This window comes from Nostoc sp. (assembly GCF_036917315.1).
In the GTDB taxonomy this organism is placed as follows: Bacteria; Cyanobacteriota; Cyanobacteriia; order Cyanobacteriales; family Nostocaceae; genus Nostoc.
The window spans coordinates 230686-288356 of sequence record NZ_JBALDR010000071.1; the positions used below are offsets into that span (position 1 = coordinate 230686).

Genomic DNA, 57671 nt, shown 5'->3' on the forward strand with positions numbered 1-57671 from the left:
TTTCGGTATTATTTTTGTCTGTTCTTAAGATAAAAGCATCTCTGCCAAATATTTGACAGGGAACAATGCTCACAGAAACAGTCCCTCCATATTCTTCTTTTTCCAGACGCATAACATTTTTCGGGAGATGGTAAGGTCGATCTAACTGAATATTTAAAGTTCCAGGGAAGAATTTCATTCCGGTTTTTGTCAAGTAATATTCTTGGAGTTTCTCAATCCAATAAGAAAAGTTTCCTAAACCACTGACAACCTTACCTTTTAAGATTCTCATATATCTTTATGTATATAAATACCAGCTTATTTATATGGGTTGAACTTAAAGAAGAATTCAAAATTCAGAAACAATAATTTGTCTCCAACTCTTTCCCCTTTCTCCCGTTCGGCTACGCTCACGGCAAGCCTGCTCCCTTGTTGCTTATTTGTATCAACCTTAAAGCGGAGTGGTACTGATACCGCGCACAAAAATATCTACACAGGTTTCGATATAGTCTTCACAGCTATAGTTGCTGGAATTGAATTTTGCACTGCGGCATAGCATTCCAGCCAATAGCATTCCTGTAAACATATCGACAGCCGGAAATGGATCGAGGTCTGCTCTGACAGTGCCTCGTTTCTGACTCGATTGCAGGTAAGCTACCAGTTTTTCCCCTAAGGGCTTGGCAGCTTCTTGAATAACTTGTTTGGCTGCCTCTGGATGACGTTTGGCTTCTCCAATGAAGGTACGAATTAAGTCCTCCTGTGTCTCTAGCATAGTATTGTAAAGATGGGCATACTGTTTTAAATCAATTTTGAGATCCTGTGTCCACGCTTCGGGGTGTGCAAGGGCTTCTGTCTGGAGTGCCAAGGCATTTTTCATTACTTCTCCCAGAAGTTGTTCTTTGCTAGCAAAGTGGCGAAATAAAGTCACCTCATTCACACCAGCAACACGAGCTATTTCACGGGTAGTTGCTCCTTGAACACCTAAACTAGCAAATACCTGCAAGGCGGCTTCTATCAAACGTGTACGGGTGAGAGTTGATGAACGGATAGTTTTATGCATTTATGCTGGCAAGTACTTACTTTTATCATAGATTATGTAGAAAAAGTGGTCGTAATTTAGGGAAAATAGTGTTGATGCTAACATTTTTAAAATTATTGAAAATATTTACCTTTTCAAATTTATTTCGGTGTGGTATCTAATGTTTTACTCATTTTAGTAACTGGAACAAATATCCCACTTCTTAAATAATGAGGTGCTTTTTGGATAGCAGTAAATCCTAGTCGTAAATAAAACCCTTCAGCATAAAGACTAGCAGTTGTAATTACCTTATCTATGCCTTGCTCAGTTGCTTCGTCACAAAAATGTTGAACTAAAGCACGGCCAATCCCTTTTCCTTGATATTTAGGGTGGACATACAACCCGATGAGTTCATCAACAATGAAACTAGCAAAACCTATAACAACATCTTCCTCGATCGCAACCCAGCAAGTTTCCACTTTCATACTCTTCAAGATATTTGAACCATCAGGTTTATTGCGGTAATTGCGCCAAGCTAAAAGTTCTTTTTGGGTGTAGAAAGTTGCAGGTAGAGCTTTGATAGCAGCAATATGAATTGCACTCAGCACCCACGCATCTGTTTCTTGGGCAGGTCGAAGAGATATTTCGTTATAGCTCATAGGTTCAGGGCTGGCATTCAGATTACAAGAGTAGGCAGAGGGTCACTGAGCGTAGTCGTTGGCGCAGCCTCTCGTAGAGAAGTGAGGCAGGAGGCAGGGGGCAGTGTTTCGACTACGCTCAACAACCTTCGACTACGCTCAACAAGCAGGCAGGGGGCACGAGGAAAGCAGTATGAATGAAAACTTTAGTTCTGGGTCATTTACCCAGTTTAAAAAGAAGAATTGTTCTATTTATACCCTTGTTCGCGAAAATCTCAATCCAATTGCTCTCCCAACTTGCCCAATAGTATAACTCTTGAAATATAATCTACGGTAATTTTATCGGCACAAAGTATAATAAGCTCTAATCACCACTAATACTATCGATAAACCGTATATTATGGATAAAGCAATAAAATAACCAACTTCAAAAGACAAATTTTGAAGTAATCAAGCAATATCTCGTGATATTTGGCTAATTTTGTTGTGTTTATTTTGAATATCTTCTCAAAGCTTTTTCTTTTAGAGTATTTAGCAAGCTGGAAGACATTAGAAAGTTAGAAGGAGTGAATGTGATCAACGCCATACAAATTAACGAAAACTTGACAACAACAGGACAAGTCATACCAAAACAGCTTGAGCAAGCTATTCAAGAGGGTTTTAAGTCTGTTCTCAATTTGCGATCGCCTGATGAACTAGGATTTTCTAAGGATGAGCAAAAAGTAGCGGAAGCATTGGGGCTGTATTATCAAAATGTTCCACTCAAGGTGGATCTCAAAAATTTGAATGAAGAGGTGATTACCAAAATCCTCACGACACTCGAACAAATCCCGAAACCAGCAGTTGTGCATTGTGCCGCCGGAATGCGATCGACTGGAATTGCGCTGTTGAGTATTGCTATCCAGGAAGGATTAACACCAGAGGAAACCCTCGCAAAAGCTAGGAATCTCGGTTTTGGATTCTTTGAACATGCTGGTGTTAGTCCCCGATTGAAGCAATTATTTGTGGACTACGTTAACAAACACGCGAAGGTAGCTTTACCAGCTGGCTGCTCTTAGATATTAGTTATTTCTAATTGTTATGTCCTAATAGACTAGAAGGCTGCTATACAAATCATTGAAGAAGAATTCAGAAGTTAGGATGGGCTAAACCTTAGCTATCCGCTAACAGAATTAAGATGCTCTCTACGTTCGCGCTGCGCGTAGCTTGTTTCTTTGCAGCGGTAGCGAGTCGCATAGAATTCTGACTCCTGACTCCTGACTCCTGAATTCTTTCTTTTTAAAAATTAAAAACTGCTCTTGCTGAAAGTAGACAAGAGCAGTTTTTAATAGCAAAGCCCAACATAAAAATTTAGGCATCTTCAAGTTCAAATTGAGCCACCGTAACGGCGTTAAAAGCGAAAGCTAAAACTAATGGCATCGGCGACTGAAACCAAAAGGTAAAAAGAACAGCTAGGATTGTGCCAGTTACTGCGGACATTGACCACAATCGTTCTTCAAAAGTCAGTCCTTTTTCGGCTTTAATCACTCTAAGAACATGAACTGGAATTGGTTCCGGCATTACCCCACCCGGAGGGAAAGCCCAGAAGTTGTTACGTCGCTCAACAAATAAATCTGTCCAGCCATTTTCTTGGCACCATGCCTCAATCCATTGAAGTGAGTAATGATTCATCATCGGGTTTCGGAGTTCGGTTTGTGGAAGTTGTGTGCTTAGTGAATGTAAACTCTTGGAGATTCCTGAAGAACTAACTAATCGTTATAAAATTAACGCTAATTATCGAGCTTTAAGCTTTGTTAAGCAATTGAGACGCATATAATTACGCTCAAACCTTGCTTTCATTAATTAAAAGACTAACAGTTCATGGGGGCTGTTGAATTTAAAATACAACAAACTTTACTTGAAAAATGGGAAGTCAAGAATTGTAAATAACTCTGTGAGTATTACTGCTCAAAAAAACTTTTTGTATCTTGAAAATTTAAATCTACGAATGAAGAATTGTAAATAAGTCAACAAGCATAGGCCATAGGAAACATTCCTTTATTCAGCTAAATTATTCCTTTAGAGTTAGGAATTTCAAGTTTTATCTTCATCAAGAGCGATAGATTATGCTCCCCGTCTCTGTTTTGCTAAAGCTTGCTTGATGTGAGAAACAATTTATACTCAGTCATTGCGATCGCTATTGTATTTAATAAATATTGTTCTGAATATCTAATTTTAGTGCGATCGCCAATTGCCACTCTCTACCTCAAGTAGCAGGGATAATTTTGCTAAAGTAAGAAGCTTATGATCTTTTTGCGTTACAAAATATTAAGCAACGGAAATACACGTTTTCCAAGTCCAGTAGCAAGGCTGCGAGTCTCAATTAGTACAATCCAGTCTTGCTAATATTCAAATGCGGTAATTAAATGCGGCGATTATACACCAAATTGGCTCTCAATATATTTTGGCGGCAAACACTAGCATTCCTTCTCGGAATTATTATCTGGTGTGTGGCCGATCCAGCAGTGGCAGTAGACTGGACTCATCCACTGTCATTTAGCAATGCAGAGTTATCAAGACGTGATTTTTCTGGACAGAGTTTGCAAGCTGCGGAGTTTTCTAACGCCAATATGGAATTGGCTAACTTTACAAATGCTGACTTACGGGGAGCAGTCATGAGCGCTTCGGTGATGACAAAAGCAAATCTCCACGGAGCGGATTTAACGAATGCAATGGTCGATCAGGTAAACTTGACTAAGGCAGATTTGAGCGATGCAGTTTTCAAAGAAGCTCTTTTGCTCCGCGCCATATTTAATGATGTAAATATAGACGGTGCAGATTTTACAGATGCAATTTTGGATAGAGCGCAAATCAAAGAACTGTGCGAAAAAGCCAGTGGTGTGAATTCCAAAACAGGCGTGCAAACTCGTGATTCTTTAGGATGTCAATGAAGCGTGTTGGTGTAATTGGTGGCGGACAACTAGCCTGGATGATGGCGGATGCAGCACAGAAGCTAGGAGTAGAATTAATAGTACAAACTCCAAGCGTTCACGACCCGGCTGTGTCAATCGCTCAGGAAACTATTTTCGCGCCAGTTGATGATGCAAGTGCTACGGAAATATTAGCTCAAAAATGCGATGTTATCACCTTTGAAAACGAATTTGTTAACCTGAATGCTTTATCTGGTTTAGCACAGCAAGGCGTTTGTTTTCGTCCAAAATTAGAAGCTTTAGCTCCTCTTTTAGATAAATATCATCAACGTTGCTACTTACGCGACTTGGGATTACCAGTTCCTCAATTTTTCGCCCTTGACGAGGTGGAAAATCTCAAATCAAAAATAGAATATCTAGGTTTTCCAGTAGTTTTGAAATCCCGCCGTCATGGTTATGACGGTCAAGGTACTTTCATAATTCAGGATTTTGCTAGTTTAGAGCAAAAACTAAGTGATGAAACCACAACACAAACTTTAAATCAATCACTATTCTTGTTAGAAGAATTTGTCCCATTTGAAAGAGAACTAGCAATAATTGCAGCTCGTTCTGTGGAGGGAGAAATTGTCACTTACCCAGTAGTGGAAACCCAACAAGAACAACAAGTGTGTCGGCGGGTGATTGCGCCAGCCGAGATTACGCCTAATCAAGTAGCAGAAATCGAAGCGATCGCACATACTCTATTAAATAGCCTAGAAGTCGTAGGCATTTTTGGAATTGAGCTATTTCTGAGTGCTGATGGCAAAATCCTGGTAAATGAAATTGCACCCCGTACGCACAATTCTGGGCATTTTTCCCTTGACGCTTGTGAAACTTCGCAGTTTGAGCAGCACCTGAGAGCAGTTTGTGGTTTCCCTTTAGGAAATCCAGCTTTGCAGTGCGCAGGTGCTGTAATGGTTAACCTACTGGGGTATGAAAATTCTCACAGCGACTACCAAAGCCAGCGTCAACAAATAGCAGAAATTTCCCAAGCGCACGTTCACTGGTATGGGAAGACAGAATCACGTCCTGGGCGGAAGTTAGGGCATGTTACCGTTTTACTGGATAATCACGATACAGAATTGGCAGGTGCATACGCCAACAACATCGCCCACAGCATAGAATCTATCTGGTATCCCAGGTAAATAGATCGGAAAGTTTCGATATTGAACACACAACATCTTTTGAAAAGCTATAATGAGTGAGTTGCACTACGACGTTGGTGACTGCCATCAAGTTTTTTGATCTATGCCTTTAATGACAAGGGAGTCAACTGTTCTCGTGGCAGTATACCGGGCATGTACCCGGAAACTTTAAACGAGGAATTTAGGTTCCCACCTGGATAAACCCAGGTCATAAACTTAGGTAAAACGGCGTCGCGGTGAACTTAAAATTATTAGCTCCCAAAGTCAGTTAGAATTTGGGAGCTTTAATTATTTCAATCAATTTAAAATAAGCTAACTGACAGTAAAGATTGCTATGTTTTTGGGAAACCTAGATATTGAGGTCTCAAGAATTAAGCCGTATGGTCAGCATTCCCGGATATCAAGTTAGCAAAGAACTCTACAATGGTTCTCGAACCTTGGTTTATCGCGCTAATCGAGAAACTGACCAAAAATGTGTGGTGATTAAGCTGATGAAAACTGCTTATCCCAGCTTCAGCGAATTGGTACAGTTTCGCAACCAGTTCACCATTGCCAAAAATTTGAATCTACCTGGAATCATCCAAACCTATAGTCTGGAATCCTATCAGAATGGCTACGTGTTAGTGATGGAAGACTTTGGGGGAATTTCTCTAAAGCAGTGGCAAGACAGAGGAGAGAATAGGAAAATAGGGGAAACACCACAAGCTCTGATTGAGTTTTTAGAAATTGCGATCGCACTGTGTAATGCATTAGATATTCTAATTCGTTATCGGATCGTTCACAAAGATATTAAACCTGCCAATATTTTAATTCATCCAGAAACTAAAGAAGTTAAGTTAATTGACTTTAGTATTGCATCTTTATTGCCACGAGAAACTCAAAGCCTCATGAGTCCTAATGTATTAGAAGGGACACTTGGCTATTTGTCTCCAGAGCAAACTGGAAGGATGAATCGGGGGATTGATTACCGTACTGATTTTTATTCTCTGGGTGTAACTTTTTACGAATTACTAACAGGGCAATTACCATTTCAATCGCACGAACCGATGGAATTGGTACATTGTCATATTGCCAAACTTCCGCCTTTAGTACATGAGATTAATCCGCAAATTGCACCTGTACTATCATCTATTGTCAGCAAATTGATGGCGAAAAATGCCGAAGACCGCTATCAGAGTGCATTTGGGCTGAAATATGATTTAGAAAATTGTTTAGCTCAACTCAAGGAGACAGGGAAAATTGTAAGTTTCCCAATTGCTCAACGGGATGTGTGCGATCGCTTTATTATCCCAGAAAAACTCTATGGTCGCGAGCATGAAGTTGAAACTCTGCTGAAAGCATTTGAACGCGTTAGCAACAACCAAACAGAACTAATGCTGGTGGCTGGTTTTTCTGGTATTGGTAAAACAGCAATTGTTAACGAGGTTCACAAACCCATTGTCCGGCAACGGGGCTACTTCATTAAAGGCAAATTTGACCAATTTAATCGAAATATTCCCTTTTCTGCTTTTGTGCAGGCATTTCGAGACTTAATGGGGCAATTACTGAGTGAAAGTGATGTCCAATTGTCAACTTGGAAAAATAAAATTTTACAAGTGCTGGGAGATGAAGGGCAAGTCATTCATGAGGTAATTCCCGAACTAGAACAAATTATTGGTCGACAACCACCTGCAACGGAACTTTCACAGAATGCAGCCCAGAATCGCTTCAATTTACTCTTCCAAAAGTTCATTCAGGTATTCACTACAAAAGAACATCCATTAGTAATTTTCCTTGATGATTTGCAGTGGGCTGATTCTGCATCACTCAAATTGATGCAATTGTTGATGAGCGAATCAGGAAGTGGCTCTTTACTTTTAATTGGGGCTTATCGAGACAATGAAGTATCTACCGCGCATCAGTTGATATTGACTTTAGCGGAGATTCGCAAAAGCAATGCAACAATTAACAGCATTACTTTAGCTCCGTTAACTCAAGCTAGTGTAAATCAATTGGTGGTTGATACCTTGAGTTGTTCAGGTGAAATTGCCCAACCTTTAACGCAACTTGTATATCAAAAAACTCAGGGAAACCCATTTTTTGCAACGCAATTCATCAAAGTATTATATGAAGATGGACTAATTACTTTTAATTCCGATCGAGGGTACTGGCAATGCGATATTGTTGCTGTGAAAGCACTTGCCCTTACCGATGATGTGGTAGAGTTCGTAGCGCTACAGTTGCAGAAGTTGCCAGCAGCAACGCAAAATGTATTAAAATTAGCTGCGTGTATTGGTAACTCTTTTGATCTGCTAACTTTAGCAATTGTTTCTGAACAATCGGAAACCGAAACCGCAGCATTTTTATGGAAATCTTTGCAAGAAGGGTTAGTTTTACCTACTACTGAAGTTTATAAATTCTTTCAAGATAGCGGACAGAATTCTGATTCCAACCCCTTCAACGCCAAGTTCCAAATCCCTACCTACAAATTTTTACACGACCGCGTGCAACAAGCGGCTTACTCTCTAATCCCAGATGAAGAGAAACAATTTACCCATCTTAAAATTGGTCAATTACTCTTACAAAATACCTCTGAGTCACAGCAAGAAGAGCGAATTTTTGAGATTGTCAGTCAGTTAAATCGAGGAATATTACTAATCACCCAACCGGCTGAACGTCAACAATTAGCTCAGTTAAATCTGAATGCTGGTCGAAAAGCGAAAGAAGCTACTGCTTATGTTGCAGCAATTCATTACTTCTATTCTGGAATGCAGCTGCTACCGATTAATAGTTGGGAAATCGCCTACGAATTGACTAGAAGTTTATACGAAGAAGCTGCCGAAGCTGCTTTTCTCAACAATGAATTTGAGCAGATGGAATCTCTGATTCAGGTTGTCATCGAACAAACAACCACCTTACTGGATAGAGTGAAAGTTTATGAAGTACAACTCCAAGCTTATCAGGTGCGGAATCAATCATTCAAAGCGATCGCAACTGGACGCGAACTTCTGGCTCAACTTGGGGTAACATTACCTGAATCAGTAACACCTCCAGACATTCAGCAATCTGTAGTCAACACGCTCTCCACCTTGGCAACCAGAAGTATTCAGGGCTTAGTTGATTTGCCATTGATGAACGATACCAAAACTTTGGTTGCTTTGCGGATTATGGCTAGCATTGCTCCCGCCATCCATCAAACTGCCCCTTATCTGTTTCCAATTATTGCCTGCGAAGAGGTGAATTTATCTCTTAAATATGGCAATGCACCACTTTCTGCACCAGGATATGCAGATTTTGGAATTGTACTTAATATTTGTAACCAACTCGAGTCAGGCTACGAATTTGGCCAGCTAGCTTTAATGCTTGTGGATAGATTTAAAGCAAAATCTGTTCAAAGCATGACTCTATTTAAGGTGGGTGCATTGAATCAATTTAATAAACAACATGTTTGCACCTCAATTAGTTTATTACAGGAATCCCATAGTCTTGGATTAGAAACAGGCGATTTTTTTCATGTGCTGGCATCGATGATTTTCAAGTTATTCTATGTCTATTTAAGTGGCACAGAAGTTTTGGAAATTCTCTTAGCAGATATCAAAGCCTACGAGTCTAATTTTGCCCAAAATCAGCGCTTATTAAATTGGTCGAATATAATCTGTCAAACCATTAATAATTTAACCGAATCTAGCGATGATACAGAGCGCTTCATTGGTGAAGATTATCAAGATGAACAACTATTATCTGCGCTGCTCGAAGAGAATGACGAATTAACACTCCATGTATTTTTCTTAAGTAAATTAACACTCAGTTATTTGTTTGAGAATTTTCCGGCGGCAGTTGAAAATGGAAATCAGGGAGAGCAATACCTCAACGGTGGCGCAGGAATGCTATCTGTGCCTGTTTTCTACTACTACGATTCTCTGTCTCGTCTGGCTGTCTATCCAACGGCTGAACCATCTCAACAAGAACAATTACTCTTAAAGGTTGGCGAAAATCAGGAAAAATTGCAGTTTCTAGCCAACTTTGCACCGATGAATTTCCAGCACAAATTTGATTTGGTGGAAGCAGAACGGCATCGGGTTTTAGGCGAAAAAATAGCAGCAATAGAATTGTACGATCGCGCCATAACTCTAGCGAAAGAAAACCAATATATCCAAGAAGAAGCCTTAAGTAATGAACTAGCTGCCAAGTTCTACCTCGACTGGGGCAAAGAAAAAATCGCCCAAGTTTATATGCAAGAAGCTTATTACTGCTATGCTCGTTGGGGCGCTAAAGCCAAAACTGAAGACTTAGAAAAACGCTATCCTCAACTCCTGGCTCCCATCTTACAAGGGCAGCATCATCGCTTTCAATTGAGTTCAACCGTCGATGCATCATCATTTCCACATCAAACCATCCACACAAATCTTTCTAGCAGCAGTATTTCGGAAGCCCTCGATTTTGCCACCATCTTTAAAGCCGCACAAGTTCTCTCCAGTGAAATTCAATTAGAGCAATTACTCACTACTCTTTTGCAAGTAGTAATGGAAAATGCTGGGGCACAAAAAGCTGCATTACTTGTACTTCAAAAAGACAACTTGGTGGTTGAAGCTGTAGCCACCATCAATGAAGGAGTCAGTCTGGTATCTGTACCATTGTCAACCAGCGAAGACATTCCTGTCACAGTGATGAACTATGTCAAACGCAGCTTAAAAACTGTTGTGCTGGATGATGCGACAGCACAAACTGATTTTATCGCCGACTCATATTTCATGCAGCAACAACCTAAGAGTGTGTTGTGTACGCCGATGTTAAATCAAGGTAAACTCATCGGGCTGCTATATCTAGAAAATCCGCTGACAATTGGGGCATTTACAAGCGATCGCACCGAAGTTATCCAACTGTTATGCGCTCAAGCCGCCATCTCTCTAGAAAATGCCCGTCTTTATCAAGAATCTCAAAATTATGCCCAAGAGTTAGAGCGATCGCTGCAAGAACTTGAGCATACCCAATTACAAATGGTGCAAAATGAAAAAATGGCAACCTTGGGTAACTTGGTTGCTGGGGTGGCACATGAAATTAATAATCCCATTGGGTTTCTCAAAGGCAGTGTCAACAATGCTGAAGAGTATATTCAAGACTTACTTGCCCATATCCAATGCTACCAACAACATCATCCCACTCCGGCGATCGCAGTCATTGAGCATGGCGAAGAAATTGACCTAGAATTCCTGACTGAAGACTTACCAAAGCTAGTAGACTCGATGAAGGTGGCTTCGGAACGGATTAAAGACATTAGCATCAGTCTTCGCACCTTCTCCAGAGCCGATACAACCGAAAAAGTTGCTTGTAACCTCCATGAAGGGATTGAGAGTACTCTGTTGATTTTGAAGTATCGCCTCAAAGCTAACGAAAAACGTCCAGCAATTGAAGTTATCGCTGAATACGGAAATTTACCTCCTGTCGAGTGCTTTTTAGGACAGTTAAATCAAGTATTTATGAACATCCTTGCTAACGCAATTGATGCCTTAGATACATCCTGTGAGGGGCTTTCTTTTGCCCAAGCGCAAGCCAATCATCACCAAATACTGATTCACACCGAAGTATCCAGTGAGCAAAACATGGTAGAAATTCGCATCAAAGATAACGGTCCGGGGATGCCAGAGGAGATAAGAGCAAGGATCTTCGATCGCCTATTTACAACAAAAGAGGTTGGGAAAGGAACTGGATTGGGACTCGCGATCGCTCGTCAAATTGTCGAAGAAACCCATAATGGGCAGTTGAGTTGCAATTCTGTGCTTGGCGAAGGAACAGAATTTGTCATTAAGATTCCAGTATTTTAAGTAATTTGCGATTTTCCTCGCAATGCACAACGCTTCTAATTTTTCGGTAATGTGGAGAACAGGAATAGCATAATTCTACTAAATCTGTATACCTTGATTCTAAATGAGGTAGCGTTCAGAGTTAAAATGACACAATTGCGTTAAATTGTGGTTAAAACTACAAAAAATTGTTAAAACAACTAACTAATACCGTATTTCCAGCCTCGGTCTTCCGACTAGAGAGTGGTTTAACTTTTATTCATCAAGAAATTCCCACTACTCCTGTAGTTGTGGCGGATGTTTGGGTGCGTGCTGGAGCCAGCTTAGAGCCAAAACCGTGGTTTGGCATGGCGCACTTTTTAGAACACATGATTTTTAAAGGTACGGCGACGCTACCCCCTGGAATGTTCGATTCCCAAGTTGAAAATCGGGGAGGCGTCAGTAATGCGGCGACAAGCTATGATTATGCTCATTATTCACTCACCACAGCTGCCCCTTATTTAAAAGATACTCTGCCCCACTTGGGAGAACTACTACTCAATGCGGCAATTCCAGAAGATGAATTTAGCCGCGAACGGGATGTAGTGCTAGAAGAAATTCGCTCTTGTCAAGACGATTCCGACTGGATAGGATTTCAAGCGCTGATTCAAAGCATCTATCCGCATCACCCTTACGGACGTTCGGTGCTGGGTACTGAGCAAGAACTGATGCAGCAATCACCAGAAGCAATGCGCTGTTTTCATCACGCCCACTATCAGCCGGAAAACATGACGGTGGTAATTGCAGGAGGTATAGCCCAGCAACCAGCTTGGGAAATGGTAAATAATTCATTTGCTGATTTTGCCGAACGCTCGAATTGTCCGCAGTTGGAGAAAGTGGCAAAGCCAGTCATAACAGGAATTCATCGTCAAGAATTGTGTTTACCACGCATAGAGCAAGCGCGATTGTTGATGGCGTGGCTCGTACCCGGAGTAGAAGATATCCGTACTGGCTATGGTTTAGATTTTTTGTCAGTGTTATTGGCAGAAGGGCGGACTTCGCGTTTAGTGCGCGATCTGCGAGAAGATTTGCAATTGGTACAGGGAATTTGCAGTAGTTTTTCTCTACAACGGGAATCGAGTTTATTTACAATTACTGCTTGGTTAGAACCAGAAAATCTTGAGGAAGTTGAGTCTTTAATTTGCGCTCATTTGGATGATTTGCAGACGAAAGGAATTAGCGAACAAGAACTTGCCCGCACACGCAGACTTCTATGTAACGATTATGCCTTTTCTACCGAAACGCCAAATCAGCTGACGGGGCTTTATGGATATTACAATACCATCGCCCAAGCTGAATTAGCTGTGACATATCCCCAGCAAATTCAGTCTTTTGATGCTCAAGAATTGCAAAAATTAGCTAAACAGTATCTCTCGCCAGAGAATTACGCGGTTACTGTACTTAAACCGTGTTAGTCATTAGTTAGTTATTAGTCATTAGCCATTAGCAAAAGACGAATGACAAAGGACAAAGGACAAAGGACAAATGACAAATGACAAAGGACAAATAACAACCTTGCTGCAAAAATCGCCCATCCATCGCACTGTATTGAACAATGGCCTTGTCGTGCTGGTGGCAGAAAATCCGGCTGCGGACATTATTGCAGCGCGAATCTTTGTGCGTGCTGGTAGTTGTAACGAAAATCGGGAACAAGCAGGATTAGCACATTTGTTATCAGCAGTGATGACAAAGGGATGTGATGGACTTTCTAGCTTGGAAATTGCAGAAAAAGTTGAGTCTGTAGGGGCGAGTTTGAGTGCCGATGCTGGCACTGATTATTTTTTGCTATCGTTCAAAACGGTAACATCCGATTTTGGGGAAATTTTAACATTGGCAGGGCGGATTTTGCGATCGCCGACTTTTCCCGAAACTCAAGTGGAACTAGAACGGCGTTTAGCACTCCAAGATATTCGTTCCCAAAAAGAGCAACCGTTTAATGTCGCCTTTGAACAAATGCGACAGGTAATGTACCAAAATCATCCCTACTCGATGTCAGTACTAGGAGATGAAACCACCATGAGCCGCTTAACTCGTGCGGATTTAGTGGAGTATCACCAAACTTATTTCCGCCCAGATAATATAGTAATTAGTATTGCTGGTAGAGTCACACCCACAAATGCAGTGGCATTGGTGGAAGAAGTTTTTGCTGATTGGCAAGGTACAACTCAAGCACTGCCAATACTAAATTTACCTGAAATTAAGGTGGAACCGCAGGTAAGACTAAAGCCAATACAGACACAACAATCAATCGTGATGCTCGGTTATTTGGGAACAGCGGTGAGTTCTGTTGACTACGCCCCACTGAAATTGCTGTGTACCTACTTGGGAAATGGGCTTTCTAGCCGCTTGTTTGTGGAATTACGAGAAAAACGCGGTTTAGCTTACGAAGTATCCGCCTTTTACTCTACAAGGCTATTTCCAGCATCCTTTGTGGTTTATATAGGTACAGCACCGGAGAATACCAGCATTGCCCTAGAGGGACTGCGTACAGAAGTAGATTTATTGTCTACCACCGAAGTATCCGAAAGCGCACTCCAAGCTGCTAAAAACAAGATCCTGGGGCAGTACGCCTTGGGTAAACAAACCAACGGGCAAATTGCTCAAATATACGGCTGGTATGAAATTTTGGGCTTAGGAATTGATTTTGACACCAAGTTTCAAGAATTGATTGCAGCGGTGAGTGCCCAGGATGGCATCGCCGCAGCTTGTAAGTATTTAAAAGAGCCTTACTTGTCTTTAGTTGGTCAAGAAGAAGCAATTAATCGTGCGATCGCGTAACTGAGAATGTGCCGCAGCTACGCCCATCAGAGATATTGTAAAATACAGCAGCTGTTTTTTAGACCAAGCGGCTGTACCATTAGCATGAGAATATTCTGGGAGTGAATTCCATGCAAAGCAGCCTGACAGCAAGTATTTTGAGTTACTTAAAATTACTAGACCCAACTGTAAATCGCTGTAGAATGGAAAAACGGCAAAAAGGTTGGCGGCCAAAGAGGTCTAAATCTTTATCAGCCATTAAAATATTCTTGTTCTCCGCTACGCCTCTGCTTATTACCTCAACGACTCTAGTATCAATAGCAGCACCACAAAAAATTGCCCAAGTAAATCCTGGAAATAGCATCAACCGCCCTATCCTCAAAGTTGGTAGCCAAGGCGAACGTGTGTCTGAACTTCAAGCAGCTTTGAAACTTTTGGGTTTTTACTCTGGTGCTGTAGATGGTACATATAGTGAGAATACAGCCAGTGCTGTTTCCCGGTTTAAACAAGCAGCTGGCTTGAATCCAGATGGCGTTGTTGATGCCAGCACTTGGCAACGACTTTTTCCTAATCAACCAGTAGCAGCATCAACCGTCCCTTCATCTCAGCCAAGATTTAACTCAGCTACAAATTTTCCTGTTCCAACCCAGGCTAGTAATCTCACCAATGTTAGAAATCCCAACCCCAACCCTCCCAGACAAGCTGTAACACAAGTTCCGACTAGACCAAAACCTACTGCCCCAAAAAAAGCTGTAACCCAAGTTCCGAACAACCCTGAACCAAGACCTGCTACTCCCAGAAAAACTACAACTTCTAGCACAAAGAAACCGCCTAAGCGTACTACATCAACTACTAGAACTCAGTCAAACACAACTACAAAACGAACTCCTGGTATTCAATACACCTCAGAAGGATTGCCAATTTTGCGTATAGGATTACGTGGTTCTGAAGTTGTTAAGTTGCAACAACAACTGAAAAAGCTGGGTTTCTTGAAAGGTGATGCCGATGGAGACTTTGGGGAGACAACCGAAACAGCGGTGAAAGCTGCACAAAAGCGCTATGGTTTAGAACCTGACGGCGTAGTTGGTGGCTCTACCTGGGAGGTTCTTTTGCGGCGTTAGGCATAGTATGAGCATAGCCAGCGTCTCCTTTGCGTGTAAGCAAAGGTGCGGACGAAATGCTCCGAAGTTCTGAGAACTTATTTCTTTTTTGGAAATCCCCAAGTTACAGAGGTTTTTCAACTTCAATAAACCTCTGTAGGGGTTTTGCGCTTTAGAGCATTTTTGATGAATTTAACTAAATCACCGTAAGTTCCCCACTTAAACTGTACTCAGGTCAGTGTGGGTAGTTCACTGCGGTACATCCTGCAATACGATAAAGATATACCGATTAGAAGTATCTCTCTTGCCAGCACTGAAAAATTACATTGATTTTAGGCTGATAAAAGATGATGTCAACTTTAGGAGTCAAGTACAACAACACTCGATAGTGTTACAAATCACAACTGGCAATAGTGAAATTAATTAAACTTACTGCTAATTCCTCTAAAAAAACTTATGCAACACTTTTTATTAACTTGGCTCGGTACTGCGGTGGCGTTATTCATTACAGCTAATATCGTTCCGGGATTCTTTATCAAGAATTTTGTGACTGCCTTAATTGCTGCCTTTGTAATTGGTCTAGTTAATGCATTTATTAGACCAATTTTACAGATTTTGACGTTTCCAATTACCTTGCTCACCTTTGGTTTATTTACATTGGTGATTAACGCCTTAGCCCTTTGGCTGGCAAGTGTCCTAACTCCTGGTTCTGGTTTTGAGATTCAGGGCTTTTTACCTGCTTTGTTAGGTTCAATTGTATTAGCAATTGTTTCTAGCATCATTAACTATTTTTTGAGAGTTGTTGACTAGAAAATTAAGGAACTTTTATAATAGTAATAATATTTAAAGCTTGGGCAACAGCAAGAGTTACCGCTCCTGGTTGCTCTTGTATTTGGAAAATTTGTTTAGGAACTAAAAACTTTACTGGCAATTCCTCTATGTTTGTAAAGGGGAAAACAGTCAAAGATGTGAGTTGAGAGGCTGCAAGAATAGCAGCTGCCTCTGCTACGCTAGGTGTACCGACTCGATCGTCACTAATTGTGGCAGGGTTGGGGACACAGACAGAGCGAAGTATTTCCGCAGAAAAGGTTTTTAGGGGCAAATTGCGGAGGCGACAAAGTTTGACTAAGCCAACTTCCGAGGCTTTAGTGTCAATGGTAGCAATACCTGCGATCGCACTTGGAAAAAGTTGATTTTCTCGAAAGACTTGCTCAATCGCCCCATCAATCAACTGCCATGATGTTCCCCGTTTACAACCGATTCCTACCCATAAAACCTGTTGCACTTGGTGTATTTCCTTACTCAATTCGTCAAAATTTGGTTTACTCCAACAGCCAACCAAATAAATCTCCTACTGTCAGCCTCAACTCACTTGCAAAATCTGGCACAGGGAGTAAAGCTTCTAGTTCATCCAACATGACTGGCTGTTGATTCCGGATGTACACAAATACCGTTTGTTCTTCTGGATCGATCAGCCAACCCATTTGTGTTTCATAATTCAAGCAATGTAAGATATTTTTTGTAACTTTCGTTTGCCTTTGGTCAGGCGATAGAATCTCAATAGTCCAATCAGGAGCTGCTGAAAATAAATTTGCTACCCTGCCATTTTCTTTGCGAGGTATTCTCTCCCAGGTAAATACCGCTACATCCGGGATAATCGATCTGCCACCAAAAGTACACCGCAGTTCTGGATATGCTCGTGCAACTTTTTGGGGTTTCAATACAGCATTAATAAAAATAATCAATTCACCTTGAATAGTGCTATGTTCTCCCTGTGCCATTGGTTTTTGAATAATTTGGCCATCAATGTATTCACTAGCTGGTTTTGTTTCTGGTAACATCAGAAACTCTGCCAAAGTTATGTTTTTTGATGGTGTCCGTACCATAAGCGATCGCCTCCAGTCCAGCAATTCTAATTAAAAAACCGCAAAGTACACAAAGAAAAAATCAGCTTAACTCTTACTCTGCGTACCTTAGCGCTACCTCAGCGCCACTTTGCGTTAAAAAATATTACATCCTCTCCAATACCTGAATTCCCAACAGAGATAATCCCAACTTCAGAGTTCTAGCAGTCAAATCACATAAAACTAAACGGGATGTGCGCTGCGGTTCCTGTGCCTCTAACACCTGAACTCCCTGATTGCGATCGTAAAACTGATTAAACTTTTTACTCAGTTCGTACAAATACTCACATAAACGATTGGGCAGCAAGTCTTGCTCTACACTACTAATAACTTCATCCAGTTGAAGTAAATATTTTGCTAGCGCTAATTCTGTTTCATGCTCCAACAAAACGGCATTATTTCCCAACTCTTTAAAGTTAATATCACCCTTGCGGCTAATCCCCTGAATCCGCGCATAAGCGTACAGCATATAGGGCGCAGTATTACCTTTAAAATCCAGCATTTTGTCGTAGCTGAAGATGTAGTTACTAGTGCGATTTTGGCTTAAGTCTGCATACTTAACTGCGCTGATTCCAACTACCCTAGCAACTTCATTAATGAATTCTTCACTTTCTTGGCGTTCTTCTTCTTGTAATCTAGTTTTTAAGTCAGCATGGGCACGAGAAACAGCTTCATCTAATAAATCCCGCAAACGCACACTGTCCCCAAAACGAGTTTGGATTCTTTTACCATTTTCTCCTAACACTAACCCAAAGGGAACATGCACTAATTCCACATCATCGGGTATCCATCCGGCTTTGCGTGCTACCTGAAAAAATTGGGCAAAGTGGTTTCCTTGCCCAGCATCTGTTACATAAATTATCCGCTTTGCTCGATCCTGCTGAATCCGGTAGCGGAGAGATGCTAAATCTGTAGTGGCGTAGTTATAGCCACCATCTGATTTCTGCACAATTAAGGGTAAGGGTTCACCTTCTCTATTTGTAAACCCTTCCAAGAAAACACATTTTGCCCCTTGGTTTTCTACCAGTAATCCAGATTTTTCTAAATCTTCCACAACTCCTGGTAGTAAGGGATTGTAGAAAGATTCTCCGCGTTCAGTTAACTTGATATCCAGCAACTCATAAATTATTTGAAACTCCTGCCGCGACTGTTCGCACAGTAATCTCCAAGCATGGAGTGTATCTTCTGCACCTGCTTGTAATCTGACGACTTCTTGGCGTGCTGTTTCTTGAAAAGCTTCATCGGTATCAAACCGCAATTTGGCTTTGCGATAAAAAGAAACTAAATCACCAATATCTAAAGCATTAGCGGTGGTAAGCGCGTCTGGGTAAACTTCCCGCAGATAGGCGATTAACATCCCAAACTGCGTACCCCAATCGCCTATATGATTTAACCGCAGTACATCATGTCCTTGAAATTCTAAAATCCGGGCGATGGAATCACCAATAATCGTCGAACGCAAGTGTCCAACGTGCATTTCTTTAGCAATATTGGGACTGGAAAAATCCACAATTTCTCGCTTCGGCGTTTTCGCAGCTGGAACTCCCAGTCTGGGATCGGCTTGAATCGCGTTTAGTTGTGCTTCTAAGTATGCTGTTTTCAGTTTCAGATTGATAAATCCTGGCCCAGCGATTTCTGGTGGTTCGCAGATTTCGGATACATCTAGTTTCAGGGCGATCGCACCTGCGATCGCTCTTGGTTGCAATCCTAACTTTTTACTCAGGGATAAAGCCACATTCGCCTGATAATCGCCAAATTTAGGATTGCTAGCAGGAACCAAAATTGGATCTACTCCAGCGTAGTCAGCGCCAAAAGCTGCGATTAAAGCCTGCTCTAAGAGAGCTTTTAGTTTTTCTTGTGTAGCGTTCATATATAGATTTTATCTGTGAAAGGGGGAATGTAGCTCTGGAAAAGCTTGATTATTTTAACCTTAAAAGATATTCATCAAGTCTAAGCAAAGACTGTCATTTTAAGGCACAACCCTCTTAAATTGTCTCCCATCCTCGGCATAACTTCTAGATTCTGACAATACCGAAGTCGATTTTGACAGACTACTAGTTAATCAAGCCAACGAAAGCATAGTACGTAATAAGCACTTGAGTGCTTAAAACAAAGACTAAACTTATTTACCCAGGTTTCATTGCTTTGATAGATACTACGTTTCTCAACGTAAGTACGGAGATAAACTCTATTTGTATAGTAGCGTATTAACTAAGCCTTGGCTTAGTTGATACGGATGACGGCGCACTATTACTTATCTACCTCATTTAAATGAAAATCCCTATAGATTAAGCTTTTAGCTTTTCACTATATAAATTGCACATCTGATTTTCATGAAAAGGATAAATTCTTTATTAAATTTTAATCAGTATATAAGTTTAATTACTAAGTGCTAATAACAGTACAATACATGTTTATAAATGCTCTTTTTTAAGTGAAAATACTTTAGATAAAGAGCTATTTGAATCTACTATCAAAAGTAAATAAACAGATTGACGTTGCAGAAGCATAGCTGTTAGAAATAAAAGACAAATCAAGACAGATAGTTGCTAAAAAAAGCATTATCTAAATTGTTTTCCCTACTTAATGGCTCTTAATATGAAACCTAATTTACTCACTGCCTTGATTGCCGCTACAGCTACCTTGACCGGATTAGTTTCCAAAGTAGAAACTGCATCTGCTGCTGATTTTAATTGGAATAGTTCATGGACTCAATCAACTGTATATAATAAGTCTCAAACTGGTTTTAACGACAATCCTTTCCAACAATTTGTCCAAGCAGAAAGTGTTGCCCTTCCAAACAGCGGACAATTTAAATTAGACCCCAATAAATTAAACCTAAAATACGACCACGATGTTTCTGTTTACTTTATCAATGAGGGTGCAGGTTATAGAAATCAGTTAGCCTTTGAAGCTACAGGAACTACTAATAAGTCTGGGCTGCTTTTTGATGATATTTCCTGTCAAGGAAATGGATGTGTTAGTGGTGACTGGGGTGGTAACGCATTAAAACTAGGTGATGGGGTCAAAGTTGGTAATGTTACCGCAGGTACTCAACTAGATTTATGGTTGAGAGCTGATGGTTTGAACCGTGGCAACTCTGCCAATATCTTTGGTACTGATACTGCTTCTAACGCTGATGGACTACAGCACGCAGTTGCTTATGCTTACAACAACTACATCCTCCTGGCATTCGAGGATTTATACGGAGATTTATACGCTTCAGGGGTAGATCCTGCAACTGGTAAGGGGAACGAAGGTTCCGATCGCGATTTTAATGATGTTGTCGTCGTTCTTGATATCGGCGAGGCAAATGTTAAAGCGTTAATTGGCGCTACGGTTCCTGAACCATCTGTTACTCTATCAATGTTTGCGGTGGGAGCAGCTAGTATGTTTGGATTGCGCCGCCGCCGTCAAAGTCGCACTTCTCACTAAACTTTGAAACGGTGTTTAAGATAGGGTACATTTAGTTTCATTGGAAAATAACAAGCGATCGCTCGCATTTTCACCCGTATAAATAATGTACGGGTGATTTTACGTTTGTAGTGGCATTTATATTTTATCTATTGCGATCGCGTTCTAAATCATCAATCACTTTTTGCAAATACCACTCGTCTGACATCCCAGGATGATAATCTTTGTTTTGCTGAATCAATCGTTCGGCAATTTCCCAGTATCCCCCAACCATTCGTAAAAGTCGCTGACGTAGTAGGTGATATTTTTGCTTTTTTGACTCTGGACTAAATTTCTGGATTTTTTCTAGGCTATTTAAGACTTGTTGATAATTTTCCCAGTCTTCTTGTTCGCAAAAGATACTTCCCGCCCGTTGATAATCTTCCACGGCGTTTTGTATTTCTTCTAAGCAAGTATAGGCAATGCCGCGATTGTAATAAGCTTGAGCATCATCAGAATTGATTTGCAACGCTTGGGTGTAATCTTGAATTGCACCGAGATAATTGCCCATTGCCCGATAGACATTACCTCTGGCAATATAAACTAGGACATCTTCGGGTTGCATCTGGACTGCTTGGTTAAGATCCGCGATCGCACCTTGATGATCTCCTAAGACAGAACGGGCTTTACCTCGGTTGCGATAGACAATGGCATCTTGAAAATTTAGTCGTAATGCTTGATTAAAATCTGCGATCGCTTCTCGATAATTCCCCATTTTACAACGCACAACGCCACGACAGCAGTAAGCTTGGGCATCTTGCGGATCGGCTTTTAATACCCAGTTTAAATCGGCGAGTGCTTCTTGAGTATCTCCCTTTTCAGCCTTTTCTAATAATTGCGTGAAATAATCATTGGTGGATAAAATTGGCGCATTGCTAGAACGCGATTCCTCAAGGGCAGGTTTCTCTGGTGGTTGTAGCTGTTTAACTCGTTCTAAAGACAAACGACAATTCTCTTTGTCCTGTTGCTCTAGATATAATTGTGCAGCCTTTTTAAAGTTAGCGATCGCATCTTGAATATAACCCTGTTTGCGCCGTACCATTCCCCGCAGATTATAAGCAGCAGCATAATTGAGATTGAGACGAATCGCACGTTCAACATCGTCTAGCGCTCCCGATAAATTTTTCAGCGCTACTCTAGCCAATCCCCGACAATAATATGCCTCTACACTCTCAGGATTCAGCTTCAGAGCTTCAGTATAATCTGAAACAGCTTTCAATATTGCACCTGAGTCATAATGTGCTAAACCCCGTTGCAAATAAGCTTCGCTAAAGTAAGGTGTCAGTTGTAAAGTATGGTTAAATTCCTCAATTGCTCCCGCGTAGTCTTTTCGCCTAGCCTTTTCCAATCCTCTATTGTAGAATTCGTCATTCATGGCATTTGTTTGGTTGATTCAGTTAATTGAATTCCAGCAGACTTCTTTCGTAGCCTAACCTATGCACTCATCTTCATATTTTAAGTATATTTTATCCTTTCTGTGAAATAAAACTAACATACTACTTCCCAATAAAAAATTGGGGAAATGACTAGATTCAATTCCCCATATCTTGTAGATTGTAAAATATTTACAGTTGACTAAAATCCAGAAATTAGGGGTCAGAATAAGTTAATAATCAGCAGAAAATTTGTGGAATCAATATACTAATAATACTGAATTTATTCTGCTTTCTGAGTGTTGAATTCTCACACTAAAATTAATCTGAAAGCAAGCTGGGAGAAGTCAGAACAAAAACATCCCAATTTCCTTGAGCCTCAGTTTGTGGTTTTATCGGATTGGCATAGTGAAAAAACTCATGGTCATTAATCAATAGGAGTTCTCCCGGATTTAGAATTTTGCTAAATACAGGCTTTTCTTTTTTGGCAGTATACAGATGTGTTTCTCCACCTTGAATATTCTCTCTATCTACTGAGAATATGCCAATAAAATCAGTGCCATCTTGATGGATACCTTCAGGTGCTGGATTACCAAAATTTTCTGGAGAACAACTAATTCTAATTTGATGAACTCCGATTTCAGCTTCAGGATGAAGTTTACAAGAATCACTAAATGCCAAAACAAGATTTTTGAAAATATCAAGTTCTATGAGTGCATCATCTAATTCTGCAAACTCTCTTTTGATGTCACCCGCTAATCGATTATGCTCTTTACTTTGAAAGAAGACGCCATGAGGTAATTTGATTAACTGATTTCCAGAGACTGTGAACCGAGATAATCTTCTAGAACGATAATTGTTTTTGATATAAGGGTCAAGAGGCATATTATTAAAAAATGCCTTAAAACCTTCTAGACTGATGGAATTTACCTTTCTAAGAGTAAATAGAAAAGCATATTCTAATTCCGTTGCTGTCCACACTTTTTGCATAGGATTTACCTCCTTGCACGTTGAAATTTTCCCAGATTTTTATGGGAGGCTTGTAATACTTAGTATATGCTACTTTTTATTACTATGTTGTCAATTTAACTACAAAAGTTGACAATCCATGATATGTAAAGTTACCCCAATTCTGTCAGAGGGCAGAGTAGCTGTTGAAAAGATTTGCAGATATGGGTTCGGTGGGCAAAAAATCGACGTATATTTACAAACAGCGACAAGGTTCCATAATGATAGATTGGCTTTACTATTACCCACCTTTGTATCCCGGTATTTTACTCAAGCGTTACAAGCGGTTTTTTGCTGACGTTCAACTTACTTCTGGCGAAATAGTGACAGCGCACTGTCCCAATACAGGGCCAATGACTGGAGTATCAACACCTCTAAGTGCCGTACAGCTTTCCAAAAGCGATAATCTTAACCGCAAATTGGCTTACACTTTAGAACTAATTCAGGTACATGACAATGAGCCGACTTGGGTAGGCATAAATACTTTTTTGCCCAATCGGGTGGTAAAGCTAGCTTTGGCGAAACATCTTTTTCCAGAATTGGGCAACTATAGCCAAATCAAGGGTGAGGTAGTTTATGGGCTAGATAAAAAAAGTCGAGTGGATTTTTTCTTGACGGGGAGTGATGAAGAACGCCCGATTTATTTAGAAGTGAAAAATACAACTTTGTCAGAAGGAAGATTAGCTTTATTTCCTGACACGGAGACTACAAGAGGGCAAAAGCACTTGCGAGAACTGATGGCGCTGTTACCTTTGACTCGTGCAGTGATGCTTTACTTTATCAATCGCGGTGATTGTATCGAGTTTTCCCCTGGCGATCGCACAGATCCTATATATGGTAAATTATTGCGGGATGCGATCGCTCTCGGTTTAGAAGTCTTACCTTGCCGTTTTGACATTTCCCCCGAAGGTATCCGTTATTTAGGTTTGGCAAAACTAAAAATTTGATGACAGCTAATTAAGGGAAACTAGCAATTGCAACGTTTCTATACGCATAAAACAATAAATCCATCTAGACACGATCTAGATGGATTTATTGGTAGTTGATGTTTACTAAAAAACATTCAACCAGACTGTAATGAAGAAACGACTATAGGTAGTCGTCACGTCATAAATAGCATTTGCTATTCAGACGTTGGGTTATGCAGGAATCAAAACTGTGTCAATGACGTGGATGACACCGTTATCAGCAGCAACATCTGCTGTTGCAACTGTTGCATCATTGATCTTAACGCCATTAGAAGCGTCAATTTTTACATCTGAACCTTCAACTGTTTTAGCTGTCTTCAGCTTAACTACATCAGCAGCAAGTACCTTGCCTGAAACAACATGATAGGTCAAGATTTTCTTGAGCTTTGCAGGATCTTTCAATAATGCGTCTACAGTACCTGCTGGAAGCTTGTTAAACGCTTCGTCAGTGGGTGCGAAGACGGTGAATGGCCCTGCGCCTTTAAGTGTATCTACTAGACCAGCTGCTTGGATTGCTGCAACTAGTGTCTTGAAAGAACCATTGCTGGTAGCAGTGTCAATTATGTTGGCCATGTGTTTTACCTAGTTCTGTGTAACTTGTTACAAATCTAAACTATTAATTTAATAAAATCTATCTATCATTAGGCGTATGTTAAATCATTTTCTTTATTGATATCATAAGAGTTTGTATATATTTTTATACAAATAAAGAATTATATGTAGATCGTCCAGGTGGATTAGTTATAAGTACTTCTGGATGCGCTGACTCTTTTTTACACAGTGGTAGAGGCGATGAGGCGATCGCATCCAAAGATTGTCAGAGCAGCGCTTAAATACCAATAAAGTTAGTTAAATAGATGAGCAAAAATATTTAGTTGGTATAAATCAAGATTTAGATATTTAAAAGCGATATGAAAATTTCATAGCACAATCCTTACTATGTATATAAAAAAGGGCTATTTAGAGAATTTAAATATACTTGCATTAGCTTTTTGTCAGGATTTATTGACCAAAAAAGTTGGTAACAAGCTTATTTAACTGATATTATTTCATCACTAAATACATTTCACTTGCTGTTTGTGTAATTCCACTTGGAAACAAACCGCCCATCACACCAATGCTTTTAGCAATTGTGATTGGCCGTTTGTTGTTTCCAGAATTTATGATGCGTAAGATTTACGCCAAAACCTCCTCTAACTCCCATTTATCTATATCCTCTACCTTCTGTGTGGTTGGTATTTCTGTTGACTGTGCGTAAGTCAGGTATGTCAACAATGAGACTTTTAGGTAATATTTTCCCCAAACCATAACTTTCATGAACAGAAGAAGACTTATTGCTTGGATTGCTACAGCAGTTAGCAGCATGATGCTGGTAATAGGCTTGCAGTTCCTTAATTTATCACCAGCAAGCTCTGTAACTACACTTAACGTGTATGCGGCTGTCAGCTTAACAAACGCGCTGAATGCCATTAAGACTCAGTACCAAAATGCTAACCCAGGCGTCAACGTTGTTTATACGTTTGGTGCTTCTGGTACTTTACTGAGTCAAATACAAGCAGGAGCGCCAGCAGATATTTTCATTTCTGCTGCTACCAACCAAATAGATGTATTGCAAAATTCAACCCCAAGTAAATTGGTTGCAGGTAGCCGCAAAAACGTTGTCAAAAACCGTCTAGTTTTGATTGCGCCTACGACATCTCCCGTTAGTGCTGGTAGTGCTGCCCTCACTAGCTTCAATGGTTTAAGCAATGCCAATATTACTGGTATTGCTATAGGTGACTACACAGGTACTCCTCCAGTTGTGCCAGCAGGGAATTATGCCAAACAAGTTCTCACTAGCCGAGGTATTTTTAATATTCTCAGTCCTAAATTATACCGTGCTAGTAATGTGCGTGCCGTCTTAACTGCTGTTGAAAATAAAACTCTTGTAGTTGGAGGTGTAAATAAAACTATTAACGCAGGTGTTGTTTACAAAACTGATGCGGCCATTTCTAACAAGGTAAGAGTAGTACAAACTGCCCTCACAACAGAGAGCAATTCGATTGTTTATCCACTGGGCATACTCACCAGAACTAAAGTTTTAACGACGGCACAGAGTTTTTCTAACTACTTAAGTGGTAATACTGCTCAGAATATCTTCAAAAATACTTACGGGTTTATCCTGCCTTAATTACCAGAAAGTAAATCAATCAAGTACTCGTTGTCGTGAATTTTGAACTATTTGGAGTTATGTCTTGTGAAGTTCACTAAAAAACTCTCAATTATTGTTTGTAGTTTGACTACTGCCTTCCTTCATACTGCTGTGATTACTAATACTTATAAGTCAGCAGCACAAGCTGAAAGACAAGAACTGATTATCAATGGGGGATTTGAATACGACTCTCTTATAGATCCAACTAATCCCGAAACTACAAATCCTAATGTTACAGGATGGGTTAAATCTGGTAGCCCGATAGATATATCAGGTACTAAAATTGACAATTTTCCTAATACTGGTAAGCAAGGATTATCGCTTGGTGGATTTTCAGCCATTAGCTACATATCGCAGACTATCCCTACATTTCCTGGTCAACGCTACAAACTTACCTACTATCTTGCATCGACAGAAGAGGCACCCGATCTGAACAACAAATTTAAGGTTTTTGTAGGTGGTAAAAAAGTTTATGTTCAAAAAGATACTTCTTATCAACCCTACACACAATACACGTTAAATTTTAGAGCAAAAGGAAGATCCACCGAGATAAAATTTGGTTCTCAAGCCAAGTATGCGTTTTTATATTTGGATGATGTGAGTGTCAAAGCTACACCTGAAAATAAAGTAAAAAACTATGGAGATGAATAAACCATAGGTAGAAGCCTAAGCAATGTCTGGCTCAATAGTGTCAAGAATGCCACTAAAATTCATCTGATTTAAAAACTGCATAATGCGTTTATTGAGAAAAATTGCCTTGGTGTATGAATTATTATCCACATCTATAGCTAACTCTTCTAAACCAGAAAAAAGTGTTCATTTTTATTGACACTACTGAAACCCAGCCAGCATTGATGTAACTATCAACTTATTTTCATTGTAAAAATTTAGAATTATTTGGAGTCAAGTTTCATGAATTTAACTAAAAAACTCTCAATTATTGTTTTTAGTTTTACTACTACCTTAATTAGCACTGCTGCGATCGCTAATATTTATAATACAGCAGCACAAGCGGCAGAACTTGTTAAAAACGGAAGCTTTGAACTCGATCCCCTCGTAGATCCTAACAATTCCAACGCTACAAATCCGAATATTACAGACTGGACTAAGTCTGGCAATCCGATGGATATATCAGGGATAAGAATAAGCAATTTTCCTCAGCATAATAGTGGTAATCAGGGCTTATCACTTAGTGGATTTATAGACCTCAGCTACATATCACAGACACTTTCTACACAACCTGGCCAGCAATACGAACTTAGTTACTATTTAGCATCTATAGATGAGGCCCCTGACCTTGATAATCAATTTCAGACATTTGTAGGTGGAAATAAGCTTTTCGATCGAAAAGACATTTCTTTTCAACCATACACGCAATATAAGTTCAATTTCACGGCAGATGCATCATCCACAGAGTTAAAGTTTGGGGATTGGGATAAATATGGATTCTTATATTTGGATAATGTGAGTGTAAAACCTGTGCCTGAACCATCAACTATTGGAGGAATAGTTGTTACTGCTGGTTTATTGGGAATATGGCTGAAGAAAAAGAAAGCAATTAGCTAGAAAGAACAACCCTTTTTTTACCTTTTGGAAAAAAACAGATCGTAAATCCCTCAAACTACTGTGCGGTAGTTATGAGGGATTTGGTCATCTTCTACTAAAAGTTATTTCCTGAATTCCACCAACTATTCATTTTTGCCTTACCTCAAGTCAATTAGTCAAAAATATTTCAACTACCGATTTTTATTAGCAGCCTCTTCCATTTGTTTTCTCAAACTTAAAGGTCTCATATCAGTCCATACTTCTTTAATGTATTCCAGACATTCTGATTTTAGTCCACTTTTTCCTGCATCTGTCCAACCAAGAGCATTTTCTCGTTCAGCAGGCCAAATAGAATATTGTTCCTCATGATTGACTACAACTTTATAAATTGTTGTTTCTTCTGAAGTCATTTGACTCATTTTTATCTCCAATTAATTTATATTACTCAACTAAAATTTTAAACAGAAGTACGAGGAGGCAAAAAACCTCCAGAGCTTAGTTGTTCTACACTATCTTTAACAGCTTGAATAATGTAGCTGATATCTTCATCTGTATGGGCTGTAGATAAATAACCGCTAATACCCAAAAGGTGAACTCCCTTATGCAGTAGATGATATTTTAATAAGCTCATAGTGACTGAAGCTGTAGAATTTCCCTCAGAAAGTTCTACTGATGCAGAACCAAATAATGAGCCAAAATTAGCCATTTTTAGCGGTAGTTTTTCATCGGTAAAATAATTATTCAAATCAGTAACAAATTGTGTCGTCCGTTCATTCAATTTATGATGCAATGATAAACCTCCACTTTGCAGATATTTGAGTACTGCTTTTGCAGCAGTCATCGCTAATGGATGTTTACAAAAAGTACCTGCAAAAAATGTTTTTTTGGTTTGAGGGTAGGAATCATCGCCATAGTTCCATATACCACCATCAATTGCATTCATATATTTACTTTTTCCAGCAATTACTCCAATGGGTATTCCTCCACCAACAATTTTTCCGTAGGTAGCGATGTCTGCTTGTACGCCAAAATATGCTTGTGCGCCACCAGGATGAATGCGGAAACCTGTAACCATTTCATCAAAAATTAAAGCAATTTCAGTTGCTTGTGTTAATTCCCGTAACTGGTACAGAAATTCCTTCGGCTGTAAAGCTGGTCTACTAGTTTGTACGGGAACTACCAAAACTGCTGCTAATTCTTGTTGATGAGTCTTGATAATTTCTAATGATTCCAGGTTAGCATAATCTAACACTAAAACATCATTAACAAAATTTGGTATTACTCCCGGTGCTAATGGTATTCCAGAGTGATTATTTTCTGCATTATGACTTTTAACTAACGTACCATCAAAATGACCGTGATAAGAACCAGAAAATATCACGATTTTATTACGTCCTGTAACGGCTCTAGCAATGCGGATAGCAGTCATTACGGCTTCTGTACCTGTATTGCTAAAACAAACCCGTTCCATTCCAGTAAGTTGAGAAATTAACTCAGCCACTTCACCAACAAGTTCTGATTGGGGGCCAATTTGGATTCCTTTATCCATTTGAGTAATTAAAGCCTCTTTAATAAAAGATGGATTATGACCAAAAAGATTAATTCCCAATCCCATCATTACATCTACATATTCATTACCATCTACATCCCATATTTTGGAACCCAAAGAGCGATTAGCAACAATGGGATAATACATTTCTTTCAAGAGTAAATTAAACTCTCCTAAATTTTTATCATCAGATAAAAATAAGCGAGAATTTTGAGAAATTTGCTTTGATGTTTTGGTGCGATCGCTGTAGCTATTGATAAAATATTGTAAATACTCTTGCTGCTGCTGAGTAAGTCCGGTTTTAGCTAGCAGCTTAGTTAGATTGTCTGAATTTTGAGGTAATGTAACTGGTTGTGCATTCATAAAGTTTCTTGTTTTGATTTATAATCGCAATGTATTATTTGGCTGCCATTTTACATTTATTAAAGATGCACGCGCTTATAGCAAATAAAATAAATACTACCAGGTGTTTGAGATATTCCTAAATCCTGATGTGCATCGTAACTGCTAATTTCGCTAAATCCAGCAGTTTCTAGAGCAGAAACAATCTCTTCTTTGGTATAACATTTTTCAGAAATAACTTTATCTAAACGTTGCCAACTTTTTTCTAATAATGTAAATACAGTTAAATAAATTTGACCTATTTTATTTTCTGGATTATAGATATTTTTTGTAGACCAAGCGTAATCATCTTTGACATTACCAGAAATTTTACCGCTCCAATTTGATTGGAATTCTTCTTCTGTGAAGAAGTGACACAAGAATGTTCCATTTTCAGTTAGTCCATTATAAACATTGTTAAATACACACTTTAATTCTTCAATATTCATAACATAGTTCAGAGAACCAGTCGTTGAAACTACTGCATCAAAGCTAACTGGTAAATCGAAAAATCGAGCATCGCCAAGGATGAGTTTTGCTTCTGGCGCATTCTCACGAGCATAAAGCAACATTTGCTCAGAGCCATCAATCCCTGTGATTTTATAATCCTGTTTGAGTAATTCTTGTGCTAAATGTCCAGTACCACAACAAAGGTCAAGAATATGCGCTCCCTGAGTTAAATGGGGTAGTAACAATTTTTCTAAAACTGGTATTGTTTCCTCAAAAAGTTCTAATACCCAATCTTCGTTGTATATGCGAGCTAAAACATCATAATCATCGTAACGAATTGTCGAGTTCATGAAATATTACTCCTGAAACTATTGGAAAAAATTTAGTTAGTCTTTGTTCTCAAACTTTACGATCTAAATAACTCTGCTTAATCAAATAAGAAAAATAAACGTTGAGTAATTTATTGTCTAGCGAAGGACAAGTAATGGAAGTATCGACTAATCCATTCATAACGTTTTGGTTATCAAGCTGTATAAATCCTGAGTTGGAACTTTCTTCGTGAGCTTGTCTTGCTGGAAAAAATGGCACTAATGAATATAAAGGATGGTCTAATGAATCTTGAGTAACATTGAGCAATTTCTCTCGCCACTGGTCATAAGAAATCTGCTCAATTGAATAATCCCATGAGCGAATATGGTCTATAAGTGTATTTGAGTGGAGAGTTTGGGGATGAACTAAGTGGAAGGTTTTACCGAGAGATTCTTCCTGTTTCGATAAATGAACTATTGCTTTGCTGACATAATCCACAGGAACTATATTTTCTCTAATGTCTATATCTGGCACACTTCCCAATTGGACACAACCTATTATCAGTTTGTACAAGAAGTCATTACTATTAAAAACACCTATTTTACTATGTCCAGATATACGTGATGGTCTATAAATAGAGATAGGAATGCCTCTTTTAGCCGCAGTTTTTAATAATTTTTCAGCTACCCATTTAGTTTGACAATATCCATTGCTGGGAAATTCATTCTCATTCAGGCTATCCTGTTCTCGTACTAATTTAACTCCCGATTCAACTTTTGAAGATACAACACCAGAACTAGAAATAAAATGTACTGGTTTGGTTTTAATTTGACTAGCTAATCTGAGAATTTCTTGTGTACCCAGCACGTTTGCAGGTTTCAGAATAGAGTAGGGATAAATATGATGCACCCAAGCACCATTATGGTAAATGACATCAATTGTAGATGCTAATTGTTGAAACTTTTCAATTTCTAAACCCAAAAGCGGCTTTGATAAGTCACCGACAATGGGAATAATTCTGGAATTCCATGTTTCGTTCCAAATTCCATAAGATTCCAGAATGGTTTGCAGCTTTTTATTGCTATTTTCAAAATTTGAATTACGTACTAAACAATAAATATCTGCTTTGGTTTGTTGCAGAAGTTCAGCCAGTAAAAAGGCTCCTAAAAAGCCTGTGGCTCCAGTCAGTAAAATAACGTTTGGTTCAGGGATAAACTTACCAACACTTTGAGGATAAATTGTCGCATCTAAAACAGTTTCAGTTTTGATATCCAAAGTTGGGTAATTAACTTCTGTTTGACAAACTCGATCGATATTTTCCGCTAAACCTTCTACTGTAGGCTTCTCTAACAAACTGCGTAAAGATATATCCAAGTTAAAAGTTTCTTTAACTTTGGCAAGTAATTGAGTAGTTAATAAAGAATGTCCACCCAATTCAAAGAAGTTGTCGTAAATCCCAACTTTCTCAACTTTTAAAACTTCCGCCCAGATTTGAGTCAACGTTTCTTCTACAGGCGTGCGAGGAGGAACAAACTCTCCTATTAAATCTGACCTGACTTGCTCTGGTGAGGGTAAGGCTTTTCTATCGACTTTACCATTGGGGCTTCGAGGTAATTCTTTTAGTAGTACAACAACTGATGGAACCATGAATTCTGGTAGTTTATCTTTTGCAAAGTTGCGGAGTTCATTAACTGTAGTGGCTGATTTTGACTGGGGAACTACATAAGCAACTAAGCGTTTGTTTCCTGGTACATCTTCACGCGCAATAACTATTGTTTCTTGTACTCCCTGATGTTGATTTAGTAATGCTTCAATCTCGCCTAACTCTATACGGAAGCCGCGAATCTTTACTTGGTTATCAATCCGCCCTAAAAACTCAATATTGCCATCATTAACATATCGCCCTAAATCACCAGTTTTATACAGGCGCATTCCTGGTTGTTGGCTGAAGGGATGGGGAATGAATTTATCGGATGTGATTCCAGGGTGATTTAAATAACCTCTAGCTAAACCTTCACCACTAATATAAATTTCGCCAGAAACACCAACAGGAACTGGATGTAAGTGAGAGTCTAGTATATATATTTTTGTATTGGCTATGGGATGACCAATAGATATTTGCGTTCCGGTTTCTAGAGAATGACAACGGTATACACTACTCCAAACAGTTGCTTCTGTAGGCCCGTACTCATTAAATAGAGATGCTTCCGACTGTAATTGAGAGTGATGTTCTACCAATTCTAGCGGACAATATTCACCTGCAACTATGACAGCACGCAGGGAATTTAACTGTTCTGGTTTTGCTTGTTGCAATATTAGAGCATATAGAGAAGGAAGACTTAATAAATGGGAAACTCCATTTTGAGAAATTAACTCTATGAGTTTAGTGACTTCTCGTTGTACACCCTCTTCTGGCAAATGTAGAGTTCCGCCACAACAAAGTGTCCAGAAAATACCCGCAATAGAACTATCAAAAGCAAAGGATGAAAGTAATAAGAAGCTGCTGACAGGTTCTTGATAGTAGGTAATACGTGCAGTTGTGGAGTGAACTAGGTTACGATGTGCGATCGCAACACCTTTAGGCTTACCTGTAGAACCAGAAGTGTAGATTACATAAGCTAAGTTTTCAGGAGTTGCTGTTGGAACGGGTGCTTCCTGACTCTCCTGTGCAATAGCTTCCCAATCTGTATCTAAGCAAATTGTCTGTGCATCGTGGTTGGGTAAGCCTTCCAAGAGATGCTGCTGAGTCAATAATATGGATACTTGAGTATCCTCTAGCATGAAGGCTAAACGCTCTTGAGGATAGTGCGGATCGAGGGGAACATAAGCACCACCAGCTTTGAGAATACCCAAGATACCTACGAGCATTTCTAGGGAACGTTCCACACAAATTCCCACTAATACTTCTGCACCTACCCCCAACTTTTCCAAGGAATGAGCTAGTTTATTTGCACGTTTATTCAGTTCAGAATAAGTGAGTTGCTGGTTGTTAAATACAACGGCAATATTATCTGGTGTGCGTTCTACTTGCTCTGTAAATAGCTGATGAATGCAGTTACTTTGTGGATAGTCAGCTTGAGTTTGATTGAACTCAAATAGAAGCTGGTGCAGGGTGCGATCGCTTAAAATTTCTAATTCACTGATTGAACCTTCTGGATCATACGTGGCACTTTCTACTAGCTTGTGAAATTGCTCTACTAAACCTGCAATATTCTGTTCAGAAAAGAGGTTAGAGTCATAATTAAATTCTGCATTCAAAAAATCCTTCTGGCGTCTACAAGAAAGTTTAATTTTGAAACGCTCAGTACAGGTATCAAGCTTGAAAATAGAAAATGAGATATTATCTGCACAATGCTTTGTATTTTCTTCTGTAAAATCAAAACCCACAGCCAAAAAAGGCAAAATATCTGATTTATTATCTCCTTCTGATATTTGTTCCCAAGTAAAACATTCTTGCCATTTGTCGATAGATTCTACAGATTCATGCACTTGCTGTAAAAGTTGACTAAATTTAAAATTACCTTCTAAATTACAATGAAGTGGTAAATATTTAGCAAATAGTCCCAATGTTCCTTTAAGTTCCTCATATTTTCTGCCATTAAATTCCTTGGCGATGATTATCTCAGATTGTCCACTCAGTCGCCAAAGTAGAACCAGCCAGCAAGTTAGATAAAAGTTAGATGCAGAAGTATTATACTTCTGAGCCAATGTTTCAATATTAGCTACCAATTCTGGAGTAATAATTGAATTTACTAATTTTGGTTGAAACTTCTGTTTTTTCGAGAGATGGCTTTCAAAAGGAAGCTGAAAAGTGTCAATTTTAGAGAAATTTTGCTGTTGCCAATATTCTCTGCCTATTTTTGTTTCTTCTGCTTCTAATATTTGATTTTGCCATTCTGAAAAGTCCGCATACTGGAGTGGTTCTTCAGATAATTCTTTATCCAATTTTCCTAAGTAAGAAAAAGCCAGTTCTTGTACTAAACAATTAAGGGTTACACTATCTGCACAGAGAGCAGGCAAGCTGATAAATAATATATGCCTATCTGACGAAATAGTTACCAAATATGTATGTAAAATTAAACCTTGTTCAAACTCAAAATCTTGTTGTTTAATTTCCTGAAAAATTAACTCAATCTTCGCCTCTTGTTCTTGAGGTTTCAAATTACTAATATCAGATTTATTCTCTAAAATGACCTTGCTATCTGTAATTACCTGTACTGGAATAGTCATTCCAGGTAGACAAACAAAACTGGTGCGAAGAATCTCATAGCGATTGACAACATCTTGCAATGCCAATTCTAAATTATTGACATCAATATTTCCTTCAATCAAAATTGCACAATCACTACGATAAGCCCAACTTTGATCGATTTGTTGTAGCAACCATAAATGCTCTTGCTGAGGTGAAAGTCTAAACCCCTCAATACTTTCTACTTGCATATTTATACCTCAGTGTTAGTTAAATACTTTGGGGTGTATAAGGTTCAGCCATTCCGACTAAAATTTTTCTGGGAGGAACAAATGGCTGACGAGCATGTATTGATAACATATTATCCAACATCAATACATCTCCTTTCTGCCAGGAAAAAGCGATCATTTCTTGTTGATAAGCAGTTCGCAGAGCGGCTAATACTGATGGCTCAATTGTAGAACCATCACCGTAATATGTGTTAGTTGGTAAATCTTCTTCTGGCAAACTTGTTAATAACGAATCACGTATTGTTGGTTCTAATGTAGAAACGTGAAAAAAAGTTGCGTGATTAAACCAGACCATTTCACCTGTTTGAGGATGTTTGAGAACGGCTGGCCCAACTTGTCGAGTTCTTAAGCGATCGCCTGCTTTCCATTCAACCTCAATTCCATTGCTTTGGCAATACTCTTCGACCTTAGTTTTGTCTGTTGTTTGGAATACAGTTTGCCAAGGAAGACCAAATCCATCGCCAAAGTTACGCATATACATAACTTGCTTTTCAATGAAGCGATCGCGTATTTTGGGATCAATCCGCTCAAAAACTTTTCGACAACTACCAATTGGAGTTTCTCCTCCCTCCGCTGCTGGACTTACACAAAAAAAGAAGATTTTCAACGGAAAAGTAGGTGAGTAAGCATGTTCATTGTGAGGAAAAATACTTTGGTCAGCAGGATAGTCAGTTGAAGTATAAATTCTCCCACCTACTTGAGTTCGTGGAGATGCGCGATAGCGATATTCCAATGCTTCTCCACAAATCGCTGCGATAATTTGCTCAAATTTTTCTATTGAATTAACTTTGAAATCCCGAAAGAGAATCGCTGCATATTTTAATAATTCACTTTTCAAATATTCATGATTATTCTTAGCCCAATCTTGTAGATTAACTCCCTTCACACTAGGCTTAATCACCAAAGGAAAGTTAGTATCCGATTTCAAAAATTCAGTTTTGATTAAATCTTCTGTGGATATATTAACAGCTTTACGTCTCACAGAACCTAGAGATTCAATTTTTGTCATGATTTTTATTATCTGTTACTGATTATTTACTCGTTCTACGTTTAACGTTGATTAGTTTTTGTTGGATAGTTTTTTGATAAGCTTCTTCTTTAGCAAAATTATGTTTATTATCTAATTCATTGAGAATTATCTTTAATTCACTTAATTTGGTTTCTGGATGTGTCGCAATCTTATTTAGAAGTGTTGCATAATTATTCGATAATCTAACAATGCTGTCCCGATCAAATAGGTCAGTGTTATATTCCCATACGCCAAATAGTCCCTGCTCTGTTTCGTTTAACTCCAACAGCAAGTCAAACTGCACTGTTTTGTTTTCGACTTTCAAAGATGTGATAGTTAAGCCTGGAAGTTGTAAAGAAGGAGTTTGAGTATTTTCCAAAACAATTTTGACTTGAAATAGCGGTGTGCGGTTTAACTCCCGTTTTGGATTCAGAACATCAACCAGTTTGTCGAAAGGTAAATCTTGATGAGCATAAGCTTCTAAAGTCATTTCGCGGACTCGTTCTAATAACTCTACAAAAGTAGGATTTCCTGATAAATCTGTACGCAACACTAACTGGTTAACAAAAAACCCGATCAATTCTTTAGTCTCGGCTTGATTGCGGTTGGCAATATCAGTACCCACAACGATATCTTCTCGATCGGTGTACCAGCACAGCAAAGTCTGAAAAGCCGCTAGCAGAATCATAAACAGTGTGATACCTTGGCGCTGATTCAGAGCCTTTAGCTTCTCAGATAAGGTTTTGGGTAGAACCAGAGCTTCCCTAGCTCCTGAGAAAGGCGTTAGCGATCGCGGAGCGTCTCGTAGAGAAGCTCGCCGTGAGCATCGCGGGCGATCAGAGAGTTCCAGAACAGGAAGTTTACCGCCTAATTGCCTTTGCCAGTAAGCAAGTTGAGTTTCTAATCGCTCTCCCTGTAAACACTGTCGTTGCCAAACAGCAAAGTCTGCATATTGGATAGATACTTCTGAAAGGGGCGAGGCTTTGCCATGAGAGAAAGCTTGGTACAAAGTTGCGATTTCGTGAATCAGCACACCTATAGCCCAGCCATCAGCAACAATATGATGCATGGTTAACAATAATGCATATTCTGCTGCCGCAAGTTGCAGTATAGTAACTCGCAACAAAGGCCCTTTGGTTAGGTCGAAAGGCTGTTGTGCTTCTTCACTCGCCAACCGTAAAACATCAGTTTCTCTTTGCTCTTGAAAAAGCTCTTGTAAATCTATCACTACTAGTTTGAAGCTCAAACTTGAAGCAATAACTTGGAAAGGTTGCCCATCAACTATTGTAAATGTAGTTCTTAAAACTTCGTGCCGTCTCACAACTTCGTTAAAGCTTTGTTCCAGCGCCGCTACATTTAACCATCCCACAAGACGCATGGATTGAGAGATGTTGTAAGCACTGTTCCCAGGCTGTAACTGGTCGATAAACCACAACCTTTGCTGGGCAAAAGATAGAGGAAATAAGTTAGATTCTCGACTTTGACGAACTATTTGCGATTGAAAAAAGACGTTCTCTTTTTTCTTATGAAGGCGTTGTGCAAGAAGCTGAAGCTTCTCTGGGGAAAGACCAGCAATCCGTTGCGAAAGGTCACTCATTTTAATTCCCTGCTTTTACCTTTGTTGGTATAATTTTTAAACAACTAAATGATTGATGACCAAATTTAATCAATTTATTACTTACTTAGTTTTGCGAAGCAATTAAGGTCTGCATCTCATGTTCTGATAGCTGTTCAATATCTGCTAAGGCTTGAGCCAACTCTTCTAAATTTGTCTGTTCAGACAGTTTTTGGACAATAACTTCAGCTAATTCAGCTATAGTTGGCCCGTTAAAGAAGCCTTTATAAGAGAGTTCTATTTGGAAAACTTTGCACAGTTGAGAAACTAATTGAGTGGCAAATAAAGAGTCTCCTCCTAGCTCAAAAAAATTATCGTGAGTTCCTACTTTCTCAATCCCTAAAAGTTGTTGCCAAACATCAGCAAGGGTTCGCTCAATTTCATTACTAGGAGCAACATAAACATTTGTTAAATTAGGGCGCGGGTGGGTTGGTTTGGATTGACTTAGTTGGGCTAGTTTTTCCTCAAAAGATTTAGGAGATTCTTTTGCCTTAATCCGGCTAGAAAAATCTTGTGTTGATACAATTACTTGAGGAACTGTACTACTACACAGAATACGTCTAAACGCCTCTATGCCTTCAAAGGAGACCATTCTTGCTGCCAATTTTTCTCCTGTGATTTCTTGATGCCTTGTTTCAATAGCAATTGCCATTCCTACACTGTTCCATCTATCCCAGTTAATAGACTTAACGAATTTCCATGTCCCATATTTAGAGGAACTGTAGTGAGCGAAGGAGTCAATAAAGGCATTTCCCGCTGTATAATCTGCCATTCCAGATTCGCCAACAAACGAATTGAGTGATGAACAAAGTACAAAGAAATCCAGTTGGCTTTCTTGGAATAAAGTTTCAAGTACTCGTGTTCCTTGTACTTTGGGTGCTAAAGCACTTGCTACAGTTTCTTTTGTTGTGAGTTGCATCATCCCTCCGCCGTAAACTGCGGCTGCATGAATTACTCCATGAATCTCACCAAATCGCTGATTACTTTTGTTAAGCACCACTGACATCTGGTCAAGATTGGTAACATCGGCACTAACTATCATTACCTCTGCACCTAACGCCTTCATCGCCTGCAATTTTTGGATCTTCTGGCTAATACGATCTTGCCGATCGTGAGTCGATAACCATTCAGACCACTTGTCTTGATCGGGGAAAGCTGAACGCCCCAGTAATATTAGTTTTGCTTGCACGGTCTGTGCTAAATATTCTGCCAGCTCCAGACCAACACCTCCTAATCCACCAGTGATGAGATATACTCCCTGTTTTCTGAGGCGGACATTTTCGCTAACGGTTTCGTGTAGTTGCACAGGTTCAAAATCTTGCACCCAGCGATTCCGCCCACGGTAAGCAATAATTTGGTCAGATGTATAAGTCGTGAGTTCCTCTATCAGGGTTGTGATGAGTTGTTCCTCTCGATTGCTTTCTACAGGAACTACAACATCAATACTGCGACAGGTTATATTTGGATACTCTAGCGGCATAACTTTGCAAGCTCCGAGAACCAGTGCCTTTTCTGGACATAATATTTCTGAACCTGTTACTTCCTGCAAATTGTTGGAGACAATGCTAATTTCTAGAGCATCTGTTTGGTTATTTTCTGTAATGGCCTGCGCCAAAAACAATAAACTCGACCAGCCTAAAGCTTCAATTGCTGAGTTGGTGTAACTGTTTGGTGTCACACTCCACAAATGAACAATCCTTTTTGGAATCTTACCCAAGCTCCGAAGTTCTTTGAGTAGGGTGTTGTATTCATCCTCTTTTTGAGGGTTAATTATATATGTGAGCTTAGAATATTCGCTAATTTGCTGAAATTGCTCTCCAACTCTAACGCTAATAACATCCTGCTCCTCAAGTAATAGCTGTTTTACCAGCTTTTCGCCCAAGCCGCACTCATCCACAAACACTAACCAACATCCTGATTTTTCTCCGAGTCCAGGTTGAGGTTGCGGTGGCATGGTACGTTTCCAAGAAGGGATGTAAAACCAGTCAGCAATATCTGATTTTTTCGCCAACAAGTCTTGGTTGGTAAATGCTGTAGGTGCTGAGTCAGTTACCGATGATGCAGCAGCTTGAGCTACAAAAATTTGTTCACCGAAAGCTTTAGTTTCCGAGACAGCTGCTACCTCAACAAACCCTTGAGAGTGTAGAGCCTGTTTTTGTGCTTCAATCCAGTAACGTTGGCGCTCGAATGGATAGGTTGGTAAGGGAATATGATGGCGTTGCTCGTTAGCATAAAAACCAGACCAGTCTACTTTGACACCAAAAAGCCAGAGCCGCCCCAAAGAGTTGAGTAAAAATGCTACATCCGACTGTTGTTCTTGTGGATGGCGGATTGAGGTTAGTATAACCTGTTGATCTTTGTGATGTTGCTTGGTAAAGGTACTTAAAGTTCTTCCCGGCCCGACCTCTAAAAAGATGCGCTCCTGTGTTTTGAGTAACTCAGTTATCCCTTGGCTAAAGCGCACTGTCTCTCGTAAATGCTTTACCCAATATTTGGGGTCTGTTGCTTTGGCTACAGTAATCCAAGTACCACTAACGTTAGACACAAACGGAATTGTCGTCGGATGAAGTTGGAGTTTTTGTAACTGTTCTGTAAATGGCTGGAGAATTGGCTCGATCATGTGAGAATGAAAGGCATGAGAAGTATGCAGCCTGCGACAACCGACACCTTTGGCTTCTAGCTGTTGTTGTAATTGTGCGATCGCTTCAGTTGTACCAGAAACCACGCAGTAAGAAGGGCCATTGCTTGCGGCTAAAGATAGTTCCCTACTTAGTAATGGTTGTATCTCTGATTCGGAAAGTTGCACAGAGAGCATTTCCCCACTGGGAAGTTGCTGCATCAGTCGTCCTCGAATTGCCACTAGCATTAGGGCATCTTCCAGCGAGAAGACTCCAGCTAAAGTAGCAGCAACATACTCTCCGATACTGTGACCAATCATCGCCTCTGGGTGTACACCCCATCTCATCCACAATTGAGCTAGGGCATACTCGATCGCAAATAATGCTGGCTGGGCAACAATTGTCTGTTTAAGCTGTTCTGTCGCCTTGGCTGTCTGTGCCTCATCTGGATACAATACATGACGTAGGTCAAAACCTAGATGCGGTTTCAGTAGTTCACAACAACGATCAACAGCAAGTGTAAAGAGTGGCTCACTCTCGTAGAGTTCTCTACCCATATTTACGTACTGTGTTCCTTGCCCGGAAAACATAAATACCACAGGACGATTAACAGGCTGCTGGTATTGGGTGAAAACTCGTTGTGAATCTAAAGGGGAAAGCACCTTCAACGCATCATTCATGTCTTGACATACCACCATCCGGCGATGGTCAAAAGCTCGACGACCGACACTAAGGGTATGAGCCACATCAGCTAAGTTGAGATTGGTATGTTGTTTGAGGTGATTAGCCAGATTCGCCATAGCTGTTTCTAATGCCGATTCCGTTTTGGCAGAAAGAACCAACAGATGATATTTTCTCCCCGACTCCCCCTGCCTCCCTTGCTCCTCCATTGGGGCTTCTTCCAAAATTACATGGGCATTAGTCCCACCAATCCCAAAAGAACTGACTCCGGCACGGCGAGGAATGCCGTTTGTTTTCCATTGGGTAAGTTTGGTGTTGACATAAAAAGGACTGTTGGCAAAATCAATTTGGGGATTAGGTTCTTGAAAGTGCAAACTAGGCGGTATTTGTTGATTCTTCAGGGCTAGGACGGTTTTAATTAAACCTGTTACCCCAGCAGCAGCGTCTAAATGTCCAATGTTAGTTTTCACTGAGCCAATAGCGCAGAAGCCTTTTTTCTCAGTGCTGACTCGAAAAGCTTGTGTTAACGCCGCGATTTCAATGGGATCTCCTAGTGTTGTTCCTGTCCCATGAGCTTCAATATAGGTAATGGTTTCAGGTTCAACGTCGGCAACAACTTGAGCGGTTCTAATAACTTTGGCTTGACCGTCTATTCGTGGTGCTGTGTAGCTAACTTTGAAAGATCCATCGTTATTGATTGCAGAACCTTTAATGACAGCATGGATGGTATCTCCATCTGCTAGAGCATCCTCTAATCTCTTCAAAACTACGATACCTACACCTTCGCCACCAACAGTTCCCTGTGCTTGAGCATCAAAAGTGCGGCAGTGTCCGTCAGGCGAACCAATTCCCCCTTCTTTATAAAGATAGCCAGTTTTTCTGGAAGAACTTATAGAAACCCCACCAGCCAAAGCCAGATCGCATTCCCCATTTAGTAAGCTTTGAGTGGCTAAATGCACAGCGACTAATGAAGTAGAGCAGGCGGTTTGAACAGTGAAACTCGGCCCCTGTAGATTCAGCTTGTAAGAAACGCGAGTAGTTAAGTAATCTTTGTCATTTGCGATCGCCAACTGGTGATTATCTATAGATCCAATAATATCTTCGTTTAAATAAATATTCAGTAAGTACCTACTTAAGCTAGCTCCGGCGTAAACTCCAATAGAACCTGGATATTTTTCTGAGTCATAGCCAGCATCTTCAAGGGCAATATATGCACATTCTAAAAAGAGACGATGTTGTGGATCAGTAATTTCAGCTTCTCTGGGATTAAAACCAAAAAATGCAGCATCAAAAAGTTCTACATCTTCTAATACAGCTCGTGATTTGACAAACTTTGGGTTATTGAGTGTAGCTGCATCTAGCCCGTAAGCTAACAGTTCTTCATCAGTAAAAAATGAAATTGACTCTACACCATTTTGAATATTTTGCCAAAACTGATCTACATTTTTGGCTCCAGGAAACTGCCCTGCCATGCCAATAATTGCTATTTCTGAACCATTATGCTCAACAGATGCTATAGGGATATTCATTCTTCCTTAACTCCTTGGTTATTCATTACCGACTTCATTTTTTGCAACCGTTTTCTTTGTTGAGATTTACCACTTGCAATTTTTTCTATTGAAATATTAGTTTCACTTAAAGATGATGTTTGATTTTTAGTTGCACTAAAGAACTCTGCAAGAGAGCTAATAGTGGGATATCTGAACATATCGAGCATTGATAAATCGATTTTGAATATTTCGCGTAATTGGTTATTAACTTTAACCAGAAGTAATGAATGACCACCGAGTTCAAAAAAGTTGTCGTGAATACCTATTTTCTCGATATTGATAAATTTTTGCCAAATTGTAGCGATAGTTTGTTCTATCTCAGTTTGTGGCATCACATAAGCAGCTTCTAGCTCTGGGCGGAGAGTTTCTGGTGCTGGCAAAGCTTGGCGGTTTACCTTGCCGTTCGATGTCAGTGGTAGCACCTCCAGCATAATAAAGACTGATGGCACCATATACTCTGGCAGAAGCTTCAAAAGGAAGTTACGTAGTTCACTGGTTGTCAATGTTTGCTTGTTGCAGGGAATAACATAGGCCACCAAGTTCTTGTCGCCAGGTTGGGTTTCCTGAGCCAGCACCACAGTCTCCTGTATACCTGGGTGTTGAGCAAGCATCGCCTCAATCTCCCCTAGTTCAATGCGGAAACCACGGATTTTAACCTGATGGTCAATGCGTCCCAAGTATTCAATATCTCCATTGGGCAGATAGCGGGCTAAGTCGCCTGATTTATAAAGGCGTGCGTTTGGTTTATCACTAAAGGAGTTGGGGATAAACTTAAGGGCGGTTAGTTCTGGTCGATTTAAATAACCTCGTGCCACGCCAGCACCACTAATGTACATCTCACCCATGACTCCAATAGGTACTGGCTGTCCATGTTGATCCAACAAGTAAATTTGTAAGTCAGGAATTGGACGACCAATAACACTGCCTGGAGCAATTTTTAAGTCTGCCATCGTCAATGGACGATATGTCACATGCACAGTTGTTTCTGTAATACCGTACATATTGACTAACTGTGGAAACCGATCGCCATGTCGTTCAAACCAAGGTCTTAAGCTTTGAAGTTCTAGAGCTTCTCCACCGAAAATGACCAGTCGTAGGCTCAACTTTTTGGTGCTTCCCAACAACTCCTCTGCCTGTATGAGTTGACGGAAAGCTGAAGGTGTCTGGTTGAGTACTGTCACTTGCTGGGCTGACAAGAATTTGTAGAAATCTTCAGGTGAACGACTTAACAAGTACGGTACTATAACTAACTGTCCACCAAACAACAGGGCACCCCAGAGTTCCCAAACTGAAAAATCAAAGGCAATTGAATGAAAAAGTGAAAATACGTCCTCTTGGTTGAAATGATACCAGGACTTAGTTGCTGCCAATAGACGGACAACATTGGCATGATTGACTAAGACACCTTTAGGTTGTCCTGTTGAGCCTGAGGTATAGATTATATAAGCTAGGTTATCAGTTCTATAATTACTAATTAAATTTTGTTGACTTTCCTGAACTCTACTTTCCCAATCTGTATCTAAACAGACAACCCTGGTGTGATTTTTCGGCAAAATCTCTATCAAGCACTCCTGGGTCAGCAGTATTGGTATCTGTGCGTCCTGCAAGATGAAAACTAATCTTTCTGGGGGATATACTGGATCGAGTGGCACGTATGCGCCACCAGCTTTCAGGATGCCCAGAATTCCAATCACCATTTCGAGCGATCGCTCCACACAAATCCCTACCAATACCTCTGGTTTCACCCCAAGCGATCGCAAATAATGCGCCAATTGATTTGCGCGGTTATTTAGCTCTCGATAGGTGAGATGTTGGTCTTCAAAGGTTACGGCAATTGCATCAGGCGATCGCTCTACTTGAGCCTCAAATAACTCATGGATACAATACTCTCCAGGATAGTCAGTTTGAGTATTGTTCCATTCCACCAACAACTGATGCTGTTGAGTTTGTGTCAATATAGGCAATTCTGCAAGGGGTTGCTCTGGGTTGGCGACAACACCTTCTAGCAAGGTTACGTAATGTCCGAGCCAACGCTGAATTGTTTGGGTATCAAATAAATCTGTATTATATTCCAGTTCTAGCAGTAGTTCACTGTCTGTCTGAAGAATATTTAAATTAATATCCAGCTTAGTAGCACTGGTAGAATTTTTAGCTATCTCAAACTCTTGTTTTAAAGACTTGGATTCCAATGGAGCTTTGTCCAGATTAAACCCTGTGGTAAAAAGAGGGGTGCGGCTAGGGTCTCGTGGTAACTTTAAATTTTCAATTAGTTTAATAAAAGGATAAATTTGATACTCGTAAGCATCTAACAATACCTGCTGAACTGAACTTAAATACTCTGTGAAGCCTGGGTTGCCAACAACTTGGCTGCGTATGGGTAATAGATTAACACAGTGGCCGACAAGATATTCACCTGCGATCGCAGATTGTCCAGCCGAAGCAATACCAACAACGATATCTTGTTGATTCGTCAATCGTTGCAATAAGGTGATAAATGCTGTTAAAAGAATCGTAAATAAAGTATAACCACGTTGTACGCTTAAGCTTTTCAAAGAATTATACAAAGTCGAATCGAGGCTGAGATTTTCTCGCGCTCCAGTGTACGAAAATATCGGTGGTCGAGGCCGGTCAGTTGGTAATTCCAAAACAGGCGCTGAACTGGCAAATTGACTCAGCCAATAAGCTTCAGCTTTTGCCATTTCTGGACTCTGCTGCATTTGTACTTGCCACAGAGCATACTCACTCCATTTCATTGGTTGCGGAAGTTGGCTAGCAATACCTTGGCACTCTGCGGAATAAATTGCTGCTAGCTCTCTTAACAAAATACTAATTGACCAACCATCAGCAACAATGTGATGATTTGTCAAAACCACAAGATGATGACCTTCCTGCAACTTGACGATATGACAGTTCAGTAATGGCCCTATTTCTAAATGGAAAATTTGTTGAGCTTCCCGTACCAACAATTCCGATAGCTGTGTTTCTCGTTGACTTTTATCTAAAGTTGAAAAATCGCTTACTGGGATGTCTATAGTCAAAGTAGGATGAATCAGTTGATTATCCCCCTCTGGACTAAAAGTAGTTCGCAGCGCTTCGTGGCGATTGATAATTTCCTGAACAGCCTTACGTACTGCCCATAAATTGCCAGTCCCTCGCAGATGGATAGTTCTAGATTCGTTGTAGGCGCGGGAAACTTCATCTCCCATCTGTGCTAAAAACCACAGTTCTTTTTGTGCTGCTGTCAGGGGAATTTTGAGCGTTGTTGAAATCGGGGCAGGTGGTAATAATTCCCCTTGTTGCATTTCTACTACGCTTTCCTTGACTGCCTCAATTACGTGTTCAATATCTGCATCGGTATGCGCCGTAGACAGATAAAATGTGCGTCCTTCCCAGACATAAACGCCTTTTTCTAAGAGATGGTAGAAAAACAACTGACCAAACTTGAGGGGAGATGAGGCTATAAAACGAAACAGCGAACCAAAATGAACTACTTGAATTGGAACTTGTCTTTGTTCAAAGTAACTATTAAGAGTCTGGGCTAATTTTGTTGTTTTTTCAGATAACTCTTGCTGTAATTTCGGGCCACTATTTTTAATATGATTGAGTGCAGCCCAAGCCGCCGCCATTACCAAAGGATGTTTGAAGAAAGTACCTGCAAATACTGTGGTTTCCGCTTGAGGATAAGACCCATCTCCATAGTTCCACATTCCACCGTCCAGGGTATCCATCAAAGCTGCCTTGCCAGCTATAACTCCAATTGGCATCCCAGCAGCAACGGCTTTACCGTATGTAGTCAAATCTGCTTGAATATTCCACAAGCCCTGAATCCCACCTGGATGCATCCGAAAACCGGTAATCACTTCGTCAAAAATTAATACGGTTCCTGTTGCTTGAGTTAATTCTCTAAGTTGCAGCAGAAACTCTTTCGGTTGCAAATCTGGGCGACTGCTTTGTATCGGTTCCACCAGAATTGCTGCCAGTTCGTTAGCATGAGTTTTCAGAATCTCTAAGGATTCAGGTTGCCCATAGTCAAGTACGATCACATCATCAGCAATGTATGATGGAATGCCTATAGCTCTGGGGATAGAACGCCGCGTTCCTTCGCTGGTTGTTACTCCTCTTACCAAAATCCCATCATAAGTACCGTGATAAGAACCAGCAAATAAAGCAATCTTAGAGCGTTTTGTGGTAGCCCGTGCTAGGCGGATTGCTGCCATCACCGCTTCTGTGCCATCGTTACAAAAAGCTGCCCGTTCTGCGCCTGTCAACTCACAAATTAACTCTGCAACCTGACCGGCAAGACGCGATTGTGGGCCGTGCAATATACCTTGTTTTATTTGTTCTTGAATAGCTTCGATGACAAAAGATGGTGAATGACCAAATAAAAGCGCACCAAACCCCATAGAAATGTCTACATACTCTTGTCCATCAACATCCCAAAGTCTGGCTCCCTCTCCACGCTGTCCGTGAATGGGATATAACATCTCTTTAATGGAGGGCAGGAAGCCTGTTATCGCCCTGCTATTGGCATGGTAGGAACGATAAACTTGAGTAAGTCGTTTAGATTCGGGAGTAAGTTTGACAAAACGTGTAATTAAAGCATCTAAATGTTTTTGTTGACGGGGAGTTAACAGAGTCTTTGATTCTAACTGAAGAGGCTCAATTGTTTGGGTGATGAGTTGTTGATTAGACTCAGTTTGAATCGATGATGAACTTTCTGAAAAATCAGAGTTATTAATTAAAGATTGAGCAACTTGTCTTACCTCATGCTGAATAGAGGTAGATGAGATTGCTTTTTGTACAGGTAATATCTTCTTCGATGAACCTGCTTTTTGTAAAATGTCTAGCTGTTTGGACATCAACTCAAGCTGCTGTTCTATTACTTGTTCTAGTACTGTACCTGTTACAGATTTTTCATTTTCTTGCTCCAAATTTTGTGTATCTGAAGTCTTTTCAGTATGTGCTTGTAGTATTGGGCTAAATGTAGATTCTTGAAAAGAAGGCTCTACAATCAGATTTTGTGGAGGTAGCTCTTGAGTTATATGAGTTCCTAATGCATGAATTGTTGATAAATCTTCAAGCAATAAGCGAAAAGGAATATCAATACCTAACTCTTGTTGAATAGCACGGTTAATTTGCAACAAAATTAGAGAGTCAACACCCATCGCTAGAAAAGGAGTATGAATATCTATTCCAGATGATTTCACTCCCAATGACTCACTAACAATGTGTTTGAGCGTCGATATTATTTTTTTATATTGAGAATCTTCATTCATAATATTTTAGATTTTTTGAGATTAATACTAACTAAAAATTTAAGTTACTGTCATCTGAAATTACATATCTTTTTCCAATAGTTCTAGCTGTTGAAACATAATAGAAATTTGACGAGTTATTATTTTTTTAGCAGGATGCTCGCGTTTTTCATTTTTGCTACTCAGATGGAGGATATTGTTTTGCTGAGATTCAACAAGTAAATGTTGTGATTTATCTCCTAAATGATTTTGCTGACTACTAAATTTTTCATTCTCCAACTTTTGATTATTATGAGTGTCTTTTCCATTCAATTGATTTAACTCATTACCGCTAGAAGATTCAACCCAGTATTTTTGTCGTTCAAAAGGGTAAGTCGGTAAAGCAAGTCGATGACATTTTTGATTGGCATAAAATCCTGACCAATCCACTTGTATTCCAGACAGCCACAAATGTCCCAGAGTATTTAGTAAGAATGCAACATCGGATTGTTGGTCATGAGGATGACGTATGGAGCAAAGTGCGAAATGTCCTTGAGCTTGTTGTTTAGTTAAAGTACTTAAAGTGCGACCTGACCCAACTTCTAAAAAAATCCGATTTGGCTGTTTGCACAATTCAGTAATGCCATCAGCAAAGCGCACTGACGATCGCAAATGTTTAGCCCAGTAATTGTTATCTGTTGCTTCTTCTGGAGTAATCCAAGTGCCAGTTACGTTAGATAAAAAAGGAATTTTTGGGTAATTAAGATTGATTTTTGCAAATAACTTGGTAAATGGCTCAATAATAAAGTCCATCATTTGAGAATGAAAAGCATGGGAAGTATGCAGAAAACGGCAGTCAATCCCTTGCTCGGTTAAGCGGTTTTGTAAATCTTCAATCTCTGCGGTTGGGCCTGAAACTACACAGCGCTCTGGTGCGTTGATGGCTGCTAAGGAAAGTTTATCACCTAGCATCTGCGTAACTTTTTTCTCAGGTAGCGCTACAGCCAGCATTGCTCCTGAAGGTAGTTGCTGCATCAGTTGTCCACGGGTAGCAACTAGCATCAATGCATCTGCTAAAGAAAATACCCCAGCTAAACAAGCGGCGACATATTCTCCTATACTATGACCAATCATTGCACTAGGGCATACTCCCCTAGATAACCACAATTGTGCTAGAGCATATTCAATCGCGAACAACGCCGCCTGGGTAATATGAGTTTGTGTTAACAGTTCTGTCGCCCATTGGGTCTGTTCTTGGCTGGGATAGAGAATAGTGCGTAAGTCTAACCCTAAAATAGGTTTAAGTTGTTCGCAACAATCATCAACCTGTTCCCGGAAAATTGGCTCAGTCTGGTATAATTCTCTACCCATCCCCACATACTGGGTTCCTTGACCGGGAAACATAAACACAACCTCTGACTCACCTGGTTCTTGATAGTGCGTGAGAAGTCGTTGCGGGTCTTTTGTCTCTAAAACTTTGATTGCATCATCAATATCTTGACAAACTACCATCCGACGATGGTCAAAAGCTCGACGACCTACTTTGAGAGTGTAAGCAACATCAGCTAAGTTTAAATTAGGATGCTGTTTGAGGTGATTAGCCAGATTTGCCGTAGCTGTCTCTAATGCTGATTCTGTTTTCGCAGAAACAACCAACAGATGATATTTCCTCGCCTGCTTCCCCTGCTCCCCCTGCTTCTCTAACGGGGCTTCTTCTAGAATTACATGGACATTAGTGCCACCGATACCAAAGGAACTAACCCCTGCACGCCTGGGATGTCCGTTTGACTTCCATTCTGAGAGCTGATTATTGACATAAAAAGGGCTGTTAGCAAAATCAATCTGAGGATTAGGCTGTTCAAAGTGCAAGCTGGGCGGTATTTGCTTGTGTTTGAGCGCGAGGACAGTTTTGATTAAACCTGCAACACCAGATGCGGAATCTAGGTGGCCGATATTCGTTTTTACCGAACCGATGGCGCAGAAATTCTTTTTCTGAGTTCTGGCGCGAAAAGATTTAGTTAACGCGGCAATTTCAATTGGATCTCCTAAAACTGTGCCGGTGCCATGAGCCTCTACATAACTGACCATATCAGGTTCGATTCTGCTGATGGCCAGAGCCTCTGCAATCACCTTGGCTTGACCATCGATACTCGGAGCTGTATAGCCAACTTTGGCAGCACCATCATTATTAATAGCTGAACCTTTAATTACAGCATGAATATAATCTCGATCGGCGATCGCATCTGCTAATCGTTTTAAAATGACTATACCTACACCATCACCGCTAACTGTTCCTTGTGCCTTGGCATCAAAGGCGCGGCAGTGTCCATCGGGAGACAAAATTCCTCCCTCTTGATAAGCATAGCCAGTCTTTTTTAAGTTAGTTATCGAAACTCCACCTGCTAAAACCAGATCGGATTCACGATCTATTAAGCTTTGGCAGGCTAAATGAACAGCAACTAATGAACTAGAACATCCAGTTTGGATAGTGATAGCTGAACCCTTTAAGTCTAATTTATAAGCAACTCGTGTAGTCAGATTATCTGTACGATTATTATGTCTAATTTGGTCAAGACCAACTAATTTTATTAATTCAGGATTGGAAAAAAGATTGAATAAAAAGTAACTACTAATACTGGCACTACCGTAGACACCAATTCGACCTTGATAAGTTTTAGAATCATAGCCAGCACTTTCCAAAGCTTTCCAAGCTGTTTCCAAAAAGAGGCGGTGCTGTGGATCTATTATTTCTGCTGTTTTAGGAGAGTAATCAAAGAATCCAGCATCAAATAATTCTATATCTTCCAATATAGCTTTTGCTTTGACATAATTTGGGTCATTTAGTGTAGTTTTCTCTACCCCAATTGATTCTAGCTCTTGGTCTGAAAAAAATGAAATTGCCTCCAAACCATCTTTTAGATTTTGCCAAAACTTATCTAAATTCCTGGCTTTAGGAAACCGCCCTGACATACCGATAATAGCTATGTCTAAATCGCTTATTGGATTTTCCTTAAATTCATTATTATATACCATGTGTAAATTGTTGTTACTAAAGGTAATTTGTCCAGATAATTTTACCTAGATTGCGCTCTTGATTGTCTTGAAGCAGTGCGGCTCTGGGCGCGTTGAGTGCTTTCCTCAAACGAAGGTATTTCGCTCTGCTTTTGCGTTAAATATTTAGCTAAGGAATTGATGGTTGGATGTTCAAATAAATTAATTACAGATATATTGGTAGGAAAAATATCTCGTAGTTTGGCGTGAATTTGAACAAGCAGTAATGAATGACCACCTATATCAAAGAAATTATCATAAATGCCCACTTTGTCAACATGAAGTATCTGTTGCCAGATATTAGCGATCGCTTGCTCTACCTCATTTTGTGGTGGTTCATAAGTTGCTGCCAATTCTAGGCGATCGCCATTTGATTCTGAGAGCGCACTATGGTTAACTTTACCATTAGGTGTCAGTGGCAGAGCCTTTAACATGATGAAAGTTGAGGGCATCATGTATTCCGGTAGTTGCTGTCTCAAGAATCTTTGTAGTTCGCTAACATTAAGTATTTGTTGTTGCTTAGAAACAATGTAAGCTACTAAAGATTTGTTGCCATTATCTTCCCGAACAGAAACTACAGCCTGTTGCACTTGCAAATGTTGACACAGTATGGTTTCAATTTCTCCAAGTTCAATGCGGAAGCCCCTAATTTTTACCTGACGATCGACTCGCCCAATGAATTCAATATTGCCGTCAGGTAAATAACGAGCCATATCACCACTTTTGTATAAACGCGAACCCGTCTCTGCAAAAGGATTAGGAATAAACTTTTCTGCCGTTATATCAGACTGATTAAAATAACCCCTAGCTAATCCCGCACCGCCGATGTACAGTTCACCTGCTACACCAATGGGTACTGGTTGCAGTTGCTCATCCAGTAAATAAATCTGCGTATTGGCAAGTGGACGACCAAGGGGTACTGTCTGCGTACTAATTTGCTGATTTTTAACTGCAAAGGTAGTAACCCCCACGGTGGCTTCTGTAGGGCCGTAGTGATTGAAAATTAAGCTAGATGGTGCTTGCTGCCGAATCTGTTCAATAAGTTGCCAGCTTGCAGCCTCGCCACCCAGAATTAGCTGCTGGCGAGGCAAGATGGAATCGGATGGTACAGAGGCGAGAAGAGTCGCAAGGTGGGAAGGAACAATTTTGAGACAGTCGATCGGATGGGTGCGGCAGTATTTTGCCAAGGCTGCTGAGTCTGTAGCACACTCGATGGATAATACATGCAGACATCCGCCAGTGCAAAGAGCAGCAAAGATTCCAGTGTTGCCCAAGTCGGCAGCTAAGGTGGAAACTGTGGCGAAGTTAGTTGTGGTTGATAAGTCTAATCTCTGTGTAATTCCGTGGAGGTAATTCAGTAGTTGTCGGTGTTCGATCGCAACTCCCTTCGGTTTACCAGTAGAGCCAGAGGTGAACAAGACGTAAACTAAATTCTGGACTGTCACTGCACTGGCGGGATTATCATTTTTGCGATCGGCAATGATATCCCAATCTGTATCTAAGCAAACTATCTCAGCTACATCTGTTGGCAGGTTATCGACTAATCGCTGTTGTGTCAATATCAGTGGTATTTCGATATCTTGCAATCGACTAGCAAAACCTTCCTTGGGTAAGGTTGGATCTAGCGGTAGATAAGCTCCACCAGCTTTCAGAATGCCCAAAAGTCCAATAATCATCAAGAGCGATCGCTCTGTGCAAAGTCCTACTAAAACTTCCGGCTTGACTCCTCGCTGCTGCAAATAGTTAGCAAGTTGATTGGCTCTGCGGTTCAACTGTGCATAAGTTAGTTGTTGCTCTTCAAAGACAATAGCAATTTTATCAGGTGTTTTTTGTACTTGTGCTTCAAATAATTGGTGGATACATTTATTTTGTAGATTGTCAATATGTGTTTGATTAAAATCTACTAGTAATTGTTGGCGATCGCTAAAGCTGAGAATTTCTAATTGGCTGATTTTCTCTTCAGGATTAGCAGTTACACTCGTTAATAAAGTTTGAAATTCTTTGGCTAGACGTTCAATAGTATCGGCTGAAAAATAATTGATATCGTAGTAGAATTCTGTCGTTAAAGAATGCTTGCTTTGAGTACAAGTAAGTTTTATTTTAAATTGTTCAATACAACTGTAATATTGCTCAAGAGAAAATGACACGTCGCTAGCAAAGAGTTTTTCTGGTAGTTCCTCAAACTCGAAACCGATGGGAAAAGCTAGGTGTTCGTGATTTTCTATGGATTCTGGCACAAAATAATCTTGCCATTCTGCACCCGCTTCTATAGTTTGATTAGCTAGTTCTAAAACTTCTCTAAAGCGTAAATCTGGTGTCAAATGGCTGTGAATTGGCAACCAAGTAGCCACAAGTCCTAATAAATTATATAGTTCTTCATAGTCTCTGCGATCGCTAGCCATACCAATAACGATATCTGGCTGTCTTGTAAGTCGCCAAATCAGAGTTTGCCAGCAAGCTAGTAAGACAACATCTGTGGAAGTATCATACTTTTGAGCTAAATTGGCAATCTTAGCTGTCACATCAGGAGTAATATCTAATCGACAGCAGTTTATCTCAAATTTTGATGGCTGTAATGGCTGCTTCTCAAAAGGTAACTTCAACGAAGCGAGTGTAGAAAGCTTTTGCTCATGCCAGTATTTTTTAGCTGCTTCTGCATCTTCATCTGTGAGTAATTGATTCTGCCATTCTGAGAATTGCAGATATTGGACAACTTCTTCTGATAGTCTTTCACCTTGTAAGCAAGCAGAATATGAATTGCTAATTTCAGTTACCAGATTCTTGAGTGTCCGAGTATCGGCACAAAGTGAAGGTAAACTGATGATTAAACTGTACCTATGTACATCAAGTTTCAGTAGAGATACATGTAAAAGTGGCCCTTGCTCAAACTCGAACTTAAAATTACGTGCTTCCTGACAAAAATATGCAATTTTGCTTGAAACTTCTTTCGGTTCCCAGTGAGTTAAATCAATCTCACGCCACGACAAAATACTGCTATTTCCTAAAACCATTACAGGAATTTTCATTCCAGGTAAGCAATGAAAAGTTGTACCCAAATTTCCGTGTCGAATAGCAACTTGTTCTAAAGCAGTTTTTAATATCTCTGGTTTAAGATTGCCTTCTAGAAGAAAAGCACATTGAGCCAAATAAGCTGAACTAGACTGCTGTAATAACCAAAGATGCTTTTGTTGAATGGAAAGCTGAAAACCCTGAGTTATTTGATTTGACATACATTTCTTATTACTCTTGACAAATAACACGTAATCTACTTAGACAATGCCTACTCACTTAGCGGTTTACGACAAACAAAACAGGCAGTTTGAGAGGCTTTATTTACTTCTAGATCGCGGTTAACATCATAGATGTTTACTTCTGTAAATCCTACTTTTTCCAGAGCAATTTTTACATCTTTTGCTGAATAAGCTTTTAAGAAAAAGCTTTTATCTAAACGTTGCCAGTTACCATTTATAAATTGAAATCTTGTAGTGTCTTTCCGACCTATTTTGTTTTCTATATCGTAGTTCCAAATATCAACCCAGACATTATCATCTTTGACACCTCCACCAGAATCATTATTTTTCCAGTCTGATTCACACAATTCTTCTAAATACAATTCAAAGACAAAAATACCGTTTTCCAGCAATGAATTATAAACATTTTGCAATACATCATGTAGTTCTTCAGGCTTGAGAAAATAATTCAGAACACCATCTGTAGAAATAGCTGCATGAAAAGTTGGCAGTAATTTAAAAAACCGGGCATCATCAAGAATAAATTTAGCATTTGGCGCATTCTCTCGAGCCACATTAAGCATTCCTTCAGAGCTATCAAGCCCAGTTACTTGATAACCTCTTTTTAGTAGCCGTTGGGCAATTTGTCCAGTACCACAACCGAGGTCAAAAATATGCGCTCCTTCTGGAATATTTTTGAGGATTAATCTATCTAGACAATTTAATACAATTTCGTGGCGCTCTATGCCTTTCAAGTCATACATAGAAGCGATCGCATCATGATTTGTGTTGCGTTGTTTTGAAGACATGATAATGTCGATCCTGATTTTATAATGGTTAGTAATTTCAAGCTGATTGAATCATTTGTGCCATTGCTACAACAACTTTGCGATAGCCTAAGTAGGGATTTCTTCCGTGGGCAGTGAGCATATTATCTAACATCAAAATATCGCTCTTTTGCCAAGCAAAGCTAGTCTGACACTGCTGATAAACTTCATTTATTTCTGCAATAGCTGAGTCTTCTATAGGAGTACCGTCTCCGTAATAAACATTACGCGGTAGCTTTTTATCTCCAAATGTAGACAATAAAGATTCTCGAACTTCTACATCTAAATACGCTATATGGTGTAACTGGATTTGATTAAAAAATACAGGTTCACTCGTTTTTGGGTGTACTGCTAATGCTGGACGAATTTGGCGCGTAATTAGACTGTTATTATCATACCATTCAAAATCCATTTTTGCATGGCGGCAATAATTTTCTACGAGAGATTTATCATGGGTACGAAAGAAATTTTGCCAGCTTACATCCAGACCATTAGTGTAGTGACGAACATACATTAATTGTTTTCTATCTAATCTTTCTCGCAGCTTGGGATTGATGATTTTGTAAGCTTGGCGGCAGTCTATAATCGGCGTTTCTCCACCTTGTTGTGCTGGTTGCACGCAGAAAAACCAAATTTTCAGAGGCCACTGATGTAAATGAGAGCTTTCATTATGAAAAAGGATTGCTTTATCAGCTGGATAAGGAGTAGAGCCATAAACTTTACCACTCTCACTAGCCCGAGGTAAATCACCATATTCACCAAACAATTGTGGAGAAATTGCCTGAGCGAAACTTTCAAATTCTGACACTGATTCTACATTGAAACCTCGAAATAATATTGCGCCATGTTTTAATAATTCTGTCTGGATAAACTCCTGGTTAATTTTAGCCCAAGCTACCAAATCAATATCGTTTGTAGCTGGCTGAATTACCAGAGGAAATGTTTGCTGTGATTGGAGATAATTAGTTTTTACCAATCTTTCTGGTAATAAGCTAACGGCCTTAGGAGTAATGCCAATCAACTTTTTCTGATTAAAGGCTCTGCGTTCTTTTTTTTGCATAGCTTGTTGTTTTCTTTCAGCTTCGGTAAGCATTTCTAAGCTACTAATCCGAGCATCAGGTTGTGAAATGATATTGTTAAGAAGTGTCTGGAAGTGACCAGTCATGCGAGTAATAGTGGTGGTATCAAATAAGTCAGAGTTATATTGCCACTTACCTGAAATTCCTTGGTCTGTTTCTGTGAGAAATAGTGCTAAATCAAACCTAGCTACTTTGTGTTCAATTTCCAACAAACTTAAGGTTAGTCCTGGTAATTCCAAAGGTGGCATCGGCGCATTTTGCAGGACAAATAATACCTGAAATAGTGGTGGTGTGTTACTCAAATTCCGCTCAGGTTGTAAAGCTTTGACTAATTCCTCAAAAGGTAAGTCTTGATGAGCATAAGCTCCTAATGCTACTTGACGTACTCGTTTCAGCAAATCTTGGAAACTGGGGTTTCCGCTGAGGTCGATGCGTAAGACAAGAAGATTGACAAAAAAGCCAATTAATTGTTCAGTTTCTGCTCGATTCCGATTAGCGACATCAGTACCAACAACGATGTCATCTTGATTGGTGTAGCGTTGTAGCAATATCTGAAAACCTGCCAGCAAGGTCATAAATAAAGTGACACCCTGTTGGCGCGAGATTGCTTGTAGTGCTATGGACAGATGGGAGGGAATGATGAAGGATTGAGTAGCACCCTGATTGGTTTTTACTTCTTGGCGCGGACGTGCTGTAGGTAATTGCAGTACAGGGAGATTGTTGCCCAATTGCTGCTTCCAATAGGCAAGTTGCGCTTGGAGTACCTCACCCTGCAACCATTGTCTTTGCCATACAGCAAAGTCTACATACTGGATGGGCAGTTCTGGAAGTGGTGAGGGTTGCCCATTACAAAAAGCTTGGTAAAGTGCTGTCACCTCACGCACTAACACGCCAATTGACCAACCATCAGAGGCAATGTGGTGCATGGTAACAAGCACTATATATTCTTGTTCGCTAAGGCGGAGTAATTTCACCCGCAGTAGAAGGTCATTTTTGAGATCAAAGGTTTGTTGCGCCTCGACTAATGCCAGTTGTTTGGCAGTAGCATCTTGTTCCACAAAAGGTAACTCACTCAAGTCGATTACTAATAATGGCAGTGCTGTCACTGGTGTGATGATTGCCACAGGTCGCCCTTCTACTGTCTTAAAATTAGTTCGCAAAGCTTCGTGACGGCATAGAATTTCGTTAAAACTATTCTGTAGTGCTGTTAAGTTTAACTGTCCTTCTAAGCGAATAGCGGCAGGCATGTTGTATGAAGGGCTTTTTGACTCTAACTGAGTAAGAAACCATAGTCGCTGTTGGGCAAAAGATAGAGGTAACTCGTGTGAGCGGGAAATGCGTTCAATGGTTGCTGCTTCAAATACCAAGTCTGCTCTGCTGGCTTTCTCAATTTCTGTAGCTAACTTGGCGACTGTCGGCTTCTCAAACAACCGATGTAAAGGAAGCTTTATTTCAAAAACTTTTTGGATTTGGGAAATAACACGAGTAGCGACAAGAGAGTGCCCACCTAATTCAAAGAAGTTATCGTGAATGCCTACTTTCTCAAGAGCCAAAACCTCTGCCCAGATTCCGGCAAGCATCTCCTCTACAGGCGTAGAAGGAGCTACAAAGGTTTCTTCAGATTCAACCTGAAGACTAGATGCTGATAGCGATCGCCTGTCTACTTTACCATTAGGTGTCAGTGGCAGTGCCTCTAGTGTTACAAAAGCCGAGGGAACCATATACTCAGGCAGTTTTTCTTGTAGAAAACGGCGTAGCTGTGG

Annotated in this window: 34 protein-coding genes, 1 other RNA gene and 1 pseudogene (2 of these 36 only partly in view); 14 read left to right on the forward strand and 22 right to left on the reverse strand. The window is 40.0% G+C overall.

Going from position 1 to position 57671, the window contains the following annotated elements; all coding sequences use genetic code 11:
• From V7K84_RS33700 to V7K84_RS33710, 3 genes are all read right to left on the reverse strand, one after another.
• A protein-coding gene (locus V7K84_RS33700) for a DUF120 domain-containing protein (protein WP_334844775.1) crosses the window boundary here: on the reverse strand, positions 1-271 show its 5' portion. It extends 119 nt beyond the left edge of the window; 271 of the gene's 390 nt are visible here — the first part of the coding sequence; its start codon is at positions 269-271; its stop codon lies off the left edge, out of view.
• 159 nt (positions 272-430) lie between these two features.
• Complete coding sequence (locus V7K84_RS33705; RefSeq protein WP_334844776.1) at positions 431-1039, reverse strand: TetR/AcrR family transcriptional regulator; 609 nt, start codon at positions 1037-1039, stop codon at positions 431-433.
• Positions 1040-1158: 119 nt separating this feature from the next.
• Positions 1159-1656, reverse strand: a complete 498-nt coding sequence (locus V7K84_RS33710; protein WP_334844778.1) for a GNAT family N-acetyltransferase — start codon at positions 1654-1656, stop codon at positions 1159-1161.
• Positions 1657-2207: 551 nt separating this feature from the next.
• Here V7K84_RS33710 and V7K84_RS33715 point away from each other — a divergent pair.
• Positions 2208-2693: a beta-lactamase hydrolase domain-containing protein gene (locus V7K84_RS33715; RefSeq protein WP_334844780.1), complete on the forward strand. Its 486-nt coding sequence runs from the start codon at positions 2208-2210 to the stop codon at positions 2691-2693.
• 292 nt (positions 2694-2985) lie between these two features.
• Here the strand turns inward: V7K84_RS33715 and V7K84_RS33720 are convergent, their stop codons facing one another.
• Positions 2986-3309, reverse strand: a complete 324-nt coding sequence (locus V7K84_RS33720; RefSeq protein WP_292718901.1) for a hypothetical protein — start codon at positions 3307-3309, stop codon at positions 2986-2988.
• Between the two features lie 731 nt (positions 3310-4040).
• Here V7K84_RS33720 and V7K84_RS33725 point away from each other — a divergent pair.
• The 8 genes from V7K84_RS33725 to V7K84_RS33760 all read left to right on the forward strand — a co-directional run bounded on the left by V7K84_RS33725 (position 4041) and on the right by V7K84_RS33760 (position 16214).
• Positions 4041-4565 carry a pentapeptide repeat-containing protein gene (locus tag V7K84_RS33725; RefSeq protein ID WP_334844782.1) on the forward strand — a complete coding sequence of 175 codons (525 nt, stop codon included), beginning with the start codon at positions 4041-4043 and terminating at the stop codon, positions 4563-4565.
• Positions 4562-5728: a 5-(carboxyamino)imidazole ribonucleotide synthase gene (locus V7K84_RS33730; RefSeq protein WP_334844785.1), complete on the forward strand. Its 1167-nt coding sequence runs from the start codon at positions 4562-4564 to the stop codon at positions 5726-5728. Before V7K84_RS33725 ends, V7K84_RS33730 begins: the two co-directional genes overlap by 4 nt.
• A 60-nt stretch (positions 5729-5788) precedes the next feature.
• A non-coding RNA gene (gene ssrS, locus V7K84_RS33735) (6S RNA) lies at positions 5789-5972 on the forward strand.
• A 136-nt stretch (positions 5973-6108) separates the two neighbouring features.
• A complete protein-coding gene (locus V7K84_RS33740) occupies positions 6109-11529 on the forward strand; it encodes a trifunctional serine/threonine-protein kinase/ATP-binding protein/sensor histidine kinase (RefSeq protein ID WP_334844786.1) in 5421 nt (1806 codons plus the stop codon).
• A gap of 167 nt (positions 11530-11696) precedes the next feature.
• On the forward strand, positions 11697-12962 hold the full coding sequence (locus V7K84_RS33745) for a M16 family metallopeptidase (RefSeq protein WP_334844788.1): 1266 nt from the start codon (positions 11697-11699) through the stop codon (positions 12960-12962).
• Positions 12963-13032: 70 nt separating this feature from the next.
• Positions 13033-14325: a M16 family metallopeptidase gene (locus V7K84_RS33750; RefSeq protein ID WP_334844791.1), complete on the forward strand. Its 1293-nt coding sequence runs from the start codon at positions 13033-13035 to the stop codon at positions 14323-14325.
• A gap of 110 nt (positions 14326-14435) precedes the next feature.
• Positions 14436-15425 carry a peptidoglycan-binding domain-containing protein gene (locus V7K84_RS33755; protein WP_334844793.1) on the forward strand — a complete coding sequence of 330 codons (990 nt, stop codon included), beginning with the start codon at positions 14436-14438 and terminating at the stop codon, positions 15423-15425.
• 435 nt (positions 15426-15860) lie between these two features.
• On the forward strand, positions 15861-16214 hold the full coding sequence (locus V7K84_RS33760; protein WP_094347683.1) for a phage holin family protein: 354 nt from the start codon (positions 15861-15863) through the stop codon (positions 16212-16214).
• A 4-nt stretch (positions 16215-16218) separates the two neighbouring features.
• On the opposite strand, the gene V7K84_RS33765 is transcribed toward V7K84_RS33760, so the two are convergent.
• The 3 genes from V7K84_RS33765 to argS form a co-directional block, all read right to left on the reverse strand.
• Entirely contained in the window at positions 16219-16689 is a 471-nt protein-coding gene (locus tag V7K84_RS33765; RefSeq protein WP_334844795.1) for a cobalamin biosynthesis protein, read from the reverse strand.
• 37 nt (positions 16690-16726) lie between these two features.
• On the reverse strand, positions 16727-17290 hold the full coding sequence (locus tag V7K84_RS33770; protein WP_334844797.1) for a Uma2 family endonuclease: 564 nt from the start codon (positions 17288-17290) through the stop codon (positions 16727-16729).
• Between the two features lie 124 nt (positions 17291-17414).
• Positions 17415-19178, reverse strand: a complete 1764-nt coding sequence (gene argS, locus V7K84_RS33775; RefSeq protein WP_334844798.1) for an arginine--tRNA ligase — start codon at positions 19176-19178, stop codon at positions 17415-17417.
• 728 nt (positions 19179-19906) lie between these two features.
• Between argS and V7K84_RS33780 the strand changes: the two genes are divergently transcribed.
• A complete protein-coding gene (locus V7K84_RS33780) occupies positions 19907-20743 on the forward strand; it encodes a DUF4114 domain-containing protein (RefSeq protein WP_334844800.1) in 837 nt (278 codons plus the stop codon).
• Positions 20744-20867: 124 nt separating this feature from the next.
• Here the strand turns inward: V7K84_RS33780 and V7K84_RS33785 are convergent, their stop codons facing one another.
• Both V7K84_RS33785 and V7K84_RS33790 read right to left on the reverse strand, forming a co-directional pair.
• Positions 20868-22136, reverse strand: a complete 1269-nt coding sequence (locus V7K84_RS33785; protein WP_334844802.1) for a tetratricopeptide repeat protein — start codon at positions 22134-22136, stop codon at positions 20868-20870.
• A gap of 319 nt (positions 22137-22455) precedes the next feature.
• Positions 22456-23124: a 2OG-Fe dioxygenase family protein gene (locus tag V7K84_RS33790; RefSeq protein ID WP_334844804.1), complete on the reverse strand. Its 669-nt coding sequence runs from the start codon at positions 23122-23124 to the stop codon at positions 22456-22458.
• Between the two features lie 239 nt (positions 23125-23363).
• Between V7K84_RS33790 and sfsA the strand changes: the two genes are divergently transcribed.
• Entirely contained in the window at positions 23364-24089 is a 726-nt protein-coding gene (sfsA, locus tag V7K84_RS33795; RefSeq protein ID WP_334844890.1) for a DNA/RNA nuclease SfsA, read from the forward strand.
• Between the two features lie 192 nt (positions 24090-24281).
• Here the strand turns inward: sfsA and V7K84_RS33800 are convergent, their stop codons facing one another.
• Positions 24282-24683, reverse strand: a complete 402-nt coding sequence (locus V7K84_RS33800; RefSeq protein WP_334844806.1) for a fasciclin domain-containing protein — start codon at positions 24681-24683, stop codon at positions 24282-24284.
• 742 nt (positions 24684-25425) lie between these two features.
• Between V7K84_RS33800 and modA the strand changes: the two genes are divergently transcribed.
• The 3 genes from modA (at position 25426) to V7K84_RS33815 (ending at position 27867) form a co-directional block, all read left to right on the forward strand.
• Complete coding sequence (gene modA, locus V7K84_RS33805; RefSeq protein ID WP_334844808.1) at positions 25426-26280, forward strand: molybdate ABC transporter substrate-binding protein; 855 nt, start codon at positions 25426-25428, stop codon at positions 26278-26280.
• 66 nt (positions 26281-26346) lie between these two features.
• On the forward strand, positions 26347-26952 hold the full coding sequence (locus V7K84_RS33810) for a DUF642 domain-containing protein (RefSeq protein ID WP_334844810.1): 606 nt from the start codon (positions 26347-26349) through the stop codon (positions 26950-26952).
• Between the two features lie 261 nt (positions 26953-27213).
• Positions 27214-27867 (forward strand): DUF642 domain-containing protein, encoded by a 654-nt coding sequence (locus V7K84_RS33815; RefSeq protein WP_334844812.1) that lies wholly within the window; start codon positions 27214-27216, stop codon positions 27865-27867.
• A 170-nt stretch (positions 27868-28037) separates the two neighbouring features.
• Here V7K84_RS33815 and V7K84_RS33820 read toward each other — a convergent pair whose 3' ends face one another.
• From V7K84_RS33820 to V7K84_RS33875, 12 genes and pseudogenes are all read right to left on the reverse strand, one after another.
• On the reverse strand, positions 28038-28265 hold the full coding sequence (locus tag V7K84_RS33820) for an MbtH family protein (RefSeq protein ID WP_334844813.1): 228 nt from the start codon (positions 28263-28265) through the stop codon (positions 28038-28040).
• Positions 28266-28303: 38 nt separating this feature from the next.
• Positions 28304-29758, reverse strand: coding sequence for an aspartate aminotransferase family protein (locus V7K84_RS33825; RefSeq protein WP_334844814.1), 1455 nt, complete (start codon positions 29756-29758; stop codon positions 28304-28306).
• Between the two features lie 59 nt (positions 29759-29817).
• Positions 29818-30576, reverse strand: a complete 759-nt coding sequence (locus tag V7K84_RS33830; RefSeq protein WP_334844816.1) for a class I SAM-dependent DNA methyltransferase — start codon at positions 30574-30576, stop codon at positions 29818-29820.
• Between the two features lie 49 nt (positions 30577-30625).
• Complete coding sequence (locus tag V7K84_RS33835) at positions 30626-34975, reverse strand: non-ribosomal peptide synthetase family protein (protein WP_334844819.1); 4350 nt, start codon at positions 34973-34975, stop codon at positions 30626-30628.
• 19 nt (positions 34976-34994) lie between these two features.
• Positions 34995-36023, reverse strand: coding sequence for a TauD/TfdA family dioxygenase (locus V7K84_RS33840; protein ID WP_334844821.1), 1029 nt, complete (start codon positions 36021-36023; stop codon positions 34995-34997).
• 22 nt (positions 36024-36045) lie between these two features.
• Positions 36046-37620 carry a condensation domain-containing protein gene (locus V7K84_RS33845; RefSeq protein ID WP_334844823.1) on the reverse strand — a complete coding sequence of 525 codons (1575 nt, stop codon included), beginning with the start codon at positions 37618-37620 and terminating at the stop codon, positions 36046-36048.
• A gap of 85 nt (positions 37621-37705) precedes the next feature.
• A complete protein-coding gene (locus tag V7K84_RS33850) occupies positions 37706-42466 on the reverse strand; it encodes a type I polyketide synthase (protein WP_334844825.1) in 4761 nt (1586 codons plus the stop codon).
• Positions 42463-47763, reverse strand: coding sequence for an amino acid adenylation domain-containing protein (locus V7K84_RS33855; RefSeq protein WP_334844827.1), 5301 nt, complete (start codon positions 47761-47763; stop codon positions 42463-42465). The genes V7K84_RS33850 and V7K84_RS33855 overlap by 4 nt, the downstream gene beginning before the upstream one ends.
• A gap of 318 nt (positions 47764-48081) precedes the next feature.
• Positions 48082-50754: pseudogene (locus tag V7K84_RS33860) on the reverse strand (type I polyketide synthase); the annotation flags it as partial.
• Positions 50755-50795: 41 nt separating this feature from the next.
• Positions 50796-54002: a non-ribosomal peptide synthetase gene (locus V7K84_RS33865; RefSeq protein ID WP_334844829.1), complete on the reverse strand. Its 3207-nt coding sequence runs from the start codon at positions 54000-54002 to the stop codon at positions 50796-50798.
• A gap of 50 nt (positions 54003-54052) precedes the next feature.
• Entirely contained in the window at positions 54053-54811 is a 759-nt protein-coding gene (locus V7K84_RS33870; RefSeq protein ID WP_334844831.1) for a class I SAM-dependent DNA methyltransferase, read from the reverse strand.
• Between the two features lie 37 nt (positions 54812-54848).
• On the reverse strand, positions 54849-57671 hold the 3' end of the coding sequence (locus V7K84_RS33875) for an amino acid adenylation domain-containing protein (protein WP_334844833.1). The gene runs 7200 nt beyond the window's last position; only the last 2823 of its 10023 coding nucleotides appear in the window; its start codon lies off the right edge, out of view — the gene reads right to left on this strand; the stop codon is at positions 54849-54851.

What these genes read in the sequence shown, in the direction of transcription:
- V7K84_RS33705 (WP_334844776.1), bottom strand. Translation starts at nt 1,039, where the DNA reads ATGCATAAAACTATCCGTTCATCAACTCTCACCCGTACACGTTTGATA.
- V7K84_RS33710 (WP_334844778.1), bottom strand. Translation starts at nt 1,656, where the DNA reads ATGAGCTATAACGAAATATCTCTTCGACCTGCCCAAGAAACAGATGCG.
- V7K84_RS33720 (WP_292718901.1), bottom strand. Translation starts at nt 3,309, where the DNA reads ATGATGAATCATTACTCACTTCAATGGATTGAGGCATGGTGCCAAGAA.
- V7K84_RS33725 (WP_334844782.1), top strand. Translation starts at nt 4,041, where the DNA reads ATGCGGCGATTATACACCAAATTGGCTCTCAATATATTTTGGCGGCAA.
- V7K84_RS33730 (WP_334844785.1), top strand. Translation starts at nt 4,562, where the DNA reads ATGAAGCGTGTTGGTGTAATTGGTGGCGGACAACTAGCCTGGATGATG.
- V7K84_RS33740 (WP_334844786.1), top strand. Translation starts at nt 6,109, where the DNA reads ATGGTCAGCATTCCCGGATATCAAGTTAGCAAAGAACTCTACAATGGT.
- V7K84_RS33750 (WP_334844791.1), top strand. Translation starts at nt 13,033, where the DNA reads ATGACAAATGACAAAGGACAAATAACAACCTTGCTGCAAAAATCGCCC.
- V7K84_RS33755 (WP_334844793.1), top strand. Translation starts at nt 14,436, where the DNA reads ATGCAAAGCAGCCTGACAGCAAGTATTTTGAGTTACTTAAAATTACTA.
- V7K84_RS33760 (WP_094347683.1), top strand. Translation starts at nt 15,861, where the DNA reads ATGCAACACTTTTTATTAACTTGGCTCGGTACTGCGGTGGCGTTATTC.
- V7K84_RS33770 (WP_334844797.1), bottom strand. Translation starts at nt 17,290, where the DNA reads ATGGTACGGACACCATCAAAAAACATAACTTTGGCAGAGTTTCTGATG.
- argS (WP_334844798.1), bottom strand. Translation starts at nt 19,178, where the DNA reads ATGAACGCTACACAAGAAAAACTAAAAGCTCTCTTAGAGCAGGCTTTA.
- V7K84_RS33780 (WP_334844800.1), top strand. Translation starts at nt 19,907, where the DNA reads ATGAAACCTAATTTACTCACTGCCTTGATTGCCGCTACAGCTACCTTG.
- V7K84_RS33785 (WP_334844802.1), bottom strand. Translation starts at nt 22,136, where the DNA reads ATGAATGACGAATTCTACAATAGAGGATTGGAAAAGGCTAGGCGAAAA.
- V7K84_RS33790 (WP_334844804.1), bottom strand. Translation starts at nt 23,124, where the DNA reads ATGCAAAAAGTGTGGACAGCAACGGAATTAGAATATGCTTTTCTATTT.
- sfsA (WP_334844890.1), top strand. Translation starts at nt 23,364, where the DNA reads ATGATAGATTGGCTTTACTATTACCCACCTTTGTATCCCGGTATTTTA.
- V7K84_RS33800 (WP_334844806.1), bottom strand. Translation starts at nt 24,683, where the DNA reads ATGGCCAACATAATTGACACTGCTACCAGCAATGGTTCTTTCAAGACA.
- modA (WP_334844808.1), top strand. Translation starts at nt 25,426, where the DNA reads ATGAACAGAAGAAGACTTATTGCTTGGATTGCTACAGCAGTTAGCAGC.
- V7K84_RS33815 (WP_334844812.1), top strand. Translation starts at nt 27,214, where the DNA reads ATGAATTTAACTAAAAAACTCTCAATTATTGTTTTTAGTTTTACTACT.
- V7K84_RS33820 (WP_334844813.1), bottom strand. Translation starts at nt 28,265, where the DNA reads ATGAGTCAAATGACTTCAGAAGAAACAACAATTTATAAAGTTGTAGTC.
- V7K84_RS33825 (WP_334844814.1), bottom strand. Translation starts at nt 29,758, where the DNA reads ATGAATGCACAACCAGTTACATTACCTCAAAATTCAGACAATCTAACT.
- V7K84_RS33830 (WP_334844816.1), bottom strand. Translation starts at nt 30,576, where the DNA reads ATGAACTCGACAATTCGTTACGATGATTATGATGTTTTAGCTCGCATA.
- V7K84_RS33835 (WP_334844819.1), bottom strand. Translation starts at nt 34,975, where the DNA reads ATGCAAGTAGAAAGTATTGAGGGGTTTAGACTTTCACCTCAGCAAGAG.
- V7K84_RS33840 (WP_334844821.1), bottom strand. Translation starts at nt 36,023, where the DNA reads ATGACAAAAATTGAATCTCTAGGTTCTGTGAGACGTAAAGCTGTTAAT.
- V7K84_RS33845 (WP_334844823.1), bottom strand. Translation starts at nt 37,620, where the DNA reads ATGAGTGACCTTTCGCAACGGATTGCTGGTCTTTCCCCAGAGAAGCTT.
- V7K84_RS33850 (WP_334844825.1), bottom strand. Translation starts at nt 42,466, where the DNA reads ATGAATATCCCTATAGCATCTGTTGAGCATAATGGTTCAGAAATAGCA.
- V7K84_RS33855 (WP_334844827.1), bottom strand. Translation starts at nt 47,763, where the DNA reads ATGAATGAAGATTCTCAATATAAAAAAATAATATCGACGCTCAAACAC.
- V7K84_RS33865 (WP_334844829.1), bottom strand. Translation starts at nt 54,002, where the DNA reads ATGTCAAATCAAATAACTCAGGGTTTTCAGCTTTCCATTCAACAAAAG.
- V7K84_RS33870 (WP_334844831.1), bottom strand. Translation starts at nt 54,811, where the DNA reads ATGTCTTCAAAACAACGCAACACAAATCATGATGCGATCGCTTCTATG.